The following is a 56150-nucleotide window of genomic DNA, read 5'->3' on the forward strand; positions in this document are numbered from 1 at the left end:
TACCGCCGTCCCGCAGGCCGCACGATCGGCATCGCAGTGCTGCGCAACCCGGCGGACCGCTCGCCGGGCACGGCCCGCGACCTGCTGGTCAACCCCGGCGGCCCCGGTGCTCCCGGCACCGACCTGGCAGCAACCGACTCGCCCTTCATGAAGTTCCCCGACACCCTCTACGAGCACTTCAACGTCGTCGGCTTCGACCCGCGCGGCACGGGGTCGAGCGAGCCGGTCGACTGCCTCAGCGACAGCGAGCTCGACGCCTACACGGCCGGGGACCCCGATCCGGACACCCCGGCCGAGGTCGAGGAGTACGTCGCCGCCGCCGACTCGTTCGGGCCCGGCTGCCAGCAGCGCTCGGGTGACCTCTACCGGCACCTCGGCACCCACGACGCAGCCCGCGACATGGACGTCCTGCGCGCGGCGCTCGGCGACGCCGAGGTCGACTACCTCGGTGTCTCCTACGGCACCAAGCTCGGCGCCACCTATGCCGACCTCTTCCCGAAGCGGGTGGGGCGGATGGTGCTCGACGGAGCCGACCCGCCGCTGACCGCGCTCGACACGATGCTCGAGCAGGCCCACGGCTTCCAGGTCGCGCTCGAGGCGTACGTCGACGACTGCATCGCTGGCGGCGACTGCTACCTCGGGTCATCCCGGCCCGCGGCGCTGCAGAAGGTCCGCGACTTCCTCGACGAGGTCGACGCCCGTCCGCTGCGGGTCGGCACCCGCGAGCTCACGGAGGGAGGGGCCTTCCTCGGCATCATCTACCCGCTCTACAGCAAGGACTACTGGCCGTACCTGACCGATGCCCTCGAGGCCGCGCTCAAGGGTGACGGGCGGCAGCTCCTCGCGTTCGCCGACCTGTACAACGGCCGCAAGCAGGGCGGCGGCTACCAGGACAACTCGGCCGAGGCGATCCTCGCGATCAACTGCGACGACGACCCGAGCTCGCTCCCTGCGTCGCGGATCCCGGCGCTGTTCCCGCGCTTCGCGGAGAAGTCGCCGACGTTCGGGCGGATCTTCGCGTGGGGCATGGTCGGCTGTGGGTCGCTCGGCCCGGCGGAGGACGAGAAGAGGCAGGACTGGCACCTCGACGCCCGTGGCGCCGCTCCGATCGTGGTCATCGGCACGACGCGTGACCCCGCCACGCCGCTCGCCTGGGCCCGGAAGATGGCCAGCGACCTCGCCTCCGGCGTGCTGATCACGCGCGACGGCGACGGGCACGGGGGCTTCGGTCACGGCAACAGCTGTGTCGACGACGCGGTCGAGCGCTACCTGATCGACGGAACCGTCCCGACGGACAACCTTTCGTGCTGACGCAAACGAGGATCTGACCCGGTCTTCTCGTTGCATCTGCGGTCAGGTAGCCTGCGCATATGCCGCACCTGCGAATCAAAGACGCTGCCGCCCATCTCGGCGTGAGCGACGACACGGTGCGCCGCTGGATCGACCGCGGGCTGCTCGAGGCCCGCCTCGACGACGCGGGTCGCAAGGTCGTCGACGGCTACGAGGTGGCCATGGTCGCCCGCGACCACGCCCAGCAGCCGGGCGTGCCCGGCACGAGCTCGGCGCGCAACCGGTTCGTCGGGCTGGTCACCGACATCACCCTGGACCGGGTCATGGCCCAGGTCGAGCTGCAGTGCGGGCCGTTCCGCGTCGTCTCCCTGATGAGCAGCGAAGCGGTGCGCGACCTCGGCCTCGAGCGGGGTTCGCTCGCGGTCGCTTCCATCAAGTCGACCAACGTCGTCATCGAGACCCACGAGGCAACGGCATGACCACGCGCTTCCTGACCGCTGTCGCCGCGGTCGTCGTCCTGGCCTCCAGCCTCGCCGCCTGTGGCGGTGACGCGACCGAGGGCCCGAGCACCACCCTCACCGTGTACGCCGCCTCCTCGCTCAAGTCGGTCTTCGAGCAGCTCGGCACGGAGTTCCAGGCCGACCACCGCGACGTCACGGTGAGCTTCAACTTCGCCGGCTCCTCCGACCTGGTCGCCCAGATCCAGCAGGGCGCCCCAGCGGACGTCTTCGCCTCGGCGGACACCGCGAACATGGGCAAGCTCGGCGACGAGGCCCTCGCCCCGGCTGACTTCGCGACGAACACGCTCGAGATCGCCGTGCCCGCGGACAACCCGGCCCATGTCGCCACGCTGGCCGACCTCGCGAGGCAGGGCGTCCAGCTCGTCACCTGTGCGCCCGAGGTCCCGTGCGGGGCCGCGGCTGCCGCGGTGGAGGCCAACGCGAGGCTCGACTGGAAGCCGGTCAGCGAGGAGCAGTCGGTCGCCGACGTCCTGGGCAAGGTGGAGTCGGGCGACGCGGACGCGGGCCTCGTCTACGTGACCGACGTCCGCGCCGCCGGCGACCAGGTCGCGGGCATCGCGATCCCCGCGTCGGTCAACGCCGTGAACACCTACCCGATCGCCGCGCTCGCGGGATCGGAGCACGCCGACCTCGCGGCCGCCTGGGTGGCCCTCGTCACCGGCGCCGAGGGCCAGAAGGCGCTCGCCGCGGCCGGCTTCGGCAAGGCCTGACCCGTGCGCACGGGTGAGCCGTCGTTGCCGCGGTGGGCCTGGGTGCCTGCGGCGGCCGGCGGCCTGCTCGTGCTGCTGCCGCTCGCGGCACTCCTGACCCGGGTGCCGTGGGGTGACGTCGGAGGGCTCGTCACGAGCGAGTCCGCCCGTGTCGCGCTCGCGCTGAGCCTGCGGACCGCAGCTGCCAGCACGCTCCTCTGCCTCCTCCTCGGTACGCCGATGGCGCTGGTGCTGGCGCGGTCGCGTGCGCGCGGCCTCGGCGTGCTGCGCGCTGCGGTGCTGCTGCCCCTGGTCCTGCCGCCGGTGGTCAGCGGCATCGCGCTGCTCGCGACGTTCGGGCGACGCGGTCTCCTGGGGCACGTGCTCGAGGTGGCAGGCATCCAGGTGGCCTTCTCGACCGCGGCGGTCGTGCTCGCCCAGACCTTCGTCGCGCTTCCGTTCCTGGTGACCAGCCTCGAGGGTGCGCTGCGCACGGCGGGACGCCGCTACGAGTCCGTCGCGGCGAGCCTGGGGGCGCGCCCGACCCGGGTGCTCGTCCGGGTGACGTTGCCGCTCGTCCTGCCGGGGCTCCTGTCGGGCGCGGTGCTCGCGTTCGCGAGGGCCCTGGGCGAGTTCGGCGCGACGATCACCTTCGCCGGCAGCATGCAGGGCGTCACGCGCACGCTGCCGCTCGAGATCTACCTCCAGCGCGAGGTCGACCCGGATGCCGCGGTCGCCCTCTCGGTGCTCCTCATGGCGGTCGCGGTCGGCATCATCGTCGTCGTGCGACGTGACCGGGGCGTGCTGTGAGCGCGGCCCTCGAGGTCGCCGCCGATGTGGCTGCCCGCGACGTCCGCGTCGCCCTGCGGATCGAGCCGGGGGAGACGGTCGCCCTCCTCGGCCCCAACGGAGCGGGGAAATCGACGCTCCTGGGCGCGGTCGCGGGATCGCTTCGTGACGGGGCCTCGCACGTGGTCCTCGGTGGGCGCACCCTCTCCGGCGCGTCGACCTGGGTGGCTCCCCACGATCGCGGGGTCGGTCTCCTCGCCCAGGACGCGCTGTTGTTCCCGCACCTCGACGTGACGGGCAACGTCGCGTTCGGCCCGCGCTCGCAGGGTCTGGGCCGCCGCGCCGCGCGGGCGGCAGCGGTGCGCTGGCTCGACCGGGTGGGCTGCGTCGACCTCGCGGACCGCCGCCCCGGGGCGCTCTCCGGCGGCCAGGCGCAGCGCGTCGCGATCGCGCGTGCACTGGCTGCGGAGCCCGAGGTGGTGCTCTTGGACGAGCCGATGGCCGCCCTCGACGTCGACGCGCGCCCCGCCCTCCGCCAGGTGCTGCGTGAGGTGCTCCGCGACCGCACCGCCGTGATCGCCACCCATGACGTGCTCGACGCGCTGCTGCTCGCGGACCGGGTCGTCGTGCTCGAGGGTGGGCGCGTCGTGGAGGACGGTCCGGCTGCAGAGGTCCTGGCGCGGCCCCGGTCTGCCTTCGCTGCACGCGTCGCCGGGCTCAACCTCGTCGGGGGGCGGTGGTCCTCCGGCGTACTCGTGGGGGAGCGGAGCGTCTCCGGGACGGCGCGCGAGGAGCTGCCCGAGGGAGCCGACGCCGTCGCCGCCTTCCGGCCCTCCGCCGTCTCGGTGTACGCCGCGGCGCCTGCGGGTTCTCCCCGCAACGCGTGGCCGGTGACCGTCTCCGCGATCGAGCCGTCGGCCGACCAGGTCCGGGTGGTCGCCGGCGACCTCGCGGCGCTCGTGACACCCCAGGCGGCTGCGGAGCTCCGCCTCGCGCCGGGCAGCGACGTCGTCTTCGTGGTGAAGGCCAACGAGGTGGAGATCTACCCGCGCTGACTCGGTGGCTCAGGCGTGCGTCGCGCGCACGACACCGCTCACGAGCGCCTGGACGGTCGAGGCGAGGCGCTCGACGTCGACCTGCTCAGGAGTGGAGACCAGGAGGCGGCCGAAGTCCTCGGCCGTCGCGACCAGGGCGCGGGCGAGGATGGCGGGGTCTGCCTTGTCCGTGGGCACGTAGGTGCTGATGAGGGAGGCGACCTGGTCGCGGAGTCCCGCGCGGGCCCGCTCGATGCGCGCCGTGAGGGCCGGGGGTGCGGTGCCGTCGCCGGCGAGGATCAGTCGCCACGTCACCGGCTCGCGGCGTACGGCGTCGGCCCAGGCCTTCGTGATCCGGGCGGCCAGTGTCGACGGGTCGCCGAAGACGGCGAAGGGCAGCACCGAGGTCAGCTGCCCCATCGCCTTGCGTTCCTCGCGGTCGAGCAGCGTCTCCAGCAGCGCCGGCAGGGTCTCGAAGGCTCCGTAGAGGACCGGCTTCGTCACGCCTGCCTCGGCGGCGATGGCCTGGGCGGTGAGCGCGGCGTAGCCGTCCCGTGCGACGACACGCAGGGCGGCGTCGAGCAGCTCGGTCCGTCGCTGCTCGACGGGCATGCGGGCGGCGTACGGCCTCCGCTTGCGCTTCTCGTCGTGGCTGGTCATCGGAGGGAGGGTAGCGCGTCCATGATTACTACTCTATGGTAGTAATCATGGGCACCGAATCACTCGCCCCGACGGTCGACGACGAAGCAACCGGAGGTGCGGCGACGACCCTGGTGACGCTCGCGGTCCTCGGCTACGTCGTCGGGGGCATCTTCTGGATGGAGGCCGCCGGCGCGGAGCCGACGAGCACCCTCACGCCCCTCAGCGTCGTCCAGTTCCTCTGGGCGATCCTCTTCTGGCCCCTGCACCTGGTCGGGATCGCCTGATGGCACTCAACCCCGTCGGCGACATCCTCAAGAACGCCAACCGCACCCTGCGCAGCGCCGACGACATGCTCGGGCAGGTCGGCCAGACCCTCGCCTCGGTCGACGGTCGGCTCGTCGACGTGCGCGACCTGCTCGGCAACGTCGAGGGCCTGCTCGGGCGCACCGAGCAGACGCTGCTGAAGGTGCAGGGCCTCCTCGAGGAGCTCGAGGAGCGCATGGTCCTGCTCGACGAGCTGCCCGCGATGAAGCTCCAGCTGGCGGAGATCCACGCGGCGGTCACCAGTCGCGGCTGACGGAGCCGCGGATCCCTTCGCCTTCATCGGTCGAGTGCCTACCCTCGAGTCATGCGCCTGCTGCTCCTGGGGACCCTGCTCGTCGTCGCCCTGTCGGCGTGCGGCGCCGACGCCACCGACACGGCGGGCTCGGCCGCGCCGACGGCCGCGGGCAGCACCGCATCGCCCGACAACGCGCTCGCCAAGGCCGCCGAGGAGCTCGCCAGGTCGTCGACCGACATCCCCACGGAGGTCCCGCCCGTGCCCCAGGAGTCGAGCGCGGATCCTGCGATGACGATCGCGGCGGATCCGAGCAGGTACGTCGTCCCGACGCCGGTCGACGAGACCTCCGATGACTGCGCGACCATCTGGCGCGCCGGCCGGACCCTGCCCTCGCCGTACGACGGATGCATGGACGCCACGGGCCTGGTGACGCCCGAGGAGCGCGATGCCGGTGGCGGCCTCGCGTACGACTACCGGGGCCTCTGTGCCCGGGAGGGCGCGGTCATCCGCCGCTGTTGACGGCCTTCGCAGGTGGTCTAGGCCGCTTGCGCGTCGCGTACTGCGTGCCGTACCCCACATGGGCGGCTGTCGTTGACCCCTTCGTTTTGTCCGGAAGACGAAGGATGTGCCCCCTGTGAAGCTGCGCCCGATGCGGTCGAACCGACGCGCGCTCAAGCTGGTGCTCGCCACCTCGCTTGCGGCGCCCGCAGCGTTCGTGGTCACGCCTGCCGCCGACGCCGCCCTGCTCAACTCGCCGCCGACCGCCGTGGCGCAGGCGACGCCGAACCCGGCCCACGCGGGCAACACGGTGACGCTGCTCGGCTCGGGGTCGAGCGACAGCCAGACGGCGACGGCCAACCTCTCCTACGCCTGGAACTTCGGTGACGGCTCTGCGGCCACCGCGTCGAGCAGCTCCAACATCGCGGTCGACCACATCTACCCGGACGCGGGCGTCTACACGGTCACGCTCACCGTGACCGACGCGGGCGGGCTCACCGACACCGACCAGGTGGTCCTCAACGTCGACGACACCGCGCCGGTGGCGCAGGCGACGGCGACGCCGTCCCCGGCCCTCGTCGAGCAGGCCGTCACGTTCGACGGCTCGGGTACCGCCGACCAGGAGACGGCCGACAGCGGCCTGACCTTCGCCTGGACCTTCGGCGACGGCTCGACCGGCGCGGGCGTCAAGCCGACCCACGCCTACGCCGCCGCGGGCACCTACACGGTGAAGCTGGTCGTCACCGACCCGCAGGGCGCCAGCGACACGAAGACCTTCGCCCTCCAGGTCACCAACTCCGCGCCCACGGCGGCCGGCACGATCACGCCCGCGTCCCCGACGGCGGGCGAGTCGGTCACCTTCGACGGCACCGCCTCCACGGACAAGGAGACGCCGCAGTCGCTGACCTACTCCTGGGACTTCGCCGACGGATCGCCCAAGGCGTCCACCGTCGCGCCGGCGCACACCTACGCCGCCTCCGGCTACTACCAGGTCAAGCTCACCGTGACCGACCCCCAGGGTCTGGCCACGACGAAGAGCTTCGCCCTGACCGTCGGTGCGAACGAGAAGCCCGCTGCCCGGTTGACTGCCTCGCAGACCAAGGCGAACGTCGGCCAGTCCGTCTCCTTCGACGGCTCGACCTCGACCGACCGCGAGACCGCGGCCCTCACCTACGCCTGGGACTTCGGCGACGGTACGGACACGACCGCGCTCACGAGCTCGAAGGTCACGCACTCCTGGACCGCCGCGGGCACCTACACGGTCACGCTGCGCGTGACCGACGCCAACGGGCAGACCGGCACGGCGACCGTCACGATCACGGTCGGCAACACCGCCCCGGTCCCTGCCGGAACCGTCACGCCGCAGCCGGCGTACGCGCTGCAGCAGGTCACCCTCGACGGGTCCGCCTCCACGGACGCGGAGACGCCGAGCCAGCTGCAGTACTCCTGGACGTTCGGCGACGGCTCCGCCGCCACGGCGTACGACGCCAGCCCGGTCGCCAAGCACGTCTACGCCGCCGGCAGCTACACCGCGACCTTGCGCGTGAAGGACCCGGTGGGAGCCGTCTCCCTCAAGACCTTCAGCGTCTCGGTCCTCGCGAACGCCGCGCCGGTGGCCAGGCCCACCGCCACACCGAACCCGGCCCACCCGGGCAAGCCGGTCACCCTCGACGGCAGCGGTTCGACTGACGCCGACGGCGACGCCCTGACGTACCTCTGGACGCTGCCGGACGGCTCGTCCGCGACGACCGCCTCGACGGCGTACACGTTCCCCGCGACCGGCACCTACACGGCCAGCCTCACCGTGACCGACGCCCACGGCATCTCCTCGACGTCCTCGGTCACCGTCGAGGCCACCAACGCGGCTCCGACCGCCGCTGTCGCGGCCTCGCCGCTCACCGCCCACCGCGGCCAGGAGGTCACCTTCGACGGACGCGGCTCGAGCGACCCGGACGCGGACGCGCTGACGTACCTGTGGGAGTTCCCGGGCGGTGACACGGCCACGACGTCCGTTGCCAAGCACACCTGGGCCGACGCCGGCTCGTACGCCGTCAAGCTGACCGTCGTCGACCCGTTCGGTGCCTCCGCCACGAAGACCGTCACCGTGACCGTGGTCAACCGGGCTCCGGTCGCCGTGGCGACCGCATCCCCGCAGGCAGCCCACACCGGCGAGACCGTGACCTTCGACGGCACGGGCTCCTCCGACCCGGACGGCGATGCGCTGTCCTACACGTGGGAGTTCCCCGGTGGGGCGACCGCGACGACCGCGAAGGCTACGCGCGCCTTCCCGGCCGTCGGCACCTACCAGGTCAAGCTCACGGTGACCGACGCGTTCGGCGCCTCGACCTCCGACCTCGTGACCGTGACTGCCTCCAACGCGGCGCCGGTCGCATCGGCGACGGCCACGCCGGCCACCCCGCACCCCGGCGACACCATCACCTTCGACGGCACGGGCTCGTCCGACCCGGACGGCGACGCACTGACCTACAGGTGGGAGTTCCCGGGCGGCGTCACGGCGACCACCGCGAAGACGACCCGCCCGGCCGGCCCGATCGGCACCTACCAGGTCAAGCTCACCGTGACGGACCCCTACGGTGCCTCGTCCTCGACGACGCTGACGGTGAACGTCTCCAACAAGGCGCCGACGGCGGTCGCGACCTTCTCGCCGGCTGCTCCGCGGCCGGGCACCACGGTGACCTTCGACGGCACGGGCTCCTCCGACCCGGACGGCGATGCGCTGGCCTACACGTGGGAGTTCCCGGACGGCTCCACCTCCACGGTGGCCAAGCCGACCCGCAGCTGGTCCGCGCCGGGCAGCTACCCGGTGAAGCTGACCGTCACCGACCCGTACGGTGCCTCCGCGTCGACGACCGTGACGGTCACCGTCTCGAACAAGACGCCCGTGGCCGCCGCGACCGCGACTCCGACCGCTCCGCGCCCAGGTGACACGGTGACCTTCGACGGGACCGGTTCGTCCGACCCCGACGGTGACGCGCTGACCTACCGGTGGGAGTTCCCGGGTGGCGCCACGGCGACGACTGCCAAGGCGACCCGCACCTGGAGCGCCACGGGCAGCTACACCGCCAAGCTGACCGTCACCGACCCCTACGGCGCGTCGTCGTCGACCACGGTGTCGGTCAACGTCTCCAACCAGGCCCCGGTCGCCTCGGCGACTGCGACGCCGGTCGCCCCGCACGTCGGTGACGCCGTCTCCTTCGACGCCACCGGCTCCTCCGACCCGGACGGCGACGCGCTGACCTACTTGTGGGCGTTCCCGGGTGGGGCGACCGCGACGACGGCCAAGGCCAGCCACACCTGGTCGGCGACGGGCAGCTACCTCGTCACGCTCACCGTCACGGACCGCTACGGCGCCTCGTCGTCGACCACGGTGACCGTGAACGTCGGCAACGCCGCGCCGTCGGCCGTGGGCACGGCCACGCCGGCCGCTCCACACCCGGGAAGCGTCGTGACGTTCGACGCGACCCGGTCCTCGGACCCGGACGGCGACGCGCTGACGTACCTGTGGGACTTCGGCGGTGGCGACACCGCGACGACCGCCAGTGCGACGCACACCTGGGCGTCGCTGGGCAGCTACCCGGTCACGCTGACGGTGACGGACGCGTTCGGGGCCTCCGACACCACCACCCTCACGGTGGTCGTGTCGAACCGGGCGCCGGTGGTGTCCGCGGCCGTGACGCCGGCTGCGCCGCTCCCGGGCGACGTCGTGACGTTCGACGGCACCGGATCCTCGGACCCGGACGGCGACGCGCTCACGTACCTGTGGGACTTCGGCGGCGGTGACACGGCGAGCACGGCGAAGGCCACCCGCAGCTGGAGCGCTCCCGGTAGCCACACGGGCACGCTCACGGTCACGGACGCGTTCGGCGCGTCCTCGTCGACGACCGTCACCGTGACCGTCGCGAACACGGCGCCGACGGCGTCGTTCACCTTCGCTCCGCAGCCGCTGTACACCGGCGTGACGGCGACGTTCGACGCCAGCGCCTCGTCCGACCAGGAGAGCCCGGGCTCGCTCACCTACGCGTGGAGCGTGGACGGCGGGGCCCCCGTCGAGGGGGCGACGCTGGCCCGCAGCTTCGGCCAGCCGGGCAGTCACAGCGTCGCGCTGCGGGTGACCGATGCAGACGGTGCCTCGTCGACGGCGTACCGGACGGTCATCGTCGCCCGCCGCGTGGCGTGCGAGGGCTCCTCGGTCACGCGGGGCGGCACCTGGAACGTCGTGTCGAGCAACGCGCGCGGCGGCAAGAGCTGCCGCAACGCCACGTCCGGCCGCGGGTCGCTGACCGTCCTCACGAGCGGCGACCGGTTCGGCCTGACCTTCGGCAGGGTCAAGGGCGGCGGCACCGCGAAGATCTACGTCGACGGCAGCTACGTCGGTGCCGTCTCGACCGGCGCGACCTCGACCACGGTCGCCTGGACCGGCCGGACCGTCTTCGCCGGCCTCGGCGCCGGGCCGCACAAGGTCGTGGTCCGGATGGCGACCGGCATCGGCAACATCGATGACCTGCTCGTCTACGGGCCACTCCGCTGACGCAGCAACCTCCGCAGCAGCCCCGCCGCGCCCCGTGCGCTGCGGGGCTGCTGTGTTCCGGGGCTCCCGGGCGTGCTCAGTAGGTGAACGAGTAGCGCTTGTCGGAGATGAACGACTTCCACTCGCCGCTCGCCTTGCCGTACTGGGTGTCGAAGAGGCCCGATCCTGCGACCACGAGGACCCGGGACCCCTTCGCGAACCCGCATCGCCCCAGCATGCCGAGCGACACCTGGTAGTGCACGGTGCTGGTGCTGTAGACCAGTGATCCCTTGCCCGGGTGGTGTGTTCGTGCGGCACCTGTCGTCGCGGTCGCCTGATCGCAGTACCAGTACGTGGTGTAACCGGTGCCGGCGCTCGTGTCGGGCACGGCGTCGATCACGAGGCGACCCAGCTCCGTTCCGTGAGCGTTGTCGAAACGCAGCACGGTGTGGGAGTTGATGCCCCACCCGTTCGACATCCGCAGACGGTCCAGGCGGTTGTAGGTGGTCGTCGCGTAGAACGTCGTGGCGTCGCGGCGGAGCGAAAGCGTCTTCAAGGTCGGGTCCGTCCGGGCGTACCCCTGGAGGTGCGCCGCCGCCTGGGTCTCGGTGAGTCCGTAGCTCCAGAACTTCACCGGGGTCCCGGTGGGGGCGATCGAGCCGAAGGCCGGCGAGCTGAGGATCACCGCCCCGAGGCAGGCCGCCACCACTGAGGCCAGGGCTGGTCCGAGCGAGGTGCGCGGCCTCGCCGACGGTAGCCCGTGGGCCGCCCGATCCGCGTCGATGTGCCTCCGCGCATGCGCCATGTGACGTCCTCCCGTTCGCCGGCACGCCGATCGTGCCGATACCGGGTTGATGTCACCGGGGATGCCGGGCGTTACAGCGGCGGGCGCCAGACACGCGAGAACCCCGCCCGGTTCGCAGGAGTTCCTGCGGGTGGGACGGGGTTCTCGGAGTGGAGCCACCTGTCAGATTCGAACTGACGACCTGCTCATTACGAGACCGTCCGGGGCCTTTGGTTGAGCGGAAGGCGCCGTCCTTCGGCGTGCGTGAAGTGCGCTGGTTCCCGGGGTCCGAGGTGCGCCGGGGGTGCGCGAAGTCAAGGTCGGGTACGCCGCGGAGGGTGAGGCTTCGGGGCGGCCCCGGAGGTGTCGCGCGCCGTCTCCACCGTGGGTGATCTGAGCGTGCCGTGACCGCTGGGGCGAAGCGGCCTGAGCTGGCGCCTGGTCTCCGTCGTCACCAGCCCTGAGGGGTGGGGTGCGCGCAGGGACCGGGCGCCAGCCCGCATGCCCGGAGCGCGGGGCCCCGCCCCGCGGCGCGCCGCAGGCGCGCCCTTGACCAAGGAGAAGAAGCTCTTAACCGCATCTAATCCATCTGCGACTCATGCAGAAGCGCGCGGATCAGCGGAGGTGACCGCGCGTTTCCACCGCGTCACCAGTGGCGAGTGACATAAGACGATCGCTGAGGGCCCGTTCTCACGGCGTTGCAAGGAAGACCGGCGGGTCCTGGTCTGTGTAGACGACAACCTGGATCTGCGGTTCGACGTTCGCGCGATCCTGTAGGACTCCACCCGTGGTTGCGCTGACGCCGGCAAAGAACGCGTCGAGAACTGTCGCCCTTGTGGCGGGATTCGCGTCAGATGTCCACCAATAGATGATGAGCTCGCTGGCGGGAGATCCTTGGTCGTTCTGTCGATTTAGCGCGGAATATACGCGTCGCCACCACCATCCGTCAGATTCGCCGAGCGAGCAACCGAAGACGATGAACAGTCGTGTGTCTGGAAAGAGATGGCCGTACTCGATCTGGTTCATTGCCCAGTACGGCTTCATGAGCTTTCGACGGGAGTCTCTGCCGTGGTCGAGACCGTCGGGGGCGTCGATTCCGAATAGAAGCGATCGCGGAATGGCTTGTTGTCCGTGGGGATGGATCACTTCGCTTCGGACGTAACTCGACCAGCCGGTCTCGTGGTTGCCGGATCCGCGTGGGTGATTTGTAGGGTTGGGGCGGAAGGTGAAGTTCCGGTCGGCAACTGTGTGAGCGCGTGGCTTGAACTGCTGGGCGTCTCGAAAGACGTAGTCGTCGAGCAGGGGTGTGTAGTTGAAGTTCACGAACAAAAAGTTGTAAAGGTCGTAATGACCGGTCTCGCTTGGGAACGTGAAGGAATCAAAGATCGGGGACCTTGCGGCGACATCCCCGATCAAGTCCGCCATCGACGTCATGGCCAATGAGTTGTTCGCGGAATCGTTGCCGAGCTGCGCCAGTAGGCCCGGTGGCGCTACAAGTTCCAAATACTCCGAAAATGCGGTTTGGACGGCGACCGTCGCTTCATAGACAGCCTCGGGCGAATGCCACCCACCTTCGGGGCTAAGGAGGTGCCCAATCGCTGATTCGATGTCACTCCAGTTCTCCCGACCAGTCTCCTTGGCGGCGGCCATCTGTTGGACGACGAGGTTGGAGGAGTCAAAGTCGCGGGAGGCGAGGTAGTAGTAAAAGGACGGATAGCGGGGCGAGAACCGTGATTGGTACCGATGGGCGACTTGAATGTCGAAGCCGTTGCCTACCAGCACCATGATGTTGTGCTGGTTTGCGAGCGCCTCGTACTCGTCTCTCGTGAACGCGCGATACGCCATGCCTTGTCCTATCCCATCTCGTCTTCCGGTCGCCGGCGTTCCCTACTTCAGTGCTGAGTCGTCGAGCTTCCGACGGATTCGCGCAGCCTTCGACCACCCTGCCGACCCCTTGTCGAACGCCCAGATTCCAGCTGCGATGCCGGGGTGGATTCCGATGCTGGCGGCAAGTTCGGTGATTTCGCTGGCAGTTGAGAGTTTCGCGAGCGTTCGCGCCTTTCCTCGGAGCACCGTCTTCTTGGCGAAGTCGTTTGCTTGAGTTTCGGCTCCATCGGCGTCGTCGGGAGCACCAAATTCAACGACGCTCTTCCGTCGTGGGTGAAGGACAATGTGCCCGGCTTCGTGGAAGAACGAGAACCAGATCGAGTCTTCATAGCCACCGCGGCCTGTCAGTGCGATGACAGGCTTTTCGGGGCCTAGCCAACGAACCGCAGCCGATGCTCCCGTCTTCGCAATGGCGGGCGTGTAGACGACTGCGACGCCGACTTCGGCGCATCGTTCCTGGAGCTCCGGCCACGCCTGCGAAATGGGTTTGAGGGTCAGACTCGGGAGTTCGTCGAGGAGGTCAGCGAACCTTGCTCTCGAGTAGTCGCCGACCACTAGGGGTTCGGCTTTGCGCTCGGCCAGTCGAAGCCATAGAGATGTGGCGTTTGCATCGATTGCAATGTGTTGAGCGCGTCGGAAGGACAGCAGTGGTTCGACGTACAGCTTGTCGTACCCACTCGGTTCAGCGACGGCAAAGAAGTCGAGAAGCTCGCCAATCTGCGACTCGACTGTCGTCTTGGCGGTCACGACTCCATGCTTTACAAGGTCCGCGACGTTGAACTGCGCGAACCATTCCTTGTAGTCGGCCAGTTTGGCGGTCGACTTCGTGCGCCCCAACTGTGCCTGGTGGGCGGCGTCAAGTCGGGCCAGCAGGTCGGCCGAGATGCCGAGCACCCTTTCAAGCCGCATTGCCGTGTCAGTCGATAGAGGCACGGTGTCGGTGATGACTTGGTTGAGGTGCTTGGCTGACAAGCTCGCGCGGACGGCGAGGTCCGCTTGGCTGATGCCCCGCGCGGCGAGTTCCGCGCGCAGGAAGTCGCCTGGCGTAATTCCGTAGTCGTGGTCCAAGTAGGTAGTGACGGGGGATGTCGTCATGAGTCGATGGCCTCCTTCAAAGACATGCCGACCGCGCAGATGGCGACGGCGAGGACCCGGCTGAGACCGGTCGGGTTTTGGTCGACCGGGATGGGGCGTCCGCGGTCGTCAATCGGTCGCAGGATGAGCCCACTGGCGGGCGTCCCGTAGTGGAAGTCGCTGACTTGCTTCGGTGTGAGCCTGGTTAGGGCCGCTGCACGCGTCGTCGCGAGCTGGGCGAGCGTTTCGGCGTGCTTGAGCAGGTGCAGCGCCATCCGAAGGTCGTCCCGTACGCGCCCTTCGAGGCGTGCCAACGCGGAGGGATGGATGGCGTCCGCGACCGCCTCGCCGACCGGGAGAACCTTCACGCGTTTGCCTTTACTGGATCGGTAAAGTCGAATGCCGTACACTAATCACGTAAATCCTACCGGCTCGATGACGGTCATCGAGTCAGGCCACTCCAGAGGAGGTAGGGCAGTGCGCGTATATATCCACGGTGACAAGCCGGTTGAGATGGTTGACGTTGAGGAGACGGTGTTCGTCTCGACGCTGGTCCCGGACGGTGCCACGGTCTGGGCGGAGGACGCCGAGGCGCCGCTCGACGCGGCGGCTACCGTCGCCGAGGTGACGAACAGCGGACGTGCCGCCGTTCACGTCGGACGCGGGCAGGTGACGGTGTCGGTCGCCTACAACGGTGCGACGAAGTCGGCGGCGTTTGGGCCCGGTGTCCGGATCCAGAAGGTGCTGGACTGGGCGACCGGTCCGGACGGCTTCGCCGTCAACCCGGTGGATGCCGCGAGCCTCGTTCTCCGCCTGTCGGGTAGTGCGGCGGACCTGGACAGCGACGAGCACGTCGGCTCGCTCGCTGCTGACGGCGTGTTGGCCCTCGACCTCGTTGCCGGCGTTCGCTTCGCGGGGTGACGGGCATGAACGAGGTGAACCACGTCCCGCCCGATGAGCAGGCCCTCGACGGTGACCTGCGGCGCGCCCCGTTCCTGCGTGGTCAGGACGGCGGCTTGTGGTCGCTCGTCTCCCGCGTTGGGACGGTCGCCACGTTCACGATCGTTGGTCGGTCCGGTCGCACGGTCGGGGTGCGACTGGACTGTGCCGGTTACCCGTTCCAAGCGCCCACTGGTCAGTTGTGGTCGGTGGAGGCCGACGCCCCGCTTCCGGAGGCTGACTGGCCGACTGGGGGAGCGGCGGACGCTGTGTTCAACCCGAACTGGTGCAGAAGTATCGGGGTAAGGGCGTTCTACTTCCCGTACGACCGGGCGGCTCTGAACGGTCACGACGGGTGGAAGGAGGAGCACCCCGGTTATGTCTGGGGTTCCACGCGTACCGTTGTTGACGTCCTCCGACTTCTTCATGCCACGCTGGCCACTGCGACGGGTCCAGCGATGAATGACGTTCAGGCGGCGTCGTGACGGGCTCAGCAGTTCCTCACGCTCCTGGCGTGGTCATGTCGCGCTCGATGTGGCGGGGCCTGTTGGCCGAGCTTCAGCGGCGGGGCGAGGAGTGGCGCGAATCGGGCGCCTTCCTGCTCGCCCGACCGGGCGAATCCGTCGTCGAACACGTCGCCTACTACGACGACCTCGACGCCAATTGCCTCACCGGCGGCATCACCTTCGCAAGCGCCGGTTTCACCCGACTCTGGGAACTCTGCGCCACACGTGGGCTGCGGGTAGTTGCCGACATTCACACTCATCCCGGGGAGTGGGTCGGTCAATCACGCATCGACGAAACGAACCCGATGATTTCCACGCCCGGGCACATCGCTCTCATCGCTCCCGAATACGGGCGCCGCACGAACCTCGAGGAATTCGGGGTCCACGTGTACCAGGGTGGTCACCGGTGGACCGAAGTACTTCCGGGCAACCGGCGAACCGTTGTGCGGGTGGTCCCGTCTGTGGCCCTGCTTGCCTACCATGCGCTGCGGCTCGTCCGGGGGTGGCGGCGTTGACCATGGTTCCGAACCCCGACCAGTACTCCCGGGCCGCGAAGGCGCTTACCGACAGCGGCCTCGCAGGCTTCGACGAAGCCGCGAGTATCCTGGCGGCGTCCCGACCGCAGCTCGTCCTTGGTGCCGACTTGGTCACTGGCGCGCACCACATCGCGGCCCTCACCGTCGTTCAGACCGCTCACCGCGCGTTCATGGCACCCATCGATGTCATCGTGGAAGGCGATGTCGCCGATAGTCGCTGTCTGACCCCTGGCTACTCCTGCACACTCGCCGAAGCCCTCGTCGAGTGTGGCGCCAACATCGTCACCGTGTCGGACCCGTCACGGGTGGGCATCGTCATCGGCGACGGCCACTCAACCGGACACGGACTGCAAGTCACGTGGGCCGCATGGCTCGCGCGTGTCAGCCCTAACGCGACCCGGCTTGCCGAGGACAACACCATGCCGCTGGCGCCCATTGCGGCCGCAGCGCTCGCTGTCGCCGAATGCTTCCAACAAGTTCTCGGCGAACTCTCCGCGACGCACCGTGTCCGGACACTGAACCTGTGGGACCGAACCGGCACCGTCACCGGTCCTCGGCTGACCCGGCTTCCGAGTGAAGCGTGGCTCGTCGGACTTGGACACCTTGGACAGGCATACGCTTGGTGCATCCGCGCGTTGCCTTACGCCGACCCGACCGAGGTGACCTTCTACCTTCAGGACTACGACCGGGTCAGCGACGCCAATCACTCGACCAGCGTCTTCGTCACGGACCCGGACGAGCGACGCCTGAAGACCCGCGTCGTCGCCCATGCCCTCGAAACCGTTGGCTTCCAGACCCGACTCGTCGAACGCCCCCTCAATGCCGACCAGCGGCGGAGCGAGGACGAGCCCGGTCTCGCTCTCGTCGGCGTCGACAAGCTCGCCCCACGCCGACACCTGTCCGCCGTCGGTTGGGACTACACCGTTGACGTCGGCCTCGGAGCCGGGCCCACCGACTTCACAGGCATCAGCCTCCATACTTTCCCCGCCGCCGGACGCTCAAGCGAACTCGCCGCCTGGCAGAACGAACCGACCACCGCCCGCCGTGACGCGACCCTGGAGATGAAGGCCTACTCCGAGGCGGGCGAGCAAGCGTGTGGGCACGTCCTTCTCGCCGACAAGGCCGTGGCGGTTCCGTTTGTTGGCGTAGTGGCTGCATGCCTGGCTGTCGCCGAACCGCTCCGGCTCCTGCACGGCGCCAATCCGACCGCCGCCCTTGCGTACGACGTTGGACGCCTCGCTCCGGCGCGAGCTGTAACCGGCGAATGCCTCGCCGTCCCGTTCGCACACGTGGCCGCCCTAGGAATCTGAACCTGTCGCAGGAGCGCAGTCGCGATGCGTGGCGATACAGGTCGTTGGCGACATCGAAGTCGGCACCTTCGCCGGGTTCTGCATCGCCGCAGTATGGAGGCTCTTCGATGTACGTCCGCCATCGAGATGCTTACCTAGCCACACCGGCCGTCGCCCCCGGGGAGCGTACTTCTGGGCGTAATGACCGCGGCTGAGCCGTGCGAATTTGCAGCGTCTGGATCGCGTTGCAAGGCCCCCCTAGCGTGACCCTTTGAACCGTCGGGCAACACATGGGTCGCCATCGACTACGACGAGACGTGGGCGCCCTTGGAACCTTTGGTCACCCCTGGCAGCAGACCCTGACCATCTGGGGTGACGACCTCCTGGACTCGCTGGGATCCAGCCTCCTGACCTGGCTTCCAAGGCACTCACAATGCACGGTGTGATCCGACTGGATTCCGCCTTGGGTCAGGCGAGCGCAGTCATGAGGCGGTCCAGACGGCGGATCGCGCCGGGGTGGGTCTCGAGAGCGCCGACAGTCTCGACGGTGGCGACGTACATGTTGGCGAGCCGGGACTTGTCCTTCTTGGTCACCTCGACGGCGGACACGTCCGCGGCGGCCAGGCATGAGGCCAGCGCGGCGAAGTCGTAGCAGTGGCGGTCGCGTCCTGGGCTTGTGGTTTCGAGGCGTGCGGCGGCCTTGAGGATCATCGCGCTTAGTAGGACGGGTCGATTCACGTAGCCTTGTCGGCCGGCGACGGAGACCTCGACGGCCTCGGAGCGTGCCAGTGCCTGGGTCCCGCCGGGCGCGCTGATCGTAGGGAAGCCGCTCGCGCTGGGCCGCTTGGCTGCGCGTTCGCCGATGCCTTCGGGAATCAGTACGTCGAGGACGGCGGCTCCGTGGCGCCAGCGGTGCTGGATGCCTTCGGCGCTGGGTGACGCAACGAAGCCAAGATCCAGCAGGGCAGAGGTGACCGCGCCCAACACCTCTGGCTCACGGGCGTTCACGACAGCGTCGGCGTCCTCGGTCGCTCGTTGCGGTGAGTAGTTCCGTTCGGCGCAGTGGAGGTGGACCAGCTGGCCGCCGATGAGGGTCCAGCCGGCGGGGTGCCGCTCGTGGAGGTCCAGCAGCGCGTGCCAGGCGGCTTCCTGGGCAGGGGCCATCGGCGGCAGGACGATCACGCGTTGCCGCCGATCTCGGTTGCGACCTCGCCGACGAGTTCATGCGCGCGGGCCAACTCGCGGGGACCGCCGTGTTCGGCCAGGTCGGCAGCCAGTAGGAGGCGGCTCAGGCGCAGTGGGCGCTCGGGAGCAGCGTGGAGGATCACGTTGGGCCGCTCCGCGGGTCGCGGGTCCTCGAGCCAGTGGCGCGCGACCAGCGGTTCGACGTCGTGACTGGCGACGTACCCCTCGACGAGCGACATGTCCTCCATGCTGCTCTGCTCCACCGACAGTCCCGAGAGCAGGATCAGTGGATCCCTGCGAAGGCCGGCCAGATCTGCCGGCGCGGCCGACAGTTCGAGACGGTCACCGCGCCAGCTGAGCCAGGCGAAGAGATCCGCGTGGTCGCGGTCGACCAGTGCCCGTCGAATGCGTCCGACAGCGCGCCAGTGGGACGAAGCGCTGATTCGCTGTGCGCGCTCGCGCAGTGGCTCTGCGTCGCGTGACGCAGGGTCGTCGATGACGGGGTCGACGTCGAGCTCGAGCAGGCTCGCCCAAACCGATCGCGGGTCGACGGGTCGGCCGCGCTGAGGGCGAGGTGCGGGACCTGGGGGCAGGTCGACCAGCCAGCGCCCGCCGATCTTCTCGGCCCGGATCTGGCCGGCGTCGATGCGCTGGCGTACGCGGCCCTCGGAGACGCCGAGGCGTTCCGCTGCCTGTCGTACCGAGAGCTGAGCCATGTTCATAATGCTAACGCTTTCGTTAGGTTTATGAAATGGCCGACGGGCGAGGCCAGTCGAGCCGTTCGGGCGGTTATCCACAAGCAGATCGATCAGACGCGCACCATCACGATCAGTACGGGTTGGCGCTGGTTGTTGCTTAACGGTGCTTTCTGCCGTTCGAAACCGACTCTCAGCGTTGCTACAAGGGCGGGGACCCCCGAAAAGTTTTCGGGGCACTAAATCCGAGCTTGTCGCACGCTGGTTGCACCGTGCTGGTGCATGCACTGGCTAGTCGACTCGGAGGGTGGTGGCACGCGATGGGCGTTCGATCTCGCAGCGACGTGGTCGCCCTGCTGCCGCGGTTGCTGCCCGATGCGCTGCCCGGCCTCGCCGGCGATGCCATCCCCGACCTCCCGCGACTGAGCCACACCGAGCAGGACCGGTTCCTCGAGCAGCTCCGCTCCCAGTCGGTCGGCGACTTCGCCGATGCCCTGGCCAAGGTCGGTGGCTGCTCGCATCCGATCAGGCTTGTCGGCTCCTCGATGCGGGTCGACGCCGCCACCGGGGAGGTGGTCTCGTCGTTTGCGAGCAAGGACCAGGAGCTCGGGGTCGTCTACGTCCCGTGCGGCAACCGTCGTACGTCGAAGTGTCCGGCCTGCGCGTGGGTCTACGCCGGCGACACCTACTGGCTGATCAAGACCGGCATCTGCGGCGGCCGCACCGTCCCCGACCGGGTGACTGAGAACCCGATGGTCTTCGCGACCTTCACCGCCCCGTCCTTCGGCGCAGTCCATGGCCGGCGCGACGCCGGGGCCTGCCGACCCCGCCGGGGTGAGTGCGAGCACGGACGCCCGCTCGGCTGCCACCGCCATCACGCTGAGGACGACGAACTCCTCGGGCAGCCGCTGTGCCGCGACTGCTACGACTACACCTCTCACCTGATCTGGCAGTGGCACGCCGGTGAGCTGTGGCAGCGGTTCAACATGGCCATCAAGCGCGCCGTCGCCAAGCACCTCGGAGTGCCCGGCTCGAAGGTCACCGAGCACGCGTGCGTGCAGTACGGCAAGGTCGCCGAGCTCCAGGCCCGCGGCGCGATCCACTTCCACGGCCTGCTCCGTCTCGACGGCCCGAAGACCACCCGCGGCTACGAGCCCGCCCCGGCCGGCATCGACGCCGTCGTCCTCTGTGAGCTGATCAAGGAAGCCGCCGCCTCGGTCCGGCTCGAAGTGCCCGGCGCAACCCCCGACGACGTACGTCGAGTCCTCGCGTTCGGAGCCCAGATCGACGTCCGCACCGTTCATCCCGGAAGCCGCGTGGACGACCCCGACGGACCGCTCACTGCGAACCAGGTGGCGAAGTACGTCGCCAAGTACGCCTCCAAGGCGGCGTCGGACGACGCCAAGCAGAACGACCACTTCCAGCGGCTCCGCGCCACCGCCTACGCACTCGCCGAGCGGACCCGCGACGCCGCCGAGGATTGGTGTGCCCGAGGCGAGACGCCGCCGCGCTACGGCGAGATGTCCCGCTGGGCGCACGAGCTGGGCTATCACGGCCACTTCGCCAGCAAGTCCCACGTCTGGGGCCTGACCCGCACCCAACTTCGGAGAGCGCGGCAGCGGGTCCGCATCCTCGAGGAGCAGGCCCGCCGTACCGGTGAAGTGCTCGACCTCGCCGCCCGGGAAGCCGAGCTCTACGCCAAGGAGGCCGTCGAGGACGAGACCACCGTCGTGATCGCCGAGTGGCAGTACGCCGGCACCGGCTGGGCCAACGACGCGCAGACCACCCTCGCCATCGCCTCGGCAGCCGCAGCGCGCGAGTACGCCCGTGAGGAAGCAGCGGAGCGCAGGACCACCCACAACAACTCGGAGAAGGGAACACGGTGATGAAGAAGCCAGAAGGAAACGCAGAAGGCCTGACGTTCATGCTGACCACCAGCGAGGTGGCCAAGCGGCTCCAGGTCTCGCCGTCCACGCTGTCGCGCTGGCGGGCAACCGGGATCGGGCCGAAGGTCTACTGGATCAGCCAGGGCTCGCCCCGCTACCGCGAGGACGACGTGATGGCGTGGCTGGAAGGTCTGTCGGTGTGACCGTCCGCAAGACTCCCAACGGCCGCTGGCGGGGGCAGGTCAAGGTCGGCCGCACCCAGGTCGCCTCACGGACGTTCGACACCCGACGCGAAGCGGTGTCGTGGGTGATGCGGGAGCGGGCAGCGATCGCCGGGGGAGTGGACCCGCGCGCCGGCCGGCAACGGGTCCGCGACCTGCTCCCGGAGTGGCTCGAGGTCCGCAAGGCGTCGGTCTCCGCGCGCACGTATCGCTCGGACAAGGATCTGGTCCGGCTGGTGCCGGTGGCGATCGGTGCCATGTACGTCTCCGCGATCACCGACCGCGAGGTGCAGCGGGCACTGGTCGCCCTGTCGCAGCGCGGCCTTGCGGAGTCCTCGGTCGAGCGGTTCCGCGCGTCGCTGTCGGCGTTCTTCGGCTGGTGCGTCCGCGAGCGGATCGTCCTGACCAACCCGGTGACGCGCACGAAGGTGCCACGGCAGACCCGGCCGACGGTCGAGATGTATCCGTTCTCGGAGGACGAGCTCGAGGAGGTCGTCGCAGCCGTGGCCGAGCGCAACGTGCAGCTCTCCCGCGTGGTGCTCGTTGCGGGGTGGACCGGGCTGCGCTGGTCGGAGCTGCGCGCGATCCGGGTGCGCGACTTCATCCGGGTGCCGCTGCCACTACTCGTTGTGGAGCGGGCCGCGCCGGAAGGCGTCGGGGTGAAGCAGACCAAGGGCCGTCGCGTTCGCAGGGTGCCGGTCGCCGACCGGATCCTGTCGATCATCGAGGCGTTCGCCATGGAGAAGGGGCCGAACGACCTGCTCTTCACCACCGATGCCGGGGCACAACTGCACGCCACGCCGTTCCGGCGTACGACGAACTGGCCGGTCACCGGACAGGGCCGACGCGTCCACGACCTGCGGCACACCGCGGCGTGCCTGTGGCTCAACAAGGGCGTCGATCCGGCGACCGTCCAAGCGTGGATGGGGCACGCCTCGATCGGCACGACGAACATCTACATCCGCCACCTCGGCACCGGTGCTGACCGGGCCGGACTCGACCGTCTGAACGCCGATTCCAGGGGGCTGGGGTGCGCCGGGGGTGCGTCAGAGGTCCGGGGGTCGGAATGACAAGCGAAAACCCCGCCCGGTTCGCAGGAGTTCCTGCAGGTGGGGCGGGGTTCTCGGTCTGGAGCCACCTGTCAGATTCGAACTGACGACCTGCTCATTACGAGTGAGCTGCTCTACCAGCTGAGCTAAGGCGGCCCGTGCCGGCGACGCGACGGAGTCGACTCGCCATAGGCAACGCGGGAAGTATACGGACGCGGGGCCTGTGTGGCTAAACGAGGGCTACAGTCGCCGTCGTGCCCTCCGTCGTACGCCGCCAGATCGCCCGATCCGTGACCGTCCTCGCCCTCGTGGGCACGGCCGCCCTCGCCGGCTGCGGCGGTGGCGACGAGCCCGATGCGGTGGTCAGCCCGAGCCCGGCCGACATGACGCCCACCGTCAAGGTCGAGCTCGCACGCGGCATCTACAAGGAGAACGACCCGGGTGGCAGCGCGACGCCCCTGGTCAGCTCGTCGGAGTCGAGGTGCATCAGCGACGCCCTGCTCTCGGCGTTCAGCGTGAAGGACCTGATGGACCTGCGCGTCCTCAGCAACACCTATGTCTACTCGTCGGCTCCGGAGGCGGTGCCGGCCGAGGACGCCGAGAAGTGGATCACGGCGTTCGACGGCTGCCTCGACCTCGACGCCTACATGCTCGGCGTGACCCGGGCCGGCGTCGCGGAGATCGCTCCGAAGTACGGCCGCAGCGACGCCGACTGGGCGAAGGTCGCCACCTGCCTCGACAAGGCCGACCCGAAGGCCGCGCACGACGTGATGCTCAGCCAGCTCACGGCCAGGGTGACGGAGAACGCGGCCACGCGGTCGTTCATCGACTGCGTGAAGATCGCCTACCCGGACGTGTCCTTCTAGTCCGGCCGTAGTCCGGCCGGTCCGGGCTCACTCGTCGTCGAAGTGCGGGTCGGCGAGGAGGTACTGGGTGATCAGCCCGTCGTGCGACCGGTCGTGGTGCCGGATCGGCTCCGGTGCCATGCGGCCCTCGGCCATGTCCCAGAACTGGTCGACCCGCAGTGCCACCCTCCGTGCGAGCCGGCCGCCGACTCCCTGGTGCGGCACGTACGGGTGCGGTCGCGTGGGTGCGCGCAGCTCGGCGTGGTAGAGCCGCTCGGTCCAGTCCGGGTCGCCCGGCTCGCGGTGCGCGTCGAGCTCGCGGCACAGTGCCTCCTCGAGCTCGCGGGTCGCGGCCAGCTCGGCGCGGGTGTCGTCCCACACCGACGACCACGTCCGCCCGATCGCGTACGTCGAGCCGTACAGGCGCGCCTTCACCTGCGCCATCGCCGCCTCGAGTCGTCGCACCTGCCGGACCAGCTCCTGGCCGCGGTCGGCGCCGTCCGGGAGCCTCTTGCGTGCGGCCGGCACCAGGACGCCGACCGCGGCGTTGACGTGCCTGCTGGCGCTGGCCAGGAAGGTGTCGGTGACCGGGTAGCGCGAGCGCGGGTCATTGCGCTCGGGGTCCGTCGAGGCGGCCTGCTCCAGGCGCTCGGCCAGGACGTCGTGGGTCGCGCGTGCACCTGCGATGAGTGTGTCCACCGGAACCATCTCCACTGATTGGCGGGGGAGGGCTCGCGCCGCGCGGCCCGCCCTCCTTCCAGTCTGCGCCGCGGGGTGACACGCCTCAAGGCGAAGGGTGGGAGACTCCGCCGCGTCGTCGGTGTCCGGCGATAGCCTGTGCCGACACCGCTTGAAGGAGCCGCTTCCATGCCCCGCCTCGACCGCCGCCTCGCCGTCAGCACCGCCGCCGTCCTCACGGCCGCCAGCCTCGCGCTGTCCGCGTGCAGCCTGACCGGCAAGGAGAAGGGCCCGCAGGGCACGGGCAGCGAGCTCCCCTCCGCGAGCGGGTCCGCCGTCCCCGGGTCGACGGTCACCCTGGTGACGCACGGTGACTTCGCGCTGCCGGCTGCGCTGCTGAAGAAGTTCGAGACCGACACGGGCCTCAAGCTCAAGGTCAGCAAGATCGAGGACGGCCTGCCGACGCAGCTCGCGCTCACCAAGGAGCACCCGCTCGGCGACGTCGCCTACGGGGTGGACAACGGCTCGGCCGCCTTCGACCTCCAGCAGGGGGTCTTCGCCGACTACGAGGCGAAGCTGCCCGACGGAGCCGCGCAGTACAAGCTCAAGGGTGCCGCTGACAAGGACTGGCTGACCCCGGTCGACCACGGCGCGGTGTGCGTCAACGTCGACCTCCCGTGGTTCACCCAGCACAAGATCGAGCCGCCCGCGACCCTGGAGGACCTCACCCTCCCGAAGTACAAGGACCTCACCGTCCTGCCGGGCGCCACGGGCTCGACGACCGGGCTGCTCTTCATGCTCGCGACGATGGACCAGTTCGGCGACGACTGGACCGGCTACTGGTCCCGCCTGGTGAAGAACGGTGCTGACATCGCCAAGGACTGGAGCGACGCCTACTACGGCGGCTTCACCGCGGGGGAGGGCGGCGGCAAGCGTCCGATCGTCGTCTCCTACGACACCTCGCCGGCGTTCACCGTCGACGACAGGACCGGCGAGTCGACGACGGCCGCGCTCCTGGACACCTGCATCCAGCAGGTCGAGTACGCCGGTGTCCTCAACAACGCCGCCAACCCGGCGGGCGCGCGCGAGCTTGTCGACTTCCTGGTCTCGCCCGAGGTCCAGGCTGCCCTGCCCGACAGCATGTACATGTTCCCGGTCGCCACGGGCACGCCGCTGCCCGACGCCTGGGCTCGTCACGCCCACCAGCCCAGCCGCGTCTACACCTTCGACGCCGACGAGCTGGCGGAGCACCGCCAGGAGTGGCTCGCCGAGTGGCGCGACGTCACCAGCCGCTGAGCCGGGCGGTCGGGCGGCCGGCTGCGCTCCTCGGCCTGGCCGCCGGACCCCTCCTCGTCCTCGGCCTCTCCTTCCTGCTGCCGGTCGGCGGGATGCTCTCGCTGGGGCTGTGGCCCCACGGGTCCTTCGACGCCTCGGGGGCGCTCGACGTGCTGCATCGCGAGCGCACGCTTCGGGTCCTCTGGTTCACCCTCTGGTCGGCGGCCGTCGGCACGGCGGTGACGCTGCTGCTCGGCCTGCCCGCGGCGTACGTCTGCTACCGGCTGCGGTTTCCGGGGCGCCGCCTGCTGCGGCTGGTGCTGGTGATGCCGTTCGTCCTGCCGACCGTCGTGGTCGGCCTCACGTTCGACAACCTGCTCGCCGACCAGGGCCTGCTCGGGAAGCTCGGCTGGGGCGGCACCCCCGCTGCCATCATCGCGGCGCTGGTCTTCTTCAACCTCGCCGTCGTGGTCCGCACGGTCGGGCCTGCCTGGGAGGCCCTCGACCCGCGCGCGGGCGAGGCGGCGGCGGCGCTCGGAGCGGGCCCCGTGCGCGTGCTGCGCGACGTCACGCTGCCTGCGCTCCGGCCGGCGATCGTGTCGGCGGCGAGCGTCGTCTTCCTGTTCTGCGCCACCGCGTTCGGGCTGGTGCTCGTGCTGGGCGGCCTGCGCTACGCGACGGTCGAGACCGAGATCTACCTCCTGACCACCGACCTGTTCGACCTGCAGGGGGCCGCGGCGCTGTCGATCCTCCAGCTGCTCGTCGTGGTCGTCCTGCTCGCCGTCGCCCATCGCGCCCGGGCGACGGCGCCGGTCGAGCGCCGTCCCTTGGCAGCACGGCGGCCGCACCGCGCGGACCTCCCGGCTGCCGCGCTGACCCTGGTCGCCGCCGCTCTCGTGCTGCTTCCGCTGGGAGCGCTCGTCGTCGGGTCGCTCCGCGTCGACGGCGCCTGGTCGCTCGCCAACTTCCGGGCGCTGCGCACGGTGACCGACGGCGCCGTCCCGGTGACGGAAGCGCTCCGCACCTCCCTGGCCACTGCACTCGACGCGACCTGGATGTCCGTCGGCCTCGGCCTGGTCATCGCCGTCCTGGTCACCCGTCGCTCCCGCGGCGCGGCCGAACGCCGGATCCGGGCGTTGCTCGACGGCCTCTTCATGCTCCCGCTCGGGGTGTCCGCGGTGACCCTCGGGTTCGGGTTCCTGGTGACGCTCGACCACCCGCCGATCGACCTGCGCTCCTGGCCCCTGCTGGTGCCCATCGCCCAGGCGCTGGTCGCCCTGCCCCTCGTCGTCCGCACGGTCGTGCCGGTGCTCGCGGGCATCGACGACCGCCAGCGGCAGGCTGCGGCCTCGCTCGGGGCCGGGCCGCTGCGGGTGCTCGCCACGATCGACCTCGCGGTCGTCTGGAAGCCGCTGCTGGCAGCGGCCGGCTTCGCCTTCGCGGTCTCGCTCGGCGAGTTCGGTGCGACCTCGTTCCTGGTGCGCGAGGACGCCCCGACCCTGCCGGTGATCATCTACCGCCTGCTCAGCCACCCGGGCACCGGGCACTACGGCATGGCGCTGGCGGCGTCCCTGGTGCTCGCCGGCCTCACGGCCGGTGTCCTGCTGGTGGTGGAGCGGCTGCGCGTGCCGGGCGTGGGAGGGTTCTGACCGTGCTGTCGCTCTCGTCGGTCTCCGTGGCCTACCCCGGGGTGGGGCGCCCCGCGCTCGCCGACGTCTCGCTCGAGGTCCGCACCGGGGAGGTGCTCGCCGTGCTCGGGCCGTCGGGCTGCGGCAAGTCGACCCTGCTGCGCGCGGTCGCCGGCCTGGAGCCGGTCTCGTCGGGCACGGTCACCTGGGACGGGCGCGACCTGGCCGGCGTGCCGACGTACAAGCGAGGGTTCGCGCTGCTCTTCCAGGACGGCCAGCTCTTCGCCCACCGCACGGTCGGCGACAACGTCGGCTATCCGCTGCGCCTGCGTCGTACGTCGAGGCGCGAGGTGCGCATGCGGGTCGCGGAGCTGCTGGAGCTCGTCGGCCTCTCCGGGTACGCCGACCGCTCGCCGGCGACGCTGTCGGGCGGGGAGCGCCAGCGCGTCGCCCTGGCCCGCGCGCTCGCGACCTCGCCGCGGCTGCTGCTCCTCGACGAGCCGCTCTCGGCCCTCGACCTGACCCTGCGCGAGCGCCTCGCGGGCGACCTGCGCGAGATCCTGCGTGCGTCGGGCACGACGGCGCTCTTCGTCACGCACGACCACGAGGAGGCGTTCACCGTCGCGGACCGGATGGCGCTGCTGCGTGCGGGCCACCTCGTGCAGCAGGGCACGCTCGACGAGGTCTGGCGTCGTCCGGCCGACGTGGAGGCCGCCGCGTTCCTCGGCTACGCGACGGTCCTGACCGGCGCCGCGGCCGCCCGGGTGCTGGCCACCCTCCCCGCAGGCTCGGGCGCGACGAGCCTCGAGGCTGCGTCGGCGGTCGCGCTGCGGCGTTCCGCGCTGCGGGTCGACGCCGACGGGCCGCTGCAGGGGCGTGTGCTCGAGGCCCGGCTGACGCCCGACACGCTGCGGCTCTCCGTCGACGTCGCGGGCGTCGGGGTCCTGGACGCCGTCGCGCCCGGTGGTCTGGCGGACGCTCCCGCGGTGGGCGCTGCCGTCCGGCTGGTGGCGGATGCCTCACGGCTCGCGCTCGTGCCGATCGTGTGAACCCTTGTCCTGATCCCTAGACTGACGCCCGTGCATCGCCGGGCCTACGTACTCCTCATCGGCGTCGCGACGATGATGGGCGCCCTTGCGCTGATCACGGCGCTGGCGCTGGACAAGAAGCTGGTCGACCCCGATGGCTTCCTCGGCCCGTCGTGGCTGCGCCTGCCGTTGCTGGTCGGCGGTGCCCTCCTGCTCGACATGCTTCCGCGCGTGCTCTGGCACTCGAGGCTGAAGCCGGCGCTGATGTGGCCGATCGTCCGTGACCGCTGGACCTCCCACTGGAACCGCGAGCGCCTGACGCTCGTCCTGATGGGACTCATCTGCTTCTACGTCACCTACGTGAGCTACCGGAACCTCAAGTCGTTCCTGCCCGAGGTGATGGGCCTGGACCGCGACTACGACCGGCCGCTGCACGAGATCGACCGCTTCCTCTTCTTCGGCCACGAGCCGGCGATCGTCCTCCACGACCTGCTGGGCACCAGCTTCGTGGCGTACTTCCTCTCCTACATCTACCTGTGGTTCCTGCCGCTGGTGCCGCTGGCGCTGGCCGCGTGGCTGGTGTGGTCGCGCAACATCAGCTTCGGCTACTGGTTCGCGACCTCGCAGGTCCTGGCGTGGACGCTCGGCACGGCGTCGTACTACCTGGTCCCGTCGGTCGGACCCGGCTTCGAGTACTCCTGGCTCTACGACAACCTCGACAACACGCCCGCGAGCCAGCTGATGAACTCGCTCTACAACGGACGCGAGTCGGTCCTGCGCTGGGGTGCGGACGTCGATGCGGTGCAGTCCGTGGCGGCGTTCGCCTCGCTGCACTGCGCGATCACGCTCCTGGTGGCGCTGATGGTCCAGTACACGATCAAGACGCGCTGGGTGCACTGGGTCGGGTGGGTCAACTTCGGCATCACCGTCGTCGCGACGCTCTACTTCGGCTGGCACTACGTCTCCGACGACGTCGCCGGCATCGTGATCGCGCTGCTCTCCTTCTACCTGGGAGGACTCGCCTCCGGTCAGAAGTTCGACCGCCACGGCCTCTCGTCGCACCCGACGACCACCTCGTCGATCGTGCCGGTCGACGACGACTGAACGCGCCTCGTCCTTCGCCGTACGCCGGACCCGGTCCTGTCCCGACAGGCCCGGGTCCGCTGCATTTCCCCACTGGCGCCGAGACGGGCCCTGTGCCGCGCCGAGACGGGCCCCGTGCCGCGCCGAGACGGGCCCTGTGCCGCGCCGAGACGGGGCGCGTGCCGGACCCGCCGGCGAACTTTTTTCGTCGGCTCCCGTCGTGTTGCACGAGCCCCGTCTCGCCGCGGCACGAGCCCCGTCTCGGCGGATCTGAGCGTGGAACGGGGGCGGGATGTCTGAATGACATGCGTGTAGTTCGAGAATTACATCGATGTAAGAGTCAAGGCGACACGCCGACGAATCCGAGAAAATTGGAAAGAACTGTTTCTTTTGTGACTCGAGTTCACTAGCGTGCTCCGCGTGCCCGGTGTGGTGGGGAAGCCGCCCGGGCCGGCCCCGGCGGTGGGGAAGCCGCCGGGGCCCAGCTCCCCACCAGGGGTGGGGTCGATGAGGGGAAACCACATGCGCAGGAAGATCACAGGCCGCCCGCTGGCCATGGCCGCGGTCGCGGCAGTGGCCATCGGCGGACTCGCTCTCCCGGCCATGGCGGCTGACCCGTCCAACGCCCCCTCGCAGGAGCAGGTGGACGCCGCTCGTGCCGCCGCCGACGCCAAGGCGCACACCGTCCAGGGCGTGCAGGCGCAGCTCGACGCGGCGAACGCCCGTCTCGAGTCCGCGCAGATGGCCGCCGAGCAGGCGGGTGAGGCCGCCAACGGCGCGATCTACCACCTCTCGCTCGCGCAGGCCGCTGCGGCGAAGGCCGATGCCGCCGAGGCGAAGGCGGAGCGGACCCTCAAGGGCCACAAGGCGGCGTACACGGACCTGATCGCCCGCACGTACGAGCAGCAGCCGCAGCTCCAGGCGATCAACGCGATGACCACCCAGGAGCGCCCGCGCGCCCTGCTCTCCTCCGCCAGCACGACCTACCAGGTCACCCGCGCGATGGACGACATCGAGCGCGGCTACAAGGAGGCCGCCGCTGCGGCCGGTGCCGCCGCCGACAAGGCCGACAAGGCGCGCGCCGAGGCCGCGTCCCTGGCCAGCCAGGCGACGGCTGCCCGTGACCAGGCCGAGGCGACCGCCGCGCACGCTGCCGCCGAGGCGACCAGCGTCGCGCAGGAGAAGAAGAAGCTCATCGGCGAGCTCGCCACCCTCCAGCACATCTCGGTCCAGCTGGCCTCGCAGCGCCAGGCTGCGCTCGAGGAGCAGCGCCGTGCCGCGGCAGCCGCCGCAGCGAAGGCGAAGGCCGAGGCGGAGGCGAAGGCCGCCGCCGAGGCTGCTGCCGCGAAGGCCGCTGCCGACAAGGCTGCCGCTGACAAGGCGGCCCAGGAGGCTGCCAGCAACGGTGGCGGCGGCTCGACCACGCCGCCCCCGGCTCCGTCGACCCCCACGCCGCCGCCGGTCTCCTCCGGTGGCCTCGAGTCGGCCATCGCCTTCGCGCAGGCCCAGCTCGGTGAGTGGTACCAGTGGGGCGCCGCGGGCCCGGACCGCTGGGACTGCTCCGGCCTCACGATGATGGCCTTCCGTCAGGCGGGCATCTACCTGCCGCACTTCTCCGGCGCCCAGTACGACGCAGGGACGCCGATCCCGGTGGGCTCCGCGCGCCGCGGTGACCTCCTCTTCTGGACCAGCAACGGCCGCCCGTCCGGCATCCACCACGTCGCGATCTACCTCGGCAACGACCAGGTCATCGAGGCGCCGCACTCCGGCGCGCAGGTCCGCATCCGCTCGCTCGAGTACTGGTACCCGGACCTCGCGGTCCGGCTCTGACCGCCAGCACGCGCACGACGACGGCCCGGGGCACCTCGCCCCGGGCCGTCGCTCGTTAGGGTGCTTTGCATGGCCACCCCAACGAGCAAGGTCTCAGAGAACGGCTACGTCCAGCCGGCCGTCGACGTCCCCGCCCTGACCCGCCTCCTCGACGGCGAGCACGCCGCAGTGCGCGACAAGGTCCGGGTGGCCCTCGTCGAGCACGCCCACCTCCTGGAGGAGGCCGAGGAGCTGCCGCGCGAGGAGTTCCGCGACCGGGTCCTCGAGACCGTGGTGGCGATGGCCGGCACCGGCCAGACGGCGTACCACTTCCCGAAGGAGTACGGCGGCGGTGGTGACTTCGGTGCGACCGTCGCGGCGTTCGAGACGACCGCCTTCGGCGACCTGAGCGTCCTGGTCAAGGTCGGCGTGCAGTTCGGCCTCTTCGGAGGCGCGGTGCTCAACCTCGGCACGAAGCCGCACCACGACGCCTGTCTCGCCGACATCGCGGCGGGCCGCCTCCTCGGCTGCTTCGCGATGACCGAGTCCGGCCACGGCTCCAACGTGCAGGCGATCGGCACCACGGCGACGTACGACGCGTCGACGCGCGAGTTCGTGATCCGCACCCCTGACGACGCGAGCCGCAAGGACTACATCGGCAACGCGGCCCGACACGGCCGGATGGCCGCCGTCTTCGCCCAGCTGGTCGTCGACGGCGACGAGAAGGGCGTCCACTGCCTCCTGGTCCCGATCCGCGACGAGGCGGGGCAGCCGATGCCCGGGGTCCGCATCGGCGACTGCGGCCACAAGATGGGCCTCAACGGTGTCGACAACGGCCGGCTCTGGTTCGACGACGTCCGGGTGCCGCGCGAGGCGCTGCTCAACCGCTTCGCCGACGTCTCCGAGGACGGCGTCTACTCCAGTGACATCGAGAGCCCGAACCGTCGCTTCTTCACCATGCTCGGCACGCTCGTCATGGGCCGGGTCAGCGTGGCCGGTGCGGGCATCTCCGCGAGCAAGGTGGCTCTCGCGATCGCGACGCGCTACGCCGACCGTCGTCGTCAGTTCACCGCCGACGACGACCAGCCCGAGCAGCTCCTGCTCGACTACGGCCTGCACCAGCGGCGACTGTTCCCGCTGCTGGCCCGCACCTACGCGCTCCACTTCGCGCAGGACGGGCTGCGCCGCCACTTCGACGACGTCTTCTCGGGGCGGGCCACGTCCGAGCAGGTCCGCCGTGACCTCGAGTCCAAGGCCGCCGGCATCAAGGCCCTCGGCACCTGGCACGCCACCCGGACGATCCAGGAGTGCCGCGAGGCGTGCGGCGGTGCGGGCTACCTCTCGGCCAACCGGTTCGCGGCGCTGAAGGCGGACACCGACGTCTTCACGACGTTCGAGGGCGACAACCACGTCCTGCTGCAGCTGGTGGCCAAGGGCCTGCTCACCGACTACTCCAGCGAGTTCGGCGACATGAGCCAGCTCGACCTGGTCAAGTTCGTGGCCGGCATGGCGGTGGACCAGGTCGTCGAGCGCACGATGGCGCACCGGCTGATCGAGCGCCTGCGCGACGTGCTGCCCGGCGACGACAAGTGGAACCAGGACTCCGGGCTGCTGGACCCGGCGTACCACCTCGACATGCTGCGCTTCCGCGAGGAGCACATGCTCGCGGGCGCCGCCAAGCGCCTCAAGCGCGGCATCGACAGCGGCATGCCGGCGGGCGAGGTCTTCTCGCGCGTGCAGGACCACGTGATCGCGACCGCGAACGCCCACGTCGAGCGGCTCGTGCTCGAGTCGTTCATCGCGGTCTTCGCCACGATGCCGCACGGTCCCAACCGGGTGGCGCTCGGGCTGCTCTGCGACCTGTTCGCGCTCACCACGATCGAGGCCGACCGCGGCTGGTTCATGGAGCACAACCGGCTCACGACCAACCGGTCGAAGGCGATCAGCCGCGAGATCAACGACCTGTGTCGCAAGCTCCGGCCGCTCGCCGTCGACCTGGTCGACGCCTTCGGCGTACCGGAGGAGCTGCTGCGGGCCGAAGAGCTGCTGACCTGGCAGTGACCGCGCCCTAGGCTCGGGGCATGACCGCACCCGTGTACGTCGTCCTGGGCGCAGGCCCGGGCCTCGGCCTGTCCACCGCCCGCCGTTTCGCCGAGGCGGGCCACCGCGCCGTGCTGCTCGGCCAGTCCGTCGAGCGGGCCCAGCCGCTCGCCGACCAGCTCGTCGCGGAGGGGTTCGAGGCGGAGGTCGACGCTGTCGACCTCCTCGACGAGGCCGACGTACGCCGCGCCGTGGCCGGTGTGGTCGAGCGCCACGGCCGGGTCGACGTCCTGCACTTCAACCCCAGCGCGTGGCGCGAGCGCACCGTCCTGGAGCTGACGGTGGCCGAGCTGCTCGATGACGTCGCCTTCGGTGCCGGCGCGCTGCTGCCCGCGCTCCAGGCTGCGGCGCCCGCGATGCCCGACGGTGGCCGTGTGCTCGTCACCGGTTCGCAGGCCGCCGACACCCCGTGGTCCGGCGCGCCCACGCTCGGTGTCCAGAAGGCCGCTGTCCGCAACCTCGTGACCAGCATCGACGCGACGATGAAGGAGCGCGGGGTGCGCGCCGTCGCGATGCAGGTCAACGGCATGCTCGCCAAGGAGGGCCCCTTCGGCCCGGACGCCGTCTCCGCAGCGCTCTTCGCGGCAGCCACCCGTCCCGCCGAGGGGTGGACCCCGCACGTCTCCTACGACGGCTGAGCCATCCGGCGTACGACGAAGGCCCGGCCCCCGCTGTGGGGACCGGGCCTTCGTGTCAGCTGCGGATCAGTGGCCGCCGTTGGCCTGCGCGGCCTTGAAGCGCTCGACCGACTTGGCGATCTCCTTCTCGGCCTCCTCGCGGCCCACCCAGTCAGCGCCCTCGACGGACTTGCCGGGCTCGAGGTCCTTGTAGACCTCGAAGAAGTGCTTGATCTCGAGCAGGTCGAACTCGGAGACGTCGCCGATGTCCTGCAGGTGCGCCATGCGCGGGTCGTGCGCGGGCACGCAGAGGAGCTTGTCGTCGCCGCCGGCCTCGTCGGTCATGCGGAACATGCCGATGGCGCGGCACGGGATGTGGCAGCCGGGGAACGTCGGCTGGTCGAGGATGACCAGCGCGTCCAGCGGGTCGCCGTCGTCGGCGAGCGTGTCGATGACGTAGCCGTAGTCCTCCGGGTACGCGGTGGACGTGAAGAGCATCCGGTCGAGGTAGATCTTCCCGGTCTCGTGGTCGACCTCGTACTTGTTACGCGAGCCCTTGGGGATCTCGACGAGGACCTCGAACTCCAGCACTGTTCCTCCAGCGTGTTGCGTCATCGGGTGCCCGGGCCGGGTGCGGCGACCGGGCAGACTAGGGGGTCGGCCCCGCGGGGCCGCGCCTCATCTTGACGCAGAATCCGCGCTTTTGCGCATTCGAAAGGACATGATCCGTGGCACGAGACGCCTCCAGCGCCCGCTCCCGACCCTCGCGGTGGGGCGTCTGGGGCCCGGTGGTCCTCGTGCTCGCGGTGGTCGCGGGGGCCTTCGCCTCCTTCCAGTACGACGTCCCGCGCCGCCTCGGCTGGGGCGACCGTGCGGGCGCGCCGGCGCTCGTCGCACCGCCGAGCGGTGTCACGCTGCCCGACCCGGCAGCGCCGTCACCGGTCGCCGACCCGCTCGTGGCGACCACGACGGACCCGGCCAGCATCAAGGCGGTGCTCGCCCCTGCGCTCCGCAACAAGGACCTCGGCCGGCACGTGGTGATGGCCGTGGCCGACGCCCGCGGCCACGTCCTCTTCCGCGGGGGCACCTCGCCGCTGACGGCCGCAGCCGTGCCGGCGTCGACGACCAAGCTGCTCACCACCACCGCGGCCCTCTCCGCCCTCGGGCCGGCGACCCGCTTCCGCACGAAGGTCGTGGCGGGCCCGGCAGCCGGGCAGGTCGTCCTGGTCGGTGGTGGAGACCCCTACCTGAGGGCGACCCCTGAGGACGACGACGACAGCACGCCGGCACCTGCCGACCTGCAGACCCTGGCCCGGCAGACCGCTTCCGCGCTGAAGAAGCAGGGCACCACGCGTGTCCGCCTGGGCTACGACGACTCGCTCTTCTCCGGCCCCGGCGTCAACCCGCACTGGGACCCGACCGACGTCGGCGCCGGCTACGCCGCCCCGATCACGGCCCTGTGGTCCGACCAGGGCCACCCCGAGGGCGGGCCGGTGACCGTGCCTGACCCGTCGTTCGACGCGGCACAGCGGTTCGCCCGCTCGCTCAAGGCGGCCGGCATCAAGGTGGCCGGCGCGCCGCGTCGTACGACGGCCGCGGCCGGTGCCACCGAGCTCGCCGGCATGGACAGTGCCCGTCTGGACGACATCGTCGACGAGGTGCTGGCGACCAGCGACAACGAGGGTGCCGAGCTGCTGGCCCACCAGGTCGGCGTGAAGGAAGGGTTCGGCGGCACGTTCGAGGGCGGTCTGGAGGGCGTCACGAAGGTGCTGGCCGGGCTCGGGGTCCACCTCGAGGCGGCGGACCGCGTCTTCGACGGCTCCGGCCTCTCGCCTGCCACACGGCTGACTCCCGACACGCTCATCCACGTGCTCGCCCTGGCCGTCGACCCGGCCCACCCCGAGCTGCGCACCGTCGACACCGCCCTGCCGGTGGCCGGCTTCACCGGCTCGCTGGCCGACCGCTTCTCCCATGGTCCGGTGGCCGGCCGCGGGCGCGCTGCCGCCAAGACCGGCACGCTCACGGGTGTGCACGCCCTCGCCGGCGTCGCGGTCACTCCGGACGGGGAGACGCTGCTGTTCGCGGTCATGGCGGACCAGGTGAAGCCGGAGAAGGCGCTCGATGCGCGACAGGCGCTCGACGTCATCGTCTCCACGCTCGCGTCCTGCATCTGCAGCTGACCGCGGGCGGCGGTGCCTGCGCCCGTGCCGCGTACGCTTCCGGGCATGAGTGAGGCAGCGGCGGAGGCCGCGGGCGAGGGGCAGCCGCAGGTCGTCGACTGGGAGTACGCCGTCAGGCTCGGCACGAAGTTCGCCGGCGAGGGGCCCGTCGTGTCGCGGGCCGAGGCGGACGCCGCCGTCGCTGAGCTGCGGGCGGGCGCCGACCGGTCGACGTCGCTCGTGGCCGAGTTCACCGGCCTGGTGGCGCCCGAGGACACCGCTCCGGTCCTCGTCGTCGACCGCGGTGGCTGGGTCCAGGCCAACGCCGACAGCTTCGCCGTGCTGCTCGACCCGCTCATGACCAAGGTCTCCCGCGGCAAGGAGCCCGGCCCGATGACGAGGGCGGTGGGTGGCCGGATCGCGGGCGCGGAGCTCGGCCTCCTGCTCGGCTTCATGGGCTCGAAGGTCCTCGGCCAGTTCGACCCGTTCTCGCCGCCGGCCGGCCGGCTGCTGCTGGTCGCCCCCAACGTGGTGCACATCGAGCGCGAGCTCGAGGCAGACCCGGCCGACTTCCGGCTCTGGGTCTGTCTGCACGAGGAGACCCACCGCGTGCAGTTCACGGCGGTTCCGTGGATGCGCGAGCACATCCGCTCCCAGGTGCAGGCGCTCTCGGACACCGTCGACCCGTCACGCATGTGGCAGGACGTCACCGCAGGCATCGCGCGCATGGTGAAGGGCGAGGGCGGCAGCCTGGCCGAGCTGATGAGCTCGCCCGCGCAGCGCGAGATCATCGACCGCGTCACCGGTGTCATGTCGCTCCTCGAGGGGCACGCCGACGTCGTCATGGACGGCGTCGGTCCGGAGGTGATCCCGTCGGTCGCCGACATCCGGCGCAAGTTCACCGAGCGCCGTGGCGGCGTCGGCGTCCTCGACAAGGTGCTGCGGCGCCTGCTCGGCCTCGACGCCAAGATGGCCCAGTACCGCGACGGAGCCGTCTTCGTGCGCCACGCGGTCGACACCGTCGGCATGGAGGGCTTCAACGCCGTCTGGACCTCGCCCGAGACCCTGCCATCCAGGGCCGAGATCCACGATCCCGCCGCCTGGGTGAAGCGCGTCCACGGCTGATGGCCCTGCACCCGGCGGTCGCGGCGGTGCGCCTCGGCGTACGCCGGGAGCTGCAGCGCCGGGTGCCGGGCGACGCCGTGCTCGTGGCCTGCTCGGGCGGAGCCGACTCGCTCGCTCTCCTGGCCGCGACGCTCTTCGAGGGGCACAAGCTGGGGCTGCGCGTCATCGGGGCGACCGTCGACCACGGCCTGCAGGACGGGTCGGATGCGCATGCGTCACGCGTGGTGGAGCAGATGGCCGCGATGGGCGCGGACGAGACCGCCTCGGCCCGGGTCCACGTCGAGAACGCCGGCGAGGGCATCGAGGCGGCCGCCCGCCGCGCGCGCTACGACGTCCTCGAGCAGATGCGCGAGCACTTCGGTGCCGCGGTGGTCCTGCTCGGCCACACCCGCGACGACCAGGCCGAGACCGTCCTCCTCGGGCTGACGCGGGGGAGTGGGGGGCGCAGCCTCGCCGGCATGCGCCGGGCGTTCGACCACTACGTGCGACCTCTCCTCGACGTCTCCCGCGACGACACCGTCACCGCGTGCCAGGTGGAGGGCCTGGAGGTGTGGGAGGACCCCCACAACGAGGACCTGGGCTTCACCCGGGTGCGCGTACGCCGGCTGGTGCTGCCACTTCTCGAGGACGAGCTGGGTCCCGGCGTCGCGGCGACCCTCGCCCGCACCGCTGACCAGGTCCGCGACGACGTCGAGGCGCTCGACGCCCTGGCTGACGACCTCTTCGAGGTCGCGCGTGCCCGCGACGACGTGGCGACCCGGGGCACTGCGGTGAGGGTCGACGCCGGGCGCGTGGCCGGGCAGCACCGCGCCCTGGTGAGCCGGGTGGCCCGGCTCGCGGCGCTGGAGGCGGGTGCGCCCTCGTCGGAGCTCTTCTCCGTGCACGTGGACGCAGTCGTGAGCCTGCTGACCGAGGGCGGTCGTGGTCGCGAGATCCAGCTGCCGGGGCACGTGACGGCCTATCGCGACGGCAGTGACCTCGCCTTCCGGCGTACCCGGTCCTGAGCCTGCCTGACCTGAGGGCCATGAGTGACCGCCAGTCACACAGGGTCGGGGGCGGCCCGACGGTCCGTCGCCGCACCGGCTGTGCGCACGGCCTCGCCCACGCCGTACCCTTCTGCCATGGAATCCGCGCACGTCGAAGGCGACCTGGTCAACATCCTCTTCACCGAGGAGCAGATCCAGGCGAAGCTCGCCGAGATGGCCCGGAAGATCGAGGCCGACTACGACGGTGAGGACCTGCTCGTCGTCGGTGTCCTCAAGGGCGCGGTCATGGTGATGGCCGACATGGCCCGTGCACTCAACCGCCACGTCGAGATGGACTGGATGGCGGTCAGCTCCTACGGCTCCGGCACCAAGTCCTCCGGCGTCGTGCGGATCCTCAAGGACCTCGACACCGACATCGCCGGCAAGCACGTGCTGATCGTCGACGAGATCATCGACACCGGCCTCACGCTGAGCTGGCTGGTGACCAACCTCGCGAGCCGCGGTCCGAAGTCGGTGGAGATCGCCACCCTGCTCCGCAAGCCGGACGCGCTCTCGATGCCGGTCGAGGTGAAGTACGTGGGCTGGGACATCGCCAACGAGTTCGTCGTCGGCTACGGCCTCGACTACGACGAGAAGTACCGCAACCTCCGCGAGATCGGCACGCTCGCTCCGCACGTGTACTCCTGACGGAGCCACCGGTCGCCCAGCCGGGCTCCTCCGAACGGCTCGATCGTTCCGCGGGAACCCACGGCCCCTCACGCTCGTTGCGGCTGACGTGTACCGTCGGACCTCACTCATGACTTCCCGGTGAGGGACCGGGCAGCCGTCGTCGAAAGAAGCCTGTGAAGCGCATTGTCAGGGGCCCGTGGCTCTGGATCTTCATCGCTGTGGTGGGCGTCGTGCTCGCCCTCCAGTTCCTCACGCCCAACGGCGGCTACGACGAGATCCCCACGTCGCAGATGCACGAGTACGTCGTGTCCGGCGACGTCAAGGAGATCACCTTCGTCGACCACGACCAGGAGATCCGGGCGACGCTCAACGACGACGTCAAGCGTGACGGCGGCAAGCACGTCATCGCCCACTGGGTCGACGGCCAGCAGATCGGCCTGATCGACGAGGCGCAGAAGCAGTTCGACGAGAAGAAGATCGAGAAGGTCAACTCGGAGAACCCGCAGCCGTCCGTGCTCGGCAACCTGCTGCTGTCGCTGGTGCCGTTCGCGATCATCGTGCTGATCTTCCTGTTCCTCATGAACAACATGCAGGGCGGTGGTGGCCGGGTCATGCAGTTCGCCAAGTCCCGCGCCAAGCTGATCTCCAAGGACATGCCGAAGACGACGTTCCAGGACGTCGCCGGCTGCGAGGAGGCCATCGAGGAGCTCGGCGAGATCAAGGAGTTTCTCCAGGAGCCCGCGAAGTTCCAGGCCGTCGGCGCGAAGATCCCCAAGGGCGTCCTGCTGTACGGCCCCCCGGGCACCGGCAAGACGCTGCTCGCTCGCGCCGTCGCCGGTGAGGCGGGCGTGCCCTTCTACTCCATCTCCGGCTCGGACTTCGTCGAGATGTTCGTGGGCGTCGGCGCCTCGCGTGTCCGCGACCTCTTCGAGCAGGCCAAGGAGAACGCTCCGGCGATCGTCTTCATCGACGAGATCGACGCCGTCGGCCGCCACCGCGGAGCCGGCATGGGCGGCGGTCACGACGAGCGCGAGCAGACCCTCAACCAGCTCCTCGTCGAGATGGACGGCTTCGACGTCCGGGGCGGCGTCATCCTGATCGCGGCGACCAACCGCCCCGACGTGCTCGACCCGGCACTGCTGCGCCCGGGCCGCTTCGACCGCCAGATCCAGGTCGACGCCCCCGACCTCAACGGCCGCCTGCAGATCCTCAAGGTCCACGCCCGCGGCAAGCCCATGGCGGCAGAGGTCGACCTGGCCAGCGTCGCCAAGCGCACGCCCGGCTTCACCGGCGCGGACCTCTCCAACGTCCTCAACGAGGCTGCCCTCCTCACCGCGCGCAACAACGCCAAGCTGATCACCGACGAGGCCCTCGACGAGGCGATCGACCGCGTCATCGCCGGCCCGCAGCGTCGTACGCGCCTGATGAACGAGAAGGAGAAGCTGATCACGGCGTACCACGAGGGCGGCCACGCACTCGTCGCCGCAGCCCTCCCCGGCAGCGACCCGGTCCACAAGATCACGATCCTGCCGCGCGGACGCGCCCTCGGCTACACGATGGTGCTGCCGGACCAGGACAAGTACTCCCAGACCCGCAGCGAGATGCTCGACAAGCTCGCGTACATGCTGGGCGGTCGCGCCGCGGAGGAGATGGTCTTCCACGACCCCACCACCGGCGCCGGCAACGACATCGAGAAGGCCACCAACCTGGCCCGCGCGATGGTCACCCAGTACGGCATGACCGAGCGCCTCGGTGCGATCAAGCTGGGCGAGAGCAACGGCGAGCCGTTCCTCGGCCGCGACCTCGGCCACACGCGCAACTACTCCGAGGACGTCGCCGCGATCGTCGACGACGAGGTCAAGAAGCTGCTCGCGACCGCCCACCAGGAGGCGTTCGACATCCTCGAGGAGAACCGCGACGTCCTCGATGCGCTCGTGGTCGCCCTCATGGAGAAGGAGACGCTGGACAAGGAGGAGGTCGCCGAGATCTTCACCGCCCTGCGCCGCCGCGAGCGCCGCCCCGCGTGGACCGGCTCCGACACGCGTCGTCCCTCCTCCATCCCGCCGATCGAGTGGAAGGCAGCCGAGGCCGGCGGCGTCGACGCCGGCACCCAGGACGCCGTCACGGGCGACGAGCTGCAGAACGGTCTCCCGGAGACCGACCGATGACGGACCCCATCTCGCACGAGGTGCGGGACCCCGAGGACATTCCGCCGTTCGACCAGGTCCGCGCCGAGGCGGCCGTCCGTGAGCTGCTCGCCGCGATCGGTGAGGACCCCGACCGGGAGGGCCTCAAGGAGACCCCGGCCCGCGTGGCCCGCGCCTTCGCGGAGGTGACCTCCGGCCTGCGCCAGCGTCCCGAGGACGTCCTCACCACGACGTTCGACCTCGGTCACGACGAGCTGGTGCTGGTCCGCGACATCGAGCTGTGGTCGATGTGCGAGCACCACCTCGTGCCGTTCACGGGCGTGGCTCACGTGGGTTACATCCCGAGCGAGTCCGGCAAGATCACCGGCCTGTCCAAGCTCGCCCGGCTCGTCGACCTGTACTCCCGGCGCCCGCAGGTGCAGGAGCGGCTGACGACGCAGGTCGCCGACGCGCTCATGGAGATCCTCGAGGCCCGCGGCGTCATCGTGGTGATCGAGGCCGAGCACCTGTGCATGACGATGCGCGGTGTGAAGAAGGCCGGCGCGCGCACCATCACCTCGGCGATCCGCGGCCAGATGCACGACGCCGCGACCCGCAGCGAGGCGATGTCGCTGATCATGCACGGCACCCGCTGAGGCCGCGCGTGCACGCCGCACCGCTGCGCTTCGTGGAGGGGCTCCCGCAGCCGCGGCGGACCCTCGTCATGGGCGTCCTCAACGTCACCCCCGACTCCTTCTCCGACGGGGGCCGGTACGCCGACACCGAGCGCGCCGTCGCCCACGCCCGGCTGCTGGTGACGCACGGCGCGGACCTGGTCGACGTGGGTGGTGAGTCCACCCGTCCCGGCGCACGCCGGCCCGGTGTCGACGAGGAGCTGTCCCGGGTGGTGCCCGTGATCGAGGCCCTGGCCGCGGACGGCGTGGCCGTCAGCGTCGACACGATGCGCGCGCAGGTCGCGGAGGCCGCGGTCGCGGCCGGGGCAGTCCTCGTCAACGACGTCTCGGGCGGCCTGGCCGACGAGGCGATGTTCGCGACCGTCGCGCGCCTCGACGTGCCCTACGTGCTCATGCACTGGCGCGCGCACTCCGAGGAGATGCAGCGGCACACGGCGTACGGCGACGTGGTCGAGGACGTCCTCGCCGAGCTGGCCGAGCGCCTGCGGGCCGCTGCGCACGCCGGCATCACGCACAGCATCGCGATCGACCCGGGCATCGGCTTCAGCAAGACCACCGGCCAGAACTGGGAGCTGCTGCGCCACGTCGAGCGGTTCCACGACCTGGGGCACCCGCTCCTGGTGGCGACGAGCCGCAAGCGGTTCCTCGGCGAGCTGCTCGCCGACCAGGCCGGCGACCGGGCGCCGCTCGAGCGCGATGCCGCCACGACGGCCACCACGACCCTCGCCGCGGCTGCGGGCGCCTGGTGCGTCCGGGTCCACGACGTCCGTTCCAGCGCGGACGCGGTCCGCGTCGTCGCACGCATCGCAGGAGGCCTGCATGACTGACACCCTCCAGATCAGGGGCATCGAGTGCTTCGGGCACCACGGTGTCTTCGAGTTCGAGCGGCGCGAGGGCCAGGTCTTCGTCATCGACCTCGAGCTCGGCGTCGACACGCGCCCGGCTGCGCTGTCGGACGACCTGGAGGAGACGGTGGACTACGGCACGCTGACCCTGGCGGTGAAGGCCGCGGTGGAGAGCGACCCCGTCGACCTGATCGAGACGCTCGCCCAGCGAATCGCCGATGTGTGCCTCTTGGCGCGCCGGGTTGAATGGGCCACAGTGACAGTGCACAAGCCTCATGCGCCGATCGACGCGACGTACTCGGACGTCGCGCTGACCATCACACGACAGAGGAGCCAGAGCTCGTGACGGAGACGCCCAACCCGAACATCATCGACGCGGACACGCTGACGGGAGAGATGCACCCGATCCGCCGCGCGGTGATCAGCCTCGGTTCCAACCTGGGTGAGCGGCTCGCTGCTCTCCAGGGTGCGGTCGCCACGCTCGCCGACACCCCGGACGTCTGGGTGACGGCGGTGTCGCCGGTCTACGAGACCGAGCCGGTCGACGCCCCCGAGGGCTCGGAGAAGTTCCTCAACGCGATCGTCCTGGCCGACACGACCCTGCCGGCCCGCACGCTGCTCGACCGCGCCCTGGCGATCGAGGACGCCTACGACCGCGACCGCGACGTCCTACGCAACGCGCCGCGCACCCTCGACGTCGACCTGGTCGTCCTGGGCGACCGTCGGTCGGAGACCGACGAGCTGCGCCTGCCGCACCCCCGTGCCGCAGAGCGCGCGTTCGTCCTCCAGCCGTGGTTCGACCTCGAGGCCGACGGTGTCATCCCGGGCGCGGGTCCCATCAAGGAGCTGCTGGAGAGCGTCGACCGCACCGGAATCGTCCGCCGCGACGACCTCCAGCTCGAGATCGAGTGAGCGACCGGCCCCCGGGCCGGCCCACCCGGCCGGGCCGGGGGTCGATCCGCCCCACCACCCCCGCCGCGCCGCTGATGGCGGCCTGTGTCGGCCTGATCGGCGGCTGGTCGGTCCGACCCCTCGCCCTGTACGCCGACCACGTCGTGCCGCGTGTCACGTGGCTCCAGGTCGGTGTGGTCGCGTTCGTCGCGGTGACCCTCGCGGGCACGGCGTGGATCACCTGGCGCGAGCTCCAGGTCCACCGCCAGTGGCTCGAGGCCCATCGCGCGGTCAACCGGCTGATGTGGGCCAAGTCGTGCGTGCTCGTCGGGGCGCTCCTCGCGGGTGGCTACGCGGGCTCGTTCGTGAGCTGGCTAGGTGTCGCGGGAGAGGCGACCGCGGGCAACCTCGTGCGGTGCGGGTGCGCGGCGCTCGCCGGGGTGGCGATGGTCGCTGCCGCGATCTGGCTCGAGCGCGCGTGTCGCGTCCATGACGACGAGGACGCAGACCTAGCCTGAAGCATGGCCACTTCCGCATCACGCCGTCGTCAGCGCAGCACCCGCCTCACCGTCGCCACCGTCCTTCTGGTGGTCGCCGCCGTGGTCGTGGTCGCCGCTGTCGCGTCGGGTTCGTTCGTCGTGACGGCGGGAGCGGCGGTCGCCGCGCTCGTCCTGGGTGCCGCCGCCACGAAGATCACTGCCACGGAGCTGGCCCAGTCGCGTCGCGAGGCGGCTGCCGACCGCGCCCGTCAGGCTCGTGAGTACTCCGAGCTGGCCGCGGCCCGGGCCAAGGAGAACGCTGCGTTCATCGCCGGCATGGAGACGCGCATCGAGGAGCGGCAGAAGCTGATCGGGGAGCTCGAGGAGCACCTCGCCGCCGCCCAGCGCACGGTCGCCGAGACGACTCTCAAGCTGGGTCAGGAGGCCCGTCGTGCGGAGCAGGCCGAGGCCCGCCTGCTCGACGAGTCGCGTCGTCTGGACGACGCAGAGACCCGTGCCGCCGAGGCGATCGTCACCGTCGCCGAGCTCGAGCAGGAGCTGATCGACCTCAAGGCGGAGCTCCTCGCCTGGCAGGACGCAGCCAAGGCTCCCAAGCGCGCCACCGCCTGACCCCGCGGGCCGGCGCCCGACGTCGGCGATCACCGCTCCGTGACGGTCGCGGCCTAGCCTGAAGGGCATGTCCACTCTGCTCACTCGGGACGAGCAGTCTGCATCCGTCGCGCACACCTCCGGCCGTCGGGTCGGAGTCGACCTCGCCCGCACCCTCGGCCTCACCGCCGTCGTCGTCGGCCACCTCGCGGTGTACGACGAGGTGCGGGCGTTGACGTTCAGCTGGCACGTCCCGCTCTTCTTCGTGCTCGCCGGCTACCTGTGGAAGCCCTCGCGGCGCGCCCTGCCGGTCGAGGTCGCCAGCCGGTCGGCGCGGGCTCTGGTTCCCTACCTCGTGTGGCTGCCCGTCGGGGGAGCGGCGATGTGGTGGGTGCGGCGTGCGCTCGGTCGGCCGTTGCCGCTCACCGACGTGGTCGAGCGGTCGCTGTGGGGTGGCCTGTCGCTCGTCGGACCGGCCGCGCCGTTCTGGTTCCTGACCGCCTTCGCGGTCGCGGTCGGGGTGGTCGCCCTCACCTGGCGGATGTCGCCGGCCGTCTCCGTGCTCGTGGGGCTCGGCGGCACCGCGGCGGTGGCGCTGCACCCCGGGTGGTCCACCTGGCCGCTGGCGGTGGCGCCCGCCCTCGTCGGGGTCCTCCTCGTCGTGGCGGGGCGCGGGCTGCGCAGCATCGCGCCGCGCGTCTCGCGCCCGGTGCGGGTCGGCGTCGCGCTGGTCCTCTCCGGCCTGCTCCTGGCTGGCTCCGGGGTGAGCGCGCCCCTGGACCTGCGCGCGCTCGACCTCGGCACGCCCGTGCTGTCGCTGGTGGTCGCGGTGGCGATCTGTGCCGGCCTGGTGCTCGTCTGCGAGGGGGCAGCACACCGGCTCCCCGGCGGCGTCGCTCCGGTCGTCACGACCTTCGCGGAGATCGCGGTGCCTGTCTTCCTCCTGCACCTCGCCGTGGCCGACGTGCTGGCACTCGAGGTCCGCGATGTCGACCGGATCTGGATGGCCCCGTTCGCCGTCGCCGTCGCGGTGGCGGTCGGCCTCGCCGCCCGGGCGAGCAGCTGGCGCCGCTTCCTGCTGTGAGGCTCAGCCGAGGCCGAGGAGCCGCTCCGCGATGGCCAGGTCGTCCGGGCCGGTGACCTTCATGTTCCGGTCCTCGCCCTCGACGACCTGCACGGGCACGTCGGGCAGGTAGCGCAGCACCACCGAGCAGTCGTCAGTGGCGACGAACGCCGGGTCGGCGAGGGCGACGTCGTAGGCCCGCTGCAGGACGCCGGCGCGGAACCCCTGCGGGGTCTGTGCCCGCCACAGCTCCCCTCGCGGAGGAACGTCGACCACGCGGCCGGTCGCGTCGGCGCGGAGGATCGTGTCGCTGGAGCGGACGGCGACTCCGACCGCCTGATGGGTTGCGAGCGCCGCGAGGCAGTCGCTGATGATGCGAGCGCTGACCAGTGGCCGCGCGGCGTCGTGCACGAGCAGGTCGGCACCGGCCAGCGCGTGGTCGGCCAGCCACCGTAGGGCGGCGACCGTCGAGTCGCTCCGCTCCGCGCCGCCCTCGATCACGTCGAGCACGCGGGGGTGGCCGGCGGTGACGACCCGGGCGGCATCGACGTACCCGGGGGCCATGACGACGAGGACACCCTCGACGCCGGGGTGGTCGTGGAGCGCGGCCAGCGCGTGCCCGAGGATCGTGCGGCCGCGCAGCTCGGCGAACTGCTTGGGCATCCCGAGCCCGGCGCGTGCCCCGATGCCCCCCGCGAGCAGGACGGCGACGCTGCGACGGGCACTCTCCATGGGCCGCAGTCTGCCGCACGTGAGTGACCCACCCCACCTCCGTGGCCGTTCCACGCGTCGCGCGGGCGGCGTACCGTTGTCGTGCAAGCAGTTCTCACAGCACACGTCCGGTACCCACACCGGCTCCCCGTGAGGGGAGTGGTCGGAGGGACTGGAACGAAAGGCTTGAAGACACATGACCGCACCACTCCGGATCGGTGTGATCGGCGCTGGTCGCGTCGGCACCGTCCTGGCGACCGCCCTGCGCGCCGCCGGCCACGAGATCGTGGCCGCCGCAGGTGAGTCGGCCGCCTCCCGCACCCGCATCGAGACGATGCTCCCGGGCGTCCGGGTGGCCAAGCCGACCGCGGTCGCGCGTGCCTGCGACGTCCTGCTCCTCACGGTGCCCGACGACATGCTCGGTAACGTCGTGACGACGCTCGCCGACGCGGGCGCGATCCACGCCGGCCAGCACGTGGTGCACACCTCGGGTCGCCACGGCCTGGCGGTGCTGGCGCCCGCGGTCGCCGTCGGCGCCCGTCCGGTGGCGCTGCACCCCGCGCTCACGTTCACCGGCACCGACGTGGACCTCCCGCGCCTCGACGGGTGTGTCTTCGGCGTGACCGCAGCGGAGCCCGAGCGGGCGCTCGTCGAGCAGCTCGTCGCGGACCTCGGCGGACGCGCCATGTGGGTGCCGGAGGAGCGTCGCTCGCTGTACCACGCGGCCCTGGCGCACGGCGCCAACCACCTGGTCACCCTGGTCTCGCAGGCGATGGAGATGCTCGCCGCAGCCGGCGTCGCGGACTCCGGGGTCGCTCCGGCCGACACGCTCCGCCCGCTGCTCGAGGCTGCCCTGTCCAACGCGCTGACCTATGGCGACGCCGCCCTGACCGGCCCGATCGTGCGCGGTGACGTCGAGACCGTCCGCGCCCACCTGCGCGAGCTCGCCGCGGCCACACCGCAGGACCTCCCGTCGTACGTCGCGATGGCGCGCGCCACGGTGGGCCGGGCGCTGGCCGACGGTCGCCTCGAAGGCCGCCGCGCCGCCGAGATCCTGGTCCTCCTCGACGCCGCGAGGGTCACCGCATGACCACCCTCGCCTCCACCCGCGCCGAGCTCGCCGCGCTGCTGGCTCCTGCGCGCCGCAGTGGCCGGCAGGTCGGCTTCGTGCCCACGATGGGTGCGCTGCACGAGGGCCACGCCAGCCTGATGCGCGTCGCACGCGAGCGCGTCGGTGACGGCCCGGTCGTGGTCAGCATCTTCGTGAACCCGATGCAGTTCGGGTCGGGGGAGGACCTCGACCGCTACCCGCGCACCCTCGACGCCGACCTGGTCGTGTGCGAGGACGAGGGTGTCGACATCGTCTTCGCGCCGAGCGTCGAGGAGATGTACCCGCACGGCGTCCCGGCGGCCGACCGCGAGCCCGACGGCGTGACCGTCGTCCCCGCTCCGGGGCTGGCGGACATCCTCGAGGGTGCTGTCCGTCCGGGGCACTTCCGGGGCGTCCTGACCGTCGTCGCCAAGCTCTTCGGCCTGGTCCAGCCGGACGTCGCCGTCTTCGGGCAGAAGGACTACCAGCAGCTCGCGCTGATCCGCCGCATGGCCGAGGACCTCTGCATGGGGGTCGACGTGGTCGGTGCGGAGACGCGTCGCGACGCCGACGGCCTGGCCCTCTCCAGCCGCAACCGCTACCTCTCGACGGAGGAGCGGGCCACCGCGCTCAGCCTCAGTGCCGCCCTGCGTGCGGCGATCGCCGCGGGTGTCGACGGCGTCCAGCCGGCGCTCGACGCCGCACAGGCGGTCCTCGGCAAGGAGAGTGGCGTGGATCTCGACTACCTCGTCATCACGAGCACCGGTCTGGGCCGTCTCGCTGATGACTTCCAGGGCGAGGCCCGCATCCTCGTCGCCGCCCGGGTCGGCACGACCCGGCTCATCGACAACCTGCCGATCCAGATCGGAGCCTCGACCGTCGTCGGCGGGGACTCCACCAACCAGGGAGAATTCTGATGTTCCGCACCATGATGAAGTCCAAGATCCACCGCGCCACCGTGACGCAGGCGGACCTGCACTACGTGGGCTCCGTGACGGTCGACGAGGACCTGCTCGACGCCGCCGACCTGCTCGCCGGTGAGCTGGTGCACATCGTCGACGTCACCAACGGCGCGCGCCTGGAGACCTACACGATCGCGGGTGAGCGCGGCTCGGGTGTCATCGGCATCAACGGCGCCGCGGCCCGCCTGGTGCACCCGGGTGACACGGTCATCCTGATCGGCTACGGCCAGATGACGACGGAGGAGGCGAAGGCCTACAAGCCGCACGTCGTCTTCGTCGACGCCGACAACAAGATCATGGCGACGGGCTTCGACCCGGCGGAGGCGCTGGCGGGCTCCGGGCTCGTGCGCGGCGACATCACCGCCGGCCGCTAACCTGCCCCAATGCAGTCCCTCCAGTACGCCGGGATCCCCGGCCGCCTGAGCGCGCCCCAGCCCGGCTGGACGACGCGCGCCGACGTGGTGGTCATCGGCTCCGGCATCGCCGGTCTGACGGCGGCCCTCCGGATCCGCGCCGAGGCGCCGGACCTGCACGTCCTCGTGGTGACGAAGACGGTGCTCAACGCGGGGTCCACCCAGTGGGCCCAGGGCGGCATCGCGGCGGCGCTGGGGGAGGGGGACACCCCGGAGCAGCACGAGGTCGACACCCTCATCGCGGGCGCCGGCGCGTGTGACCGGGCGGCCGTGCAGGTGCTCGTCACCGAGGGCCCTGACGCGGTGCGCGAGCTGATCGCGCTCGGCACCAACTTCGACCACCATGACGGCGTCCTCTCCCTGACCCGGGAGGGCGGCCACCACCGCGACCGGATCGCCCACGCGGGTGGCGACGCGACGGGTGCGGAGATCCAGCGCGCGCTGATCGCCGCGATCGAGCGCGACCCGAGCATCGAGGTGATCCAGCACGCGCTCGCCGTCGACCTGCTGCTCGACGCGGACGGCGGCGTCGCCGGCGTGACGCTGCACGTCCTGGGCGAGGGCCAGCGCGACGGAGTCGGCGCGGTCCACTGCCGCGCAGTGGTGCTGGCGAGTGGCGGCCTGGGCCAGGTCTTCAACCAGAGCACCAACCCGGCGGTCTCCACGGGAGACGGCATGGCGCTGGCGCTGCGTGCGGGTGCGGTGCTGCGCGACCTCGAGTACGTCCAGTTCCACCCCACGGTCATGTACCTCGGCCCTGATGCCCGCGGCCAGCAGCCGCTGATCTCGGAGGCGGTGCGTGGCGAGGGCGCCTTCCTCGTCGACTGGGACGGCAACCGCTTCATGCAGGGCGTCCACGAGCTCGCCGACCTCGCCCCCCGTGACGTCGTCGCCAAGGCGATCACGCGGCGCATGGAGGAGTCCGGCAAGCCGCACATGTGGCTCGACGCCCGGCACCTGGGTGCCGCCTTCTGGGAGAAGCGCTTCCCGACGATCCTGGCCACCGCCCGCAGCCACGGGGTCGACCCGGTCACCGAGCTGATCCCGGTCGCCCCGGCGCAGCACTACGCCTCGGGCGGCGTGCTCACCGACCTCGAGGGCCGCTCCAACGTCCCCGGCCTCTACGCCACCGGAGAGGTCGCCTGCTCGGGCGTGCACGGGGCGAACCGGCTCGCCTCCAACTCGCTGCTCGAGGGCCTGGTCTTCTCACGCCGGATCGCCGCGGTGCTGCCGGGCGAGCTGCGGCCGTGGTCGTCGCCCGGCGCCGAGATCCGCAACCCGGGCCTGGTCCACGACAGCGTGCGTCACGACCTCCAGCTGACGATGACCGCGAAGGTCGGCGTCATCCGGTCGGCCACCGGCCTCGCCGCGGCTGCCCGGGCGCTCGCCGACATGCTCACGCGTGGCGCGACGGCCGTCGGGTCGGACCAGTGGGAGGCGACCAACCTGCTCGCCATCTCCACCGCCCTCACGCAGGCGGCCCGGCTGCGCGAGGAGACCCGCGGCACGCACTGGCGCGAGGACTTCCCCGACCGCGACGACGCCCGCATGGCCGGCCACTTCGACACGGTCCTGGTGGGAGGCGAGCTGGTCACGACGTTCCAGCCCTCCCCGGCCACCGACGACGTCGTCGTACCCGTCAACCAGCCCGCCACCCACTGATCCCGGAGCACGCCTGATGACCGCCTACGTGACCTCCATCGTCGCCCTCCCGTTCTCCGAGCTCCCGTCGTCGTTGACGGGCGAGCTGGTGGCGGCGGGCCTCGACCCTGCGCAGGTGTACGCGGACGTCGTCGCCGGGATCGCCGAGGACCTCCCGGGCGACGACGTCACGAGCTGGGCGACGATCCCGGCCGCCGACACCGACGTCGCCGACTTCGTCGCGCGGCAGGACGGCGTCGTGGCCGGCCTCGCGCTGGCCGAGCTGGTCTTCCGCTACGTGATGGGCAACGGGATCCGGGTCGAGCGCCCGGTCGCCGACGGCACCCACGTCACGAAGGGCGATGTGCTGCTGACCGTCGAGGCACCCACCGCTCTGCTGCTGACCGCCGAGCGCACCGCCCTCAACTTCACCTGCCACCTCTCCGGCGTGGCGACCGCGACGGCAGCATGGGTCGAGGCGCTCGCGGGCACCTCCGCGCGCGTGCGCGACACCCGCAAGACCATCCCGGGCTACCGCTCGTACGACAAGTACGCGGTCCGGTGCGGCGGCGGCGTCAACCACCGGCGCGACCTGACCGACCAGGCCCTGGTGAAGGACAACCACGTCATCGCCGCCGGCGGCGTGATCGAGGCCTACGAGCTGATCCGCTCGCGCTACCCGGACAAGAGGATCCAGGTCGAGGTGGACCGGATGTCGCAGCTGCAGGAGCTGCTCGACCACGGTGTCACCGAGATCCTGCTCGACAACTTCAGCATCGAGGAGACCGTGGCTGCCGTCGAGCTGACCGCCGGCCGCGCGCGGCTCGAGGCCTCGGGTGGCCTGACGCTGGAGTCGGCCGCGGCGGTGGCGGCGACGGGGGTCGACTTCATCGCCGTCGGTGCGCTCACGCACTCGGCCAAGGTCATGGACATCGCGATGGACCTGCGGGGCTGACATGACCGCCTCGTCTGGTGGAGCCCTCCTCGCCGCTGACATCGGCAACTCGACGACCGACCTCGCCCTGATGCGTGAGGGCGGCGTCGTCGCGCACTGGCGGGTCTCCACCGACGACCGTCGCACCTCGGACGAGTGGGCCGTCCTGGTCCGTGGCCTGCTCGGCACCGCCGTGGCCGAGGTGTCCGGCGTCGCGGTCTGCTCGACGGTGCCCTCGGTGCTCCACGAGTGGCGCGAGATGCTCGCCTCGCACTTCAGCGGCGCGAAGGCCGTCGTCGTCGAGCCGGGCGTCCGCACCGGCGTACCCGTGCTGATGGACAACCCGCGCGAGGTCGGCGCCGACCGCATCCTCAACGCCCTCGCCGCCGCGCACCACTACGACGGGCCCACGATCGTGGTCGACTTCGGCACGGCCACCACCTACGACGTCGTGACCTCTGCGGGCCAGTACGTCGGCGGCGCCATCGCGCCCGGCATCGAGATCTCCCTCGAGGCGCTGGGGCGGCGGGGCGCGCAGCTGCGCAAGGTCGAGCTGCTGCGGCCGCGCTCGGTGATCGCCAAGAACACCGTCGAGGCCCTGCAGTCGGGCATGCTCTTCGGCTTCGCGGCCCAGGTCGAGGGCATGGTGGCGCGCATGGCGCGCGAGCTCGGGGCGGAGTCCGGTGGGCTCAACGTCATCGCCACCGGCCACCTCGCGCCGCTCGTGCAGGACGAGGTCGCGTGCTTCACCGACCGCCGTCCGTTCCTCACGCTCGAGGGCCTGGCGCTCGTGTTCGCACGCAATTCCTGAATTCAATTCCGGTTGCATATCGGGCGCATTCCCGACATCTGATTCCGGCGTCCCTTTCGGAACCAATTGCACATTGCTAACGTGCCGACGAATAGTGAATTCGCAATCACGAAGGAATGTGTCATGGCTCAGAAGGTTTCCATCGTCCTCATCGACGACATCGACGGCGGTGACGCCGACGAGACCGTGAGCTTCTCGCTCGACGGCACGTCCTACGAGATCGACCTCGCCTCCGCCAACGCCGCCCGCCTGCGCGAGGCGCTCGCGCCCTACGTGGGCCACGCCCGCAAGGTCGGCAGCGGGCGCCGGGCGGCCGCGAAGAAGAGCGGCGCCTCCGGTGGCACCCGCGAGATCCGCGAGTGGGCCCGCAGCAACGGATGGCCCGACCTCGGTGACCGCGGCCGCGTTCCCGCCGACGTGCAGCAGGCCTACGACGCCGCCCACTGACCCCTCTCCCGCGCCGAGACGGGGCTCGTGCCACGTGTTCGCTGTCGGCGTACGCCGTTCCCGTCGCACCGGGAACACGTAGGGTGGAGTCGGACGTTGGTCCGGGCGTCTGCTTCCTCTCCTTGCACCCAGCGGGGGACCGGCGGCAGGCCAGAATCAAGGGAGTGTGAGCGATGTTCGAGCGGTTTACCGACCGTGCCCGCCGCGTGGTGGTGCTGGCCCAGGAAGAGGCCCGCATGCTGTCGCACAACTACATCGGCACGGAGCACATCCTGCTCGGTCTGATCCACGAGGGTGAGGGCGTCGCCGCCAAGGCGCTGGAGTCGCTCGACATCTCGCTCGAGGCGGTCCGTGCGCAGGTCGAGGAGATCATCGGCCAGGGACAGCAGGCTCCGTCCGGTCACATCCCCTTCACGCCCCGCGCCAAGAAGGTCCTCGAGCTGTCGCTGCGCGAGGCGCTCCAGCTGGGCCACTCCTACATCGGCACCGAGCACATCCTGCTCGGCCTGATCCGCGAGGGCGAGGGCGTCGCCGCCCAGGTCCTGCAGAAGCTCGGAGCCGACCTCAACCGGGTCCGCCAGCAGGTCATCCAGCTGCTCTCCGGCTTCCAGGGCAAGGAGGCCGCCTCCTCGGGTGCCCCGACCCAGTCCGGTGACGCGCCCACCTCGTCCATGGTGCTCGACCAGTTCGGCCGCAACCTCACGCAGGCTGCCCGCGAGGGCAAGCTCGACCCGATCATCGGCCGCGAGGTCCAGATCGAGCGCGTGATGCAGGTGCTGTCGCGTCGTACCAAGAACAACCCCGTCCTCATCGGCGAGCCGGGCGTCGGCAAGACGTCGGTGGTCGAGGGCCTGGCCCAGGACATCGTCAAGGGCAACGTGCCGGAGACGCTCAAGGACAAGCACATCTACACGCTCGACCTCGGTGCGCTCGTGGCGGGTTCCCGCTACCGCGGTGACTTCGAGGAGCGCCTGAAGAAGGTGCTCAAGGAGATCAAGACCCGCGGCGACATCATCCTGTTCATCGACGAGATCCACACGCTCGTCGGCGCGGGTGCTGCCGAGGGCGCGATCGACGCTGCGTCGATCCTCAAGCCGATGCTGGCCCGTGGCGAGCTGCAGACGATCGGTGCGACGACCCTCGACGAGTACCGCAAGCACCTCGAGAAGGACGCCGCGCTCGAGCGCCGCTTCCAGCCGATCCAGGTGCCGGAGCCGTCGATCGCCGAGACGATCGAGATGCTCAAGGGCCTGCGTGACCGCTATGAGGCGCACCACCGCGTGACGATCACCGACGAGGCGCTCGTCTCCGCGGCGACCCTCGCCGACCGCTACATCTCCGACCGGTTCCTGCCGGACAAGGCGATCGACCTCATCGACGAGGCAGGCTCGCGCCTGCGGATCCGTCGCATGACGGCCCCGCCCGACCTGCGGGAGTTCGACGAGAAGATCGCCGACGTCCGCCAGCGCAAGGAGGCCGCGATCGACGGCCAGGACTTCGAGGCCGCCGCTGCGCTCCGCGACGAGGAGAAGCAGCTCATCGGCAAGAAGGCCGAGCGCGAGAAGCAGTGGCGCGCCGGTGACATGGACGTCGTCGCCGAGGTCGACGAGGAGCTCATCGCCGAGGTTCTCGCGGTCGCGACCGGCATCCCGATCGTCAAGCTGTCGGAGGAGGAGTCGACGCGACTGCTCAAGATGGAGGACGAGCTGCACAAGCGCGTCATCGGTCAGGAAGAGGCCGTCAAGGCGCTCTCCCGCGCCATCCGTCGTACGCGTGCCGGCCTGAAGGACCCCAAGCGCCCCGGTGGCTCGTTCATCTTCGCCGGCCCGTCCGGTGTCGGTAAGACGTGGCTGTCGAAGACACTGGCCGAGTTCCTCTTCGGAGACGAGGACGCGCTGATCCAGCTCGACATGTCGGAGTTCTCCGAGAAGCACACGGTCTCGCGCCTGTTCGGCTCGCCTCCGGGCTACGTCGGCTACGAAGAGGGTGGCCAGCTCACCGAGAAGGTGCGCCGCAAGCCGTTCTCCGTCGTCCTCTTCGACGAGGTGGAGAAGGCCCACCCGGACATCTTCAACTCGCTGCTGCAGATCCTCGAGGAAGGTCGCCTCACCGACTCGCAGGGCCGCGTGGTCGACTTCAAGAACACCGTGATCATCATGACCACGAACCTCGGTTCGCGGGACATCAGCAAGGGCGTCAGCCTGGGCTTCCAGCAGGGCAGCGACACCGCGTCGACGTACGAGCGGATGAAGAGCAAGGTCTCGGAGGAGCTCAAGCAGCACTTCCGCCCCGAGTTCCTCAACCGCGTCGACGAGGTCATCGTGTTCCCGCCGCTGACGCAGGAGCAGATCATCGCGATGGTCGACAACATGATCGCGTCGGTCGAGAAGCGCCTGAAGGACCGCGACATGGGCATCGAGCTCACGCCGGCCGCGAAGGAGCTGCTCGCCAAGCGTGGCTTCGACCCGGTCCTGGGCGCGCGCCCGCTGCGTCGTACGGTCCAGCGCGAGATCGAGGACGTCCTCGCGGAGAAGCTGCTCTTCGGTGAGATCGGTGCCGGCCAGATCGTCCTGGTCGACGTCGAGGGTGAGGGTCCGACCGCGACGTTCACGTTCGTCGGCCAGAAGGTCTCGGCCGTCCCGGACATCCCGCCGCTGGAGACGATCGTCGAGGGTGGTGGCGACGGCGACACCGCCGAGCACCCGGACACCGACGCGAGCTGACCTGCGCGGTCTGTCGACGGCCCCGCTCCCCGGTAGGGAGCGGGGCCGTTCGCCGTCCTGTGCCGCGCCGAGACGGGCCTTGTGCCCGGCACAAGCCTCGTGTCGGCGCGGCACGGGCCCCGTGTCGGCGTCAGGGGAGGGCGAACCAGCCCGGTTCCACCTCGGCGAGCAGGCCGTCGGCGAGGAGTGAGGCGAGGGCGCGGTCACGCTGCTCGGGGAGGTGCCACTCGGCCTCCAGGCGGCCTCGGGGGACCGGCGAGTCCGCGTCGCGTACGACGGCGAGCAGGCGCCCCCGGCACTGACGGTCCGTGCCGGCGTAGTCCTGCACCTTCCGCGCCGGCCCGTCGTACGCCGGGCGGCCGGCCGCGTGCCATGCGCAGAGGTCGACCACCGGGCACCGCTCGCAGGCGGGCCGGGCGGCCGTGCAGATGACGGCACCGAGCTCCATCGACGCCGCAGCCCAGGCAGCAGCGTCCTCGTCGGAGCCGGGGAGGACCGAACCGGCGAGGTCCCGCTCCGCCCTGGTGACGGCGGGCGCCGCGAACTCCGCTGCTGTGAGGGTGCGCGCGAGGACGCGGCGCACGTTCGTGTCGAGCACGACATGGCGTCGGCCGAAGGCGAACGACGCGATCGCCGCCGCCGTGTAGTCCCCGACTCCGGGGAGCGCGAGCAGCTGCTCGTAGGTGTCGGGAACCTCGCCGCCGTGCTCGTCACGGATCACCGTGGCGGCCGCGTGGAGCCGGAGGGCCCGTCGGGGGTAGCCCAGCCGACCCCAGGCGCGGACCGCCTCGCCCGAGGTCTCGTCGGCGAGTGCGGAGGGAGTCGGCCAGCGGTCGAGCCAGGCCTCGTGCACGGGGAGCACCCGGGCGACGGGCGTCTGCTGGAGCATGAACTCCGAGACCATCACCGACCACGGTGTCGTGCCGGGGCGCCGCCACGGCAGGTCGCGCTGGTGCTCGGCGTACCAGGAGAGGACGCGCTCGGGGAGGTCGTTCATGGCGCCGCGAGCCTACGACGCGTGCGGTGTGCGGCGTGTCGCAGCCCCACTTTCCCGGCGGTCCGCGTGCCTCATCAAAACCATTCGTCCCACTGGTTACCGTTTCCGCA

At 70.8% G+C, this 56150-nt stretch carries 56 protein-coding genes and 1 tRNA gene (2 of these 57 cut by a window edge); 45 read left to right on the forward strand and 12 right to left on the reverse strand.

Features of this window, described 5'->3' with window-relative positions; translation table 11 throughout:
- The 5 genes in view from Q5722_RS09030 to Q5722_RS09050 are tightly spaced (at most 59 nt apart) and all read left to right on the forward strand, a layout consistent with a single transcriptional unit that may run on beyond the window.
- Nucleotides 1–1311, forward strand: partial view of an alpha/beta hydrolase gene (locus tag Q5722_RS09030; protein ID WP_305027883.1) — the 3' portion only. 255 nt of this gene lie to the left of the window's left edge; 1311 of the gene's 1566 nt are visible here — the last part of the coding sequence; the start codon falls outside the window, past its left edge; its stop codon occupies nt 1309–1311.
- A gap of 59 nt (nt 1312–1370) precedes the next feature.
- Complete coding sequence (locus Q5722_RS09035; protein WP_305027884.1) at nt 1371–1769, forward strand: TOBE domain-containing protein; 399 nt, start codon at nt 1371–1373, stop codon at nt 1767–1769.
- Complete coding sequence (gene modA / locus Q5722_RS09040) at nt 1766–2521, forward strand: molybdate ABC transporter substrate-binding protein (protein ID WP_305027885.1); 756 nt, start codon at nt 1766–1768, stop codon at nt 2519–2521. The genes Q5722_RS09035 and modA overlap by 4 nt, the downstream gene beginning before the upstream one ends.
- 3 nt (nt 2522–2524) lie before the next feature.
- Nucleotides 2525–3310 carry an ABC transporter permease gene (locus Q5722_RS09045; RefSeq protein WP_305027886.1) on the forward strand — a complete coding sequence of 262 codons (786 nt, stop codon included), beginning with the start codon at nt 2525–2527 and terminating at the stop codon, nt 3308–3310.
- Nucleotides 3307–4344 carry a sulfate/molybdate ABC transporter ATP-binding protein gene (locus Q5722_RS09050; protein ID WP_305027887.1) on the forward strand — a complete coding sequence of 346 codons (1038 nt, stop codon included), beginning with the start codon at nt 3307–3309 and terminating at the stop codon, nt 4342–4344. The genes Q5722_RS09045 and Q5722_RS09050 overlap by 4 nt, the downstream gene beginning before the upstream one ends.
- 9 nt (nt 4345–4353) lie before the next feature.
- On the opposite strand, the gene Q5722_RS09055 is transcribed toward Q5722_RS09050, so the two are convergent.
- Complete coding sequence (locus Q5722_RS09055; protein WP_305027888.1) at nt 4354–4983, reverse strand: TetR/AcrR family transcriptional regulator; 630 nt, start codon at nt 4981–4983, stop codon at nt 4354–4356.
- 47 nt (nt 4984–5030) lie between these two features.
- On the opposite strand from Q5722_RS09055, the gene Q5722_RS09060 reads away from it, so the two are divergent.
- The 4 genes from Q5722_RS09060 (at nt 5031) to Q5722_RS09075 (ending at nt 10571) form a co-directional block, all read left to right on the forward strand.
- Nucleotides 5031–5249: a hypothetical protein gene (locus Q5722_RS09060; RefSeq protein WP_305027889.1), complete on the forward strand. Its 219-nt coding sequence runs from the start codon at nt 5031–5033 to the stop codon at nt 5247–5249.
- A complete protein-coding gene (locus Q5722_RS09065) occupies nt 5249–5542 on the forward strand; it encodes a hypothetical protein (RefSeq protein ID WP_305027890.1) in 294 nt (97 codons plus the stop codon). Before Q5722_RS09060 ends, Q5722_RS09065 begins: the two co-directional genes overlap by 1 nt.
- 51 nt (nt 5543–5593) lie before the next feature.
- A complete protein-coding gene (locus Q5722_RS09070) occupies nt 5594–6043 on the forward strand; it encodes a hypothetical protein (protein ID WP_305027891.1) in 450 nt (149 codons plus the stop codon).
- A gap of 130 nt (nt 6044–6173) precedes the next feature.
- A complete protein-coding gene (locus Q5722_RS09075; RefSeq protein WP_305027892.1) occupies nt 6174–10571 on the forward strand; it encodes a PKD domain-containing protein in 4398 nt (1465 codons plus the stop codon).
- A gap of 76 nt (nt 10572–10647) precedes the next feature.
- On the opposite strand, the gene Q5722_RS09080 is transcribed toward Q5722_RS09075, so the two are convergent.
- The 4 genes from Q5722_RS09080 to Q5722_RS09095 form a co-directional block, all read right to left on the reverse strand.
- Complete coding sequence (locus tag Q5722_RS09080; protein WP_305027893.1) at nt 10648–11235, reverse strand: hypothetical protein; 588 nt, start codon at nt 11233–11235, stop codon at nt 10648–10650.
- Between the two features lie 789 nt (nt 11236–12024).
- Nucleotides 12025–13179 carry an AbiH family protein gene (locus Q5722_RS09085; RefSeq protein WP_305027894.1) on the reverse strand — a complete coding sequence of 385 codons (1155 nt, stop codon included), beginning with the start codon at nt 13177–13179 and terminating at the stop codon, nt 12025–12027.
- A 42-nt stretch (nt 13180–13221) separates the two neighbouring features.
- Nucleotides 13222–14316 carry a helix-turn-helix domain-containing protein gene (locus Q5722_RS09090; protein WP_305027895.1) on the reverse strand — a complete coding sequence of 365 codons (1095 nt, stop codon included), beginning with the start codon at nt 14314–14316 and terminating at the stop codon, nt 13222–13224.
- Nucleotides 14313–14705, reverse strand: coding sequence for a hypothetical protein (locus Q5722_RS09095; RefSeq protein WP_305027896.1), 393 nt, complete (start codon nt 14703–14705; stop codon nt 14313–14315). The genes Q5722_RS09090 and Q5722_RS09095 overlap by 4 nt, the downstream gene beginning before the upstream one ends.
- Nucleotides 14706–14730: 25 nt before the next feature.
- Between Q5722_RS09095 and Q5722_RS09100 the strand changes: the two genes are divergently transcribed.
- Genes Q5722_RS09100 through Q5722_RS09115 form a run of 4 tightly spaced genes read left to right on the forward strand, consistent with a single transcriptional unit; the run spans nt 14731 to nt 17586 of the window.
- Nucleotides 14731–15216 (forward strand): hypothetical protein, encoded by a 486-nt coding sequence (locus Q5722_RS09100; protein WP_305027897.1) that lies wholly within the window; start codon nt 14731–14733, stop codon nt 15214–15216.
- Between the two features lie 5 nt (nt 15217–15221).
- The gene (locus Q5722_RS09105) at nt 15222–15719 is read left to right on the forward strand and encodes a DUF7665 family protein (protein WP_305027898.1); all 498 of its coding nucleotides are present in this window, start codon (nt 15222–15224) and stop codon (nt 15717–15719) included.
- Between the two features lie 29 nt (nt 15720–15748).
- Nucleotides 15749–16255, forward strand: a complete 507-nt coding sequence (locus Q5722_RS09110; RefSeq protein WP_305027899.1) for a hypothetical protein — start codon at nt 15749–15751, stop codon at nt 16253–16255.
- Between the two features lie 2 nt (nt 16256–16257).
- On the forward strand, nt 16258–17586 hold the full coding sequence (locus Q5722_RS09115) for a BilD N-terminal domain-containing protein (protein WP_305027900.1): 1329 nt from the start codon (nt 16258–16260) through the stop codon (nt 17584–17586).
- A gap of 447 nt (nt 17587–18033) precedes the next feature.
- Here Q5722_RS09115 and Q5722_RS09120 read toward each other — a convergent pair whose 3' ends face one another.
- Both Q5722_RS09120 and Q5722_RS09125 read right to left on the reverse strand, forming a co-directional pair.
- Complete coding sequence (locus tag Q5722_RS09120; RefSeq protein ID WP_305027901.1) at nt 18034–18747, reverse strand: hypothetical protein; 714 nt, start codon at nt 18745–18747, stop codon at nt 18034–18036.
- On the reverse strand, nt 18744–19466 hold the full coding sequence (locus Q5722_RS09125; RefSeq protein WP_305027902.1) for a helix-turn-helix domain-containing protein: 723 nt from the start codon (nt 19464–19466) through the stop codon (nt 18744–18746). The genes Q5722_RS09120 and Q5722_RS09125 overlap by 4 nt, the downstream gene beginning before the upstream one ends.
- A gap of 299 nt (nt 19467–19765) precedes the next feature.
- Here Q5722_RS09125 and Q5722_RS09130 point away from each other — a divergent pair, with 299 nt between their 5' ends.
- Genes Q5722_RS09130 through Q5722_RS09140 form a run of 3 tightly spaced genes read left to right on the forward strand, consistent with a single transcriptional unit; the run spans nt 19766 to nt 22622 of the window.
- The gene (locus Q5722_RS09130) at nt 19766–21331 is read left to right on the forward strand and encodes a replication initiator (RefSeq protein ID WP_305027903.1); all 1566 of its coding nucleotides are present in this window, start codon (nt 19766–19768) and stop codon (nt 21329–21331) included.
- A gap of 38 nt (nt 21332–21369) precedes the next feature.
- On the forward strand, nt 21370–21534 hold the full coding sequence (locus Q5722_RS09135) for a helix-turn-helix transcriptional regulator (RefSeq protein WP_131582328.1): 165 nt from the start codon (nt 21370–21372) through the stop codon (nt 21532–21534).
- Nucleotides 21531–22622: a tyrosine-type recombinase/integrase gene (locus Q5722_RS09140; RefSeq protein WP_305027904.1), complete on the forward strand. Its 1092-nt coding sequence runs from the start codon at nt 21531–21533 to the stop codon at nt 22620–22622. The genes Q5722_RS09135 and Q5722_RS09140 overlap by 4 nt, the downstream gene beginning before the upstream one ends.
- Nucleotides 22623–22681: 59 nt before the next feature.
- On the opposite strand, the gene Q5722_RS09145 is transcribed toward Q5722_RS09140, so the two are convergent.
- Nucleotides 22682–22757 (reverse strand) — tRNA-Thr (locus Q5722_RS09145).
- Nucleotides 22758–22855: 98 nt separating this feature from the next.
- Between Q5722_RS09145 and Q5722_RS09150 the strand changes: the two genes are divergently transcribed.
- A complete protein-coding gene (locus Q5722_RS09150) occupies nt 22856–23467 on the forward strand; it encodes a hypothetical protein (protein ID WP_305027905.1) in 612 nt (203 codons plus the stop codon).
- A gap of 27 nt (nt 23468–23494) precedes the next feature.
- Here Q5722_RS09150 and Q5722_RS09155 read toward each other — a convergent pair whose 3' ends face one another.
- Nucleotides 23495–24145, reverse strand: a complete 651-nt coding sequence (locus Q5722_RS09155) for a hypothetical protein (RefSeq protein WP_305027906.1) — start codon at nt 24143–24145, stop codon at nt 23495–23497.
- Between the two features lie 168 nt (nt 24146–24313).
- Here Q5722_RS09155 and Q5722_RS09160 point away from each other — a divergent pair, with 168 nt between their 5' ends.
- The 7 genes from Q5722_RS09160 (at nt 24314) to Q5722_RS09190 (ending at nt 33685) form a co-directional block, all read left to right on the forward strand.
- Entirely contained in the window at nt 24314–25420 is a 1107-nt protein-coding gene (locus Q5722_RS09160) for a thiamine ABC transporter substrate-binding protein (RefSeq protein WP_305027907.1), read from the forward strand.
- Nucleotides 25396–27048 (forward strand): ABC transporter permease, encoded by a 1653-nt coding sequence (locus Q5722_RS09165; protein ID WP_305027908.1) that lies wholly within the window; start codon nt 25396–25398, stop codon nt 27046–27048. The genes Q5722_RS09160 and Q5722_RS09165 overlap by 25 nt, the downstream gene beginning before the upstream one ends.
- A 2-nt stretch (nt 27049–27050) precedes the next feature.
- Nucleotides 27051–28076, forward strand: coding sequence for an ABC transporter ATP-binding protein (locus Q5722_RS09170; protein WP_305027909.1), 1026 nt, complete (start codon nt 27051–27053; stop codon nt 28074–28076).
- A gap of 30 nt (nt 28077–28106) precedes the next feature.
- The gene (locus Q5722_RS09175; protein ID WP_305027910.1) at nt 28107–29159 is read left to right on the forward strand and encodes a phosphatase PAP2 family protein; all 1053 of its coding nucleotides are present in this window, start codon (nt 28107–28109) and stop codon (nt 29157–29159) included.
- Nucleotides 29160–29660: 501 nt separating this feature from the next.
- Entirely contained in the window at nt 29661–30968 is a 1308-nt protein-coding gene (locus Q5722_RS09180) for a C40 family peptidase (RefSeq protein ID WP_305027911.1), read from the forward strand.
- Nucleotides 30969–31037: 69 nt separating this feature from the next.
- Nucleotides 31038–33008, forward strand: coding sequence for an acyl-CoA dehydrogenase family protein (locus tag Q5722_RS09185; RefSeq protein ID WP_305027912.1), 1971 nt, complete (start codon nt 31038–31040; stop codon nt 33006–33008).
- A 20-nt stretch (nt 33009–33028) separates the two neighbouring features.
- Complete coding sequence (locus tag Q5722_RS09190; protein ID WP_305027913.1) at nt 33029–33685, forward strand: SDR family NAD(P)-dependent oxidoreductase; 657 nt, start codon at nt 33029–33031, stop codon at nt 33683–33685.
- Between the two features lie 66 nt (nt 33686–33751).
- Here Q5722_RS09190 and Q5722_RS09195 read toward each other — a convergent pair whose 3' ends face one another.
- Nucleotides 33752–34252 (reverse strand): inorganic diphosphatase, encoded by a 501-nt coding sequence (locus Q5722_RS09195; RefSeq protein WP_305028354.1) that lies wholly within the window; start codon nt 34250–34252, stop codon nt 33752–33754.
- Between the two features lie 140 nt (nt 34253–34392).
- On the opposite strand from Q5722_RS09195, the gene dacB reads away from it, so the two are divergent.
- The 12 genes from dacB (at nt 34393) to Q5722_RS09255 (ending at nt 45332) form a co-directional block, all read left to right on the forward strand.
- The gene (gene dacB, locus Q5722_RS09200; protein ID WP_305027914.1) at nt 34393–35844 is read left to right on the forward strand and encodes a D-alanyl-D-alanine carboxypeptidase/D-alanyl-D-alanine endopeptidase; all 1452 of its coding nucleotides are present in this window, start codon (nt 34393–34395) and stop codon (nt 35842–35844) included.
- A gap of 45 nt (nt 35845–35889) precedes the next feature.
- Complete coding sequence (locus Q5722_RS09205; protein ID WP_305027915.1) at nt 35890–36948, forward strand: zinc-dependent metalloprotease; 1059 nt, start codon at nt 35890–35892, stop codon at nt 36946–36948.
- Nucleotides 36948–37952, forward strand: a complete 1005-nt coding sequence (tilS, locus tag Q5722_RS09210; RefSeq protein WP_305027916.1) for a tRNA lysidine(34) synthetase TilS — start codon at nt 36948–36950, stop codon at nt 37950–37952. The genes Q5722_RS09205 and tilS overlap by 1 nt, the downstream gene beginning before the upstream one ends.
- 117 nt (nt 37953–38069) lie before the next feature.
- Nucleotides 38070–38621 (forward strand): hypoxanthine phosphoribosyltransferase, encoded by a 552-nt coding sequence (hpt, locus tag Q5722_RS09215; protein WP_305027917.1) that lies wholly within the window; start codon nt 38070–38072, stop codon nt 38619–38621.
- 155 nt (nt 38622–38776) lie between these two features.
- Nucleotides 38777–40771, forward strand: coding sequence for an ATP-dependent zinc metalloprotease FtsH (gene ftsH / locus Q5722_RS09220; protein ID WP_305027918.1), 1995 nt, complete (start codon nt 38777–38779; stop codon nt 40769–40771).
- Nucleotides 40768–41385, forward strand: coding sequence for a GTP cyclohydrolase I FolE (gene folE / locus Q5722_RS09225; RefSeq protein ID WP_305027919.1), 618 nt, complete (start codon nt 40768–40770; stop codon nt 41383–41385). The genes ftsH and folE overlap by 4 nt, the downstream gene beginning before the upstream one ends.
- Nucleotides 41386–41453: 68 nt before the next feature.
- A complete protein-coding gene (folP, locus tag Q5722_RS09230; RefSeq protein WP_305028355.1) occupies nt 41454–42251 on the forward strand; it encodes a dihydropteroate synthase in 798 nt (265 codons plus the stop codon).
- Nucleotides 42244–42615 carry a dihydroneopterin aldolase gene (folB, locus tag Q5722_RS09235; protein ID WP_305027920.1) on the forward strand — a complete coding sequence of 124 codons (372 nt, stop codon included), beginning with the start codon at nt 42244–42246 and terminating at the stop codon, nt 42613–42615. The genes folP and folB overlap by 8 nt, the downstream gene beginning before the upstream one ends.
- The gene (gene folK / locus Q5722_RS09240) at nt 42612–43181 is read left to right on the forward strand and encodes a 2-amino-4-hydroxy-6-hydroxymethyldihydropteridine diphosphokinase (protein WP_305027921.1); all 570 of its coding nucleotides are present in this window, start codon (nt 42612–42614) and stop codon (nt 43179–43181) included. Before folB ends, folK begins: the two co-directional genes overlap by 4 nt.
- Nucleotides 43178–43678, forward strand: a complete 501-nt coding sequence (locus Q5722_RS09245; RefSeq protein ID WP_305027922.1) for a DUF3180 domain-containing protein — start codon at nt 43178–43180, stop codon at nt 43676–43678. Before folK ends, Q5722_RS09245 begins: the two co-directional genes overlap by 4 nt.
- Nucleotides 43679–43681: 3 nt before the next feature.
- On the forward strand, nt 43682–44269 hold the full coding sequence (locus tag Q5722_RS09250) for a hypothetical protein (RefSeq protein ID WP_305027923.1): 588 nt from the start codon (nt 43682–43684) through the stop codon (nt 44267–44269).
- Between the two features lie 67 nt (nt 44270–44336).
- Nucleotides 44337–45332, forward strand: a complete 996-nt coding sequence (locus Q5722_RS09255) for an acyltransferase family protein (RefSeq protein WP_305027924.1) — start codon at nt 44337–44339, stop codon at nt 45330–45332.
- A 3-nt stretch (nt 45333–45335) separates the two neighbouring features.
- Here the strand turns inward: Q5722_RS09255 and ispD are convergent, their stop codons facing one another.
- Nucleotides 45336–46043, reverse strand: a complete 708-nt coding sequence (ispD, locus tag Q5722_RS09260; protein WP_305027925.1) for a 2-C-methyl-D-erythritol 4-phosphate cytidylyltransferase — start codon at nt 46041–46043, stop codon at nt 45336–45338.
- 175 nt (nt 46044–46218) lie between these two features.
- Here ispD and Q5722_RS09265 point away from each other — a divergent pair, with 175 nt between their 5' ends.
- From Q5722_RS09265 to Q5722_RS09300, 8 genes are all read left to right on the forward strand, one after another.
- On the forward strand, nt 46219–47112 hold the full coding sequence (locus Q5722_RS09265; protein ID WP_305027926.1) for a Rossmann-like and DUF2520 domain-containing protein: 894 nt from the start codon (nt 46219–46221) through the stop codon (nt 47110–47112).
- Nucleotides 47109–48029 carry a pantoate--beta-alanine ligase gene (gene panC / locus Q5722_RS09270; protein WP_305027927.1) on the forward strand — a complete coding sequence of 307 codons (921 nt, stop codon included), beginning with the start codon at nt 47109–47111 and terminating at the stop codon, nt 48027–48029. The genes Q5722_RS09265 and panC overlap by 4 nt, the downstream gene beginning before the upstream one ends.
- On the forward strand, nt 48029–48448 hold the full coding sequence (panD, locus tag Q5722_RS09275) for an aspartate 1-decarboxylase (protein ID WP_305027928.1): 420 nt from the start codon (nt 48029–48031) through the stop codon (nt 48446–48448). Before panC ends, panD begins: the two co-directional genes overlap by 1 nt.
- Nucleotides 48449–48457: 9 nt before the next feature.
- The gene (locus tag Q5722_RS09280; RefSeq protein ID WP_305027929.1) at nt 48458–50149 is read left to right on the forward strand and encodes an L-aspartate oxidase; all 1692 of its coding nucleotides are present in this window, start codon (nt 48458–48460) and stop codon (nt 50147–50149) included.
- 16 nt (nt 50150–50165) lie between these two features.
- Nucleotides 50166–51083, forward strand: coding sequence for a carboxylating nicotinate-nucleotide diphosphorylase (nadC, locus tag Q5722_RS09285; RefSeq protein ID WP_305027930.1), 918 nt, complete (start codon nt 50166–50168; stop codon nt 51081–51083).
- A gap of 1 nt (nt 51084) precedes the next feature.
- Nucleotides 51085–51873 carry a type III pantothenate kinase gene (locus Q5722_RS09290; protein WP_305027931.1) on the forward strand — a complete coding sequence of 263 codons (789 nt, stop codon included), beginning with the start codon at nt 51085–51087 and terminating at the stop codon, nt 51871–51873.
- Nucleotides 51874–51996: 123 nt separating this feature from the next.
- A complete protein-coding gene (locus Q5722_RS09295; RefSeq protein ID WP_305027932.1) occupies nt 51997–52320 on the forward strand; it encodes a histone-like nucleoid-structuring protein Lsr2 in 324 nt (107 codons plus the stop codon).
- A gap of 173 nt (nt 52321–52493) precedes the next feature.
- The gene (locus Q5722_RS09300) at nt 52494–55043 is read left to right on the forward strand and encodes an ATP-dependent Clp protease ATP-binding subunit (RefSeq protein ID WP_305027933.1); all 2550 of its coding nucleotides are present in this window, start codon (nt 52494–52496) and stop codon (nt 55041–55043) included.
- A 130-nt stretch (nt 55044–55173) separates the two neighbouring features.
- Here Q5722_RS09300 and Q5722_RS09305 read toward each other — a convergent pair whose 3' ends face one another.
- Entirely contained in the window at nt 55174–56040 is an 867-nt protein-coding gene (locus Q5722_RS09305; protein WP_305027934.1) for an HhH-GPD family protein, read from the reverse strand.
- Nucleotides 56041–56149: 109 nt separating this feature from the next.
- Between Q5722_RS09305 and Q5722_RS09310 the strand changes: the two genes are divergently transcribed.
- A protein-coding gene (locus Q5722_RS09310) for a hypothetical protein (protein WP_305027935.1) crosses the window boundary here: on the forward strand, nt 56150 shows a 1-nt sliver of it. 758 nt of this gene lie beyond the right edge of the window; only 1 of the gene's 759 nt is visible here; the start codon is cut by the window's right edge — 1 of its three bases falls inside, at nt 56150; its stop codon lies beyond the right edge, outside the window.

Source organism: Nocardioides jiangxiensis, assembly GCF_030580915.1.
In the GTDB taxonomy this organism is placed as follows: Bacteria; Actinomycetota; Actinomycetes; order Propionibacteriales; family Nocardioidaceae; genus Nocardioides; species Nocardioides jiangxiensis.

What these genes read in the sequence shown, in the direction of transcription:
- panD (WP_305027928.1), top strand. Translation starts at nt 48,029, where the DNA reads ATGTTCCGCACCATGATGAAGTCCAAGATCCACCGCGCCACCGTGACG.
- Q5722_RS09085 (WP_305027894.1), bottom strand. Translation starts at nt 13,179, where the DNA reads ATGGCGTATCGCGCGTTCACGAGAGACGAGTACGAGGCGCTCGCAAAC.
- Q5722_RS09180 (WP_305027911.1), top strand. Translation starts at nt 29,661, where the DNA reads ATGCGCAGGAAGATCACAGGCCGCCCGCTGGCCATGGCCGCGGTCGCG.
- Q5722_RS09295 (WP_305027932.1), top strand. Translation starts at nt 51,997, where the DNA reads ATGGCTCAGAAGGTTTCCATCGTCCTCATCGACGACATCGACGGCGGT.
- Q5722_RS09100 (WP_305027897.1), top strand. Translation starts at nt 14,731, where the DNA reads ATGACGGTCATCGAGTCAGGCCACTCCAGAGGAGGTAGGGCAGTGCGC.
- Q5722_RS09075 (WP_305027892.1), top strand. Translation starts at nt 6,174, where the DNA reads ATGCGGTCGAACCGACGCGCGCTCAAGCTGGTGCTCGCCACCTCGCTT.
- Q5722_RS09305 (WP_305027934.1), bottom strand. Translation starts at nt 56,040, where the DNA reads ATGAACGACCTCCCCGAGCGCGTCCTCTCCTGGTACGCCGAGCACCAG.
- Q5722_RS09115 (WP_305027900.1), top strand. Translation starts at nt 16,258, where the DNA reads ATGGTTCCGAACCCCGACCAGTACTCCCGGGCCGCGAAGGCGCTTACC.
- nadC (WP_305027930.1), top strand. Translation starts at nt 50,166, where the DNA reads ATGACCGCCTACGTGACCTCCATCGTCGCCCTCCCGTTCTCCGAGCTC.
- Q5722_RS09185 (WP_305027912.1), top strand. Translation starts at nt 31,038, where the DNA reads ATGGCCACCCCAACGAGCAAGGTCTCAGAGAACGGCTACGTCCAGCCG.
- Q5722_RS09070 (WP_305027891.1), top strand. Translation starts at nt 5,594, where the DNA reads ATGCGCCTGCTGCTCCTGGGGACCCTGCTCGTCGTCGCCCTGTCGGCG.
- ispD (WP_305027925.1), bottom strand. Translation starts at nt 46,043, where the DNA reads ATGGAGAGTGCCCGTCGCAGCGTCGCCGTCCTGCTCGCGGGGGGCATC.
- folP (WP_305028355.1), top strand. Translation starts at nt 41,454, where the DNA reads ATGGGCGTCCTCAACGTCACCCCCGACTCCTTCTCCGACGGGGGCCGG.
- Q5722_RS09060 (WP_305027889.1), top strand. Translation starts at nt 5,031, where the DNA reads ATGGGCACCGAATCACTCGCCCCGACGGTCGACGACGAAGCAACCGGA.
- Q5722_RS09250 (WP_305027923.1), top strand. Translation starts at nt 43,682, where the DNA reads ATGGCCACTTCCGCATCACGCCGTCGTCAGCGCAGCACCCGCCTCACC.
- folE (WP_305027919.1), top strand. Translation starts at nt 40,768, where the DNA reads ATGACGGACCCCATCTCGCACGAGGTGCGGGACCCCGAGGACATTCCG.
- modA (WP_305027885.1), top strand. Translation starts at nt 1,766, where the DNA reads ATGACCACGCGCTTCCTGACCGCTGTCGCCGCGGTCGTCGTCCTGGCC.
- Q5722_RS09205 (WP_305027915.1), top strand. Translation starts at nt 35,890, where the DNA reads ATGAGTGAGGCAGCGGCGGAGGCCGCGGGCGAGGGGCAGCCGCAGGTC.
- Q5722_RS09065 (WP_305027890.1), top strand. Translation starts at nt 5,249, where the DNA reads ATGGCACTCAACCCCGTCGGCGACATCCTCAAGAACGCCAACCGCACC.
- panC (WP_305027927.1), top strand. Translation starts at nt 47,109, where the DNA reads ATGACCACCCTCGCCTCCACCCGCGCCGAGCTCGCCGCGCTGCTGGCT.
- Q5722_RS09035 (WP_305027884.1), top strand. Translation starts at nt 1,371, where the DNA reads ATGCCGCACCTGCGAATCAAAGACGCTGCCGCCCATCTCGGCGTGAGC.
- Q5722_RS09090 (WP_305027895.1), bottom strand. Translation starts at nt 14,316, where the DNA reads ATGACGACATCCCCCGTCACTACCTACTTGGACCACGACTACGGAATT.
- Q5722_RS09055 (WP_305027888.1), bottom strand. Translation starts at nt 4,983, where the DNA reads ATGACCAGCCACGACGAGAAGCGCAAGCGGAGGCCGTACGCCGCCCGC.
- Q5722_RS09280 (WP_305027929.1), top strand. Translation starts at nt 48,458, where the DNA reads ATGCAGTCCCTCCAGTACGCCGGGATCCCCGGCCGCCTGAGCGCGCCC.
- Q5722_RS09300 (WP_305027933.1), top strand. Translation starts at nt 52,494, where the DNA reads ATGTTCGAGCGGTTTACCGACCGTGCCCGCCGCGTGGTGGTGCTGGCC.
- Q5722_RS09255 (WP_305027924.1), top strand. Translation starts at nt 44,337, where the DNA reads ATGTCCACTCTGCTCACTCGGGACGAGCAGTCTGCATCCGTCGCGCAC.
- Q5722_RS09125 (WP_305027902.1), bottom strand. Translation starts at nt 19,466, where the DNA reads ATGGCTCAGCTCTCGGTACGACAGGCAGCGGAACGCCTCGGCGTCTCC.
- Q5722_RS09160 (WP_305027907.1), top strand. Translation starts at nt 24,314, where the DNA reads ATGCCCCGCCTCGACCGCCGCCTCGCCGTCAGCACCGCCGCCGTCCTC.
- Q5722_RS09265 (WP_305027926.1), top strand. Translation starts at nt 46,219, where the DNA reads ATGACCGCACCACTCCGGATCGGTGTGATCGGCGCTGGTCGCGTCGGC.
- hpt (WP_305027917.1), top strand. Translation starts at nt 38,070, where the DNA reads ATGGAATCCGCGCACGTCGAAGGCGACCTGGTCAACATCCTCTTCACC.
- Q5722_RS09105 (WP_305027898.1), top strand. Translation starts at nt 15,222, where the DNA reads ATGAACGAGGTGAACCACGTCCCGCCCGATGAGCAGGCCCTCGACGGT.
- Q5722_RS09290 (WP_305027931.1), top strand. Translation starts at nt 51,085, where the DNA reads ATGACCGCCTCGTCTGGTGGAGCCCTCCTCGCCGCTGACATCGGCAAC.
- Q5722_RS09190 (WP_305027913.1), top strand. Translation starts at nt 33,029, where the DNA reads ATGACCGCACCCGTGTACGTCGTCCTGGGCGCAGGCCCGGGCCTCGGC.
- folB (WP_305027920.1), top strand. Translation starts at nt 42,244, where the DNA reads ATGACTGACACCCTCCAGATCAGGGGCATCGAGTGCTTCGGGCACCAC.
- Q5722_RS09135 (WP_131582328.1), top strand. Translation starts at nt 21,370, where the DNA reads ATGCTGACCACCAGCGAGGTGGCCAAGCGGCTCCAGGTCTCGCCGTCC.
- tilS (WP_305027916.1), top strand. Translation starts at nt 36,948, where the DNA reads ATGGCCCTGCACCCGGCGGTCGCGGCGGTGCGCCTCGGCGTACGCCGG.
- Q5722_RS09130 (WP_305027903.1), top strand. Translation starts at nt 19,766, where the DNA reads ATGGGCGTTCGATCTCGCAGCGACGTGGTCGCCCTGCTGCCGCGGTTG.